Raw genomic sequence first — 57,054 nt, 5'->3', positions numbered from 1 at the left:
AACTCCGCGATCCGGCGCCGATGAATTTCCGGCTGCCGAGCCGTCGTAACAGATGAGCGGATCGGCGGTAACGAGCCTGGTACCACCGACGATTTCCTCAATAACGGACGAAGGTTCAACGGCGAACCAGGGAGGTCAACGACGACCTCCGGCAACGGGCACGAGCGGACATTCCGATCGTCACCGGTCCGTGGCGGGTGCGCCACAACGCACTCGCCGTGAACTCAAGGGGGCGTGGGACCGTCGTCCCGTCCGACGATCTCTTCGCGCGACACAGTCGAGAGGACGATCAGGGAATTCAGCAGACCCCGCCGATCGGCGGAACTGAGTCTGCTCAACAATTTTTCTTCCTTGGCCTGGATATCGGCCTGCGCGGCATCGCGCACCGCTCGCCCGTGCGCGGTCAACGCCAGAACCCGCGCCCGCCGGTCCGCCGGGTCCGGCCGACGCTCGATCAAGCCGCGCTGCTGCAGGTCGTCCAGGACCGGGATGATCCGCGTCTTGTCGGCGCCGATCTCCTGAGCCAGTACGCCCTGCCCACGGGCGGGTCCGCGATCGAGCCCGAGTAATACGGCATACGCCCACATCGTCAGCCCGTGCTTGTCGAGTACGGGCAGTTCCGCCGCCATCAGCGTGCGCGCCAGCGGCGCGATCATCGCCGCCAGATCGGGGCGCCCGCTGCGCGGCACATCGGATGTCGGCGGCTCGGGTGACCGCGCAGAGCCCTGTGAAGCGCCGCCGTCGAACTCGGTCATGTCAGCAGACTTTACGTGCTCTCAATTAGTAAGCATGGACATACGATACGCGCGCGCTTACTATCTGAATCATGACCACTCCCGATATCCGCGATCTGAATCGCCGCGCCGTCGACTACTCCGTCGAGATCGTCGGGCATCTGACCCCCGACCACCTCGAACGCCCCACCCCCTGTGCCGCCTGGACCGTGGCGGATCTACTGGCACACATGACCGTTCAGCATCGAGGCTTCGCCGCCGCCGCACGCGGCAACGGTGCGGACCTCGACGTCTGGAAGGTGCAACCACTCGCCGACGATCCGGTGCGCGACTACGCCGACGCCGCCGCGGAGGTGACCGCCGCCTACGACCGGCCCGACATCCTGGATCGGCTGTTCGATCTCCCCGAATTCGGACCCGGCGTCCAGGCGCCCGGCAGTATGGCCCTGCGCGCCCACTTCATCGACTACGTCGTGCACGGCTGGGATATCGCCCGCGCCCTGGATCTGCCCTATCGGCTCGCCGACGATTTCGTCGAACCCGCACTCGAGATCACCCTCATGGTGCCCACCGGCGAGGCCCGTACCACCGCACAGTCGGCCTTCGCCCCGGAGCTGACCGTCGCGTCGGAGGCCGAGCCGCTCGACCGCATCCTCGCCTACCTGGGCCGCAACCCGTCCTGGCCGAACTGACCCCGTACCGCTCGGGCACACCGGGTCGGCGACAGTGCGCCGAAACGAAACGGGCCCCGGGAGATTCACTCTCCCGGGGCCCGTTCGGACGGGTAAGCGGAAAACTCAGGCCGACTTCTCGCGACGCTCGGTCCGCTGGGACTGCTTGCGCGGGACGATGGTCGGCAGCACGTTGTCGTTGACGGTGTCGGCGTTCACGACCACCTTGGCGACGTCGTCGCGGCTGGGGATGTCGTACATCACCGGCAGCAGCACTTCTTCCATGATGGCGCGCAGACCGCGAGCGCCGGTGCCGCGTAGAATCGCCTGATCGGCGATGGCCTCGAGCGCGTCCTGGGTGAACTCCAGGTCGACGCCGTCCATGTCGAACAGCCGCACGTACTGCTTGACCAGTGCGTTCTTCGGCTCGGACAGGATCTTGACCAGCGAATCCTTGTCCAGGTTCGTCACCGAGGCCACGACGGGCAGACGACCGATGAACTCCGGGATCAGACCGAACTTGATCAGATCCTCGGGCATCACGTCGGCGAAGTGATCGGTGGTGTCGATCTCGGCCTTCGAACGAACCTCCGCGCCGAATCCGATGCCGCGCTTGCCGACCCGGTCCTGCACGATCTTCTCCAGGCCCGCGAACGCACCCGCCACGATGAACAGCACGTTCGTGGTGTCGATCTGGATGAACTCCTGATGCGGATGCTTGCGCCCGCCCTGCGGCGGCACGCTGGCCTGGGTGCCCTCCAGGATCTTCAGCAGCGCCTGCTGCACACCCTCACCGGAGACGTCGCGGGTGATCGACGGGTTCTCGGACTTGCGGGCGATCTTGTCGACCTCGTCGATGTAGATGATGCCGGTCTCGGCGCGCTTGACGTCGTAATCGGCGGCCTGGATCAGCTTGAGCAGGATGTTCTCCACATCCTCGCCGACGTAACCGGCCTCGGTCAGCGCCGTGGCGTCGGCGATGGCGAACGGCACGTTCAGCATCTTGGCCAGCGTCTGGGCCAGATAGGTCTTACCGCAGCCGGTCGGACCCAGCATGAGGATGTTCGACTTGGTCAGTTCCACCGGCTCACCGCGGCCGTCGCGACTCTTGTCGCCGGCCTGGATGCGCTTGTAGTGGTTGTAGACCGCGACCGCCAGAGTGCGCTTGGCGGTGTCCTGGCCGATCACATAGTTCTCCAGGAAGTCCCGGATCTCGGCAGGTTTGGGCAGTTCATCGAGTTTGACCTCGCTGGATTCAGCGAGTTCCTCCTCGATGATCTCGTTGCACAGGTCGATGCACTCGTCACAGATGTACACCCCCGGTCCCGCAATGAGCTTCTTGACCTGCTTCTGACTCTTTCCGCAGAACGAGCATTTGAGCAAGTCGCCGCCATCACCGATGCGCGCCATCTCGTGGGTCCCTACTTCCTTGTCCGCGTGCAACCGTCTGTTCCGGTCGCCGACAAGCCGCCTCCAAACAACGCTACCCGCAACACCCTGTGCGGTGTCGGCCGCCGGACGATACTCCCGGGCACCGACTTGTGAGTTTGTGCGGTCCTTGCCGACAACCACGAGCAAAGGTCCCTGGAAAGACCGTACCTGCTGGGCCCGATGGAGGGCGACAACTTGGCATGTTTCTCACGACGCCGTGTCCGGATCGTCCGAACCCGATGCCGTGGCCGGCGCGTCCCAGTGCCCGACAGCCTACGGCCACCGGGACGCCGCCGCCGCACTACTCACTTCTTCTGGGCGCTCAGCTTGCGGTAGTCGAAGACCTGATCGACGATCCCGTACTCCTTGGCCTCGTCCGCGGTGAGGATCTTGTCGCGGTCGGTGTCCTTGCGGACCTCCTCGGCCGTCTTACCCGTGTGACGGGCCAGGATGGCCTCCATCTGAGACCGGATGCGCTCGATCTCCGCCGCCGCGATCTGCAGGTCCGAGACCTGGCCCTGGATGCCGCCGGTGCGCGGCTGGTGGATCAGCACGCGGGCGTTGGGCAGGCAGGCGCGCTTGCCCTCGGTTCCGGCAGCCAGCAGCACCGCCGCCGCCGAGGCCGCCTCGCCGAGGCAGACCGTGGCCACATCGGCGCGCACGTACTGCATCGTGTCGTAGATGGCCATCAGCGCGGTCACGTCACCGCCGGGCGAGTTGATGTACATGGTGATGTCGCGGTCGGGGTCGAGCGACTCCAGCACCAGCAGCTGCGCCATGACATCGTTCGCGACGGTGTCGTCGATCGGCATGCCGAGGAAGATGATTCGCTCCTCGAACAGCTTGTTGTAAGGGTTCGACTCCTTGACGCCGAAGCTCGAGTGCTCCACGAACGACGGCAGGATGTAGCGCGACTGCGCGCCCTGTGACGCCTTGCCGCCGAGGCCCGCACGCGGGTCGAAAAGATTGGCCATCTTCGTCTCCAAAGTCCTTGTGGGTGTGCTTATTCGCTGCGGCCGTTGCCGGCCTGAGCCTCGCGACTGATCACGCGGTCGATGAATCCGTAGTCCAGGGCCTCCGCGGCGGTGAACCAGCGGTCGCGGTCGGCGTCGGCCTCGATCTGCTCGACCGTCTTGCCGGTGTGCTCGGACTGCAGGCGGTTCATCTCTTCTTTGTTCTTCGCGTACAGATCGGCCTGGATGGCGATGTCCGCCGCCGTGCCGCCGATACCGGCCGAGGGCTGGTGCATCATGATCCGGGCGTGCGGCAGGGCCAGACGCTTGCCCTTGGCACCGGCGGTCAGCAGGAACTGGCCCATCGAGGCCGCCAGGCCCATACCGATGGTCATGATGTCGCATTCCACGAACTGCATGGTGTCGTAGATGGCCATACCGGCCGAGACCGAACCGCCGGGCGAGTTGATGTAGAGCGAGATGTCGCGCGTCGGATCCTCGGCCGACAGCAGCAGCATCTGGGCGCACAACTTGTTGGCGATGTCATCGTTGACGTCGGTGCCCAGGAAGATGATTCGTTCCCGCAGCAGGCGCTCGTAGACCGAATCACTCAGGTTGAGCCCAGAAGTTGGGGATGTCATTAACGGATACCTGCCCTCTCTCACCGGCTCGCTGCTTGCAAGCACGCAGTCTCTATCCAACGTGCGATCTCCCGGGGGCACCCGGTCCTGAACCACCGGACCGCCCGTCGAATCGACCGCAAATCTGATTCGCTGACACAAACCCTAACGAAGCAGGGCGGCACCGAACTCCCGGTACCGCCCTGTTATCGCTTACAGCGCAACTTCGCTAGCGCTCAGTCGCGCTGTAAGCGAGTCGCGCAGTGCTCGATGGCGCACTCGCAAGCTCGCGCGTGGCACACCTTCGCTGCTAATTTCCCTGCTCACTCGGCGGTCGCGGCAGCCGTCTCCGCGGCCTGCTCGTCCTGCCCCTCGTCCTCGGAATCGGCAGGGCCACCGAACATTTCGTCGGTGTCGACGGTGTTGCCCGCGGTGTCGGTGACCGTGGTCTGGCCGACCACACCGGCCAGGGCCTTGCCGCGGCGCACGTCGGCGAAGATCGCGCCGAGCTGACCGGCCTGCTGCACCTGCTGGATGAACTGCTCCGGCGACAGGCCGTAGCGCTGCGCCTGGAACAGGATCCGCTCGGTCAGCTCGTCCTGGCCGACCTGAGTGTCCTCGGCGTCGGCGACCGCGTCCAGCAGCAGCTGGGTCTTGACCGACTTCTCCGCGGACTCCTTGGTGTCCTTGTCGAACTCCTCGCGGGAGGAGCCCTGCGCCTCGAGCGCCTCGGCGAACTTGGCCTCGTCGTGATCGAAGCCGTGCACGGCGTCGTGCAGGACCGCATCGATCTCGGCCTGCACCGCGCCCTCGGGCAGCGGCACCTCGGTCTGCTCCAGCAGGCTCTCGAGCACCTTGTCGCGGATGACGCCGGCCTGCTCGACCTTCTTGACCCGCTCGACGCGGGTGCGCAGGTCGTCCTTCAGCTCGTCGATGGTGTCGAATTCGCTGGCCAGCTGGGCGAATTCGTCATCGGCCTCGGGCAGCTCGCGCTCCTTGACCGAGTTCACCTTGACGGTGATGACCGCTTCCTTACCGGCGTGCTCACCGGCGACCAGGGTGGAGGTGAACTCCTTGGACTCCTCGGCGTTCATACCGGTCAGGGTCTCGTCCAGACCCTCGATCAGCTGACCCGAGCCGACCTCGTGCGACAGGCCGGTGGTGGAGGCCTCGGGGACCTCTTCGCCGTCGACGGTGGCCGACAGGTCGATGGAGACGAAGTCGCCGTCCTGCACCGCGCGCTCGGCGGCGGTCAGGGTGCCGAAACGCTGACGCAGCGACTGCAGCTGCTCCTCGATGTCCGCGTCCTCGATCGCGATCGGGTCGACCGTGACCGCGATGCCGGAGAAGTCGGGCAGGGTGATCTCCGGGCGGACGTCCACCTCGGCGGTGAAGGCCAGCTCCTGGCCGTCCTCGATCTTGGTGATCTCGATCTCCGGCTGGCCGATGACCTTGACCTCACTGGTGGTCACGGCCTCGCTGTAACGGGCCGGGAGCGCATCGTTGACGACCTGTTCGAGGACCGCGCCGCGACCCAGCCGGGCCTCGAGCAGCTTGGCCGGGGCCTTACCCGGACGGAAACCCGGAATACGCACCTGACCGGCCAACGCCTTGTAGGCCCGATCGAAGTCCGGCTTCAGCTCCTCGAAGGGCACCTCGACGTTGATGCGGACCCGGGTCGGGCTCAGCTGCTCGACGGTGCTCTTCACGGACATGCTCCTTGTTCGTTGTTCACTGGATAAAGTTCAAGTCTTCGTCCCCCCGGACGCATCCCGAACAGCCTAGTCGACCCCGGTCCCCGCGCAGAAACCGGCCAGGATGCCGACCGATCAACTGATCTCGGATGGACATGGGTAACTCCCGGGGTACGCCCGAAGCCCGAGCGCCCTCCCAACCGTCGGCCCGGCACGAAAGTCTCGTTGCGCCCGACGGCACGCTGAAATCGCGGGGAGGCGGGCTAGCCGACTTTTACCGCGTCGGTGACGAAGACCAGGGTTTCGTTGGGCTTGATGCCGTTGCCGCCCTCGCCGTAGCCGAGGTTGGGCGGGATGATCAGCAGGCGGCGGCCGCCCTGTTGGATGCCGACCAGGCCCTGATCCCAGCCGGGGATGACCTGACCCGCGCCGAGTTGCAGCGGGAAGGGCTCGTGCCGGTCGAAGGAGCTGTCCAGCTTCTTCTTGTCCGACCAGGTGATCAGGGTGTAGTTCATGCTCACCTGATCGCCCGTCTTGGCGGCCGGTCCGGTTCCGGTGATCAGATCCTTGGTCACCAGGTGGGTGGGCGGATCGCAATCGTCGGGAATGGTGATCGTCGGAGCCTGACCGAAACCGCCAGTGGTCTTGACGTCGTCGGCGGTGCATTCACGCCCGTGGCTCGCCGGTGCGGCGGACTGCGCATGCGGGGCCGTCGAGGCCGCGGCGCTGGTCGAGCTCGCCGAGGACGACGAGGTGCTGCTGCTACTGCACGCGGTGAGCGCGACCGCAGCCGCCGTGACCGCCGTCGCACCGAGAATTCTGGCCAGTGTGTGCATGCGCCGCACCCTAATCCACCGTGCTGTCGCGCACTGCGCCCGGTAGCGTGAGAGCCGAATCCGAAGCGGTTACGTCTCGCGTCATCCCGAGCCCAGCACAACCTTTCGTTCGAGAGGGGATTCTGCGCAATGACCGATCAGGCAACCATCTCCGAGGACACCTCGGCCGACAATGTCGGCGGCCACGACGGTGAGACCATCGCCCCGCAGCCCTATCTGCTTTCCGACGCACCCGGTCCGCTGAACCGCGAGGAACTCACGGATCTGGATGCGTGGTGGCGCGCGGCGAACTATCTGGCGGTCGGCCAGATCTATCTGATGGACAACCCGCTACTGCGCACACCGCTCGAACCCGCGCACATCAAGCCGCGCCTGCTCGGGCATTTCGGCACCGTCCCGGGATTGAATCTGATCTGGGCACATGCCAATCGGGCGATCCTGTCCCGCGATCTGGACGCGGTGTTCGTGGCCGGACCGGGCCACGGTGGGCCGGGCCCGAACGCTTGCGGCTGGCTCGAGGGGACCTGTTCGGAGCTGTACAGCCATATCGCCCGCGACGGCGACGGGATGCGCGAGCTGTTCGCGCAGTTCTCCTATCCCGGCGGTGTGCCGAGCCACTGCGCCCCCGAGACGCCCGGTTCGTTCCACGAGGGCGGCGAACTCGGCTATTCGCTGCTGCACGCGTTCGGTGCGGCACTGGATCATCCGGAACTGACGGTGTTCTGCGTCATCGGCGACGGCGAGGCCGAGACGGGTCCGCTGGCGGGTAGCTGGCACGCGAACAAGTTCCTCAATGCCGCCCGGGACGGCGCGGTGCTGCCGATCCTGGCGCTGAACGAGTACAAGATCGCCAATCCCACTGTGCTGGCGCGTATTCCGGAGGCCGAGCTGGTCTCGCTGCTGCGCGGATACGGCTACGAGCCGATCATCGTCGCGGGCGACGACCCGGCCGCGGTGCACCAGGCCACCGCCACCGCCGTGGACAGCTGCCTGGACCGCATCGCCGAGATCCAGCGCGCCGCCCGCGAGGACGACATGGACGAGCGTCCGATCTGGCCGATGATCGTGCTGCGCACCCCCAAGGGCTGGACCTGTCCCCCGGTGGTCGACGGCGACCGGGTCGAGGGCACCTTCCGGGCGCATCAGGTGCCGCTGCCCGCAGCCCGCACCGACGCGGGGCATCGAGCGGTACTCGAACAGTGGCTGCGGTCCTACCGACCGCAGGAGTTGTTCGACGAGACGGGCGCGCCGACGCCCCGGCTGCGGGCGCTGGTGCCGCTCGGTGATCGGCGGATGAGCGCCAATCCGGTGAGCAACGGCGGCGCGCTCGTGCGGGATCTACGGCTGCCGGATTGGCGGGACTACGGCGTCGAGGTGCCCGCACCGGGCGCGACCGCGCACGAGGCCACCCGGGTGCTGGGCGCCTGGCTGCGCGATGTCACCGCGGCCAATCCGGACAACTTCCTCACCTTCGCCCCGGATGAACTGGCCAGCAACCGATTACAGGACATCCTCACCGTGACCGGCCGCAACTGGCAGGCCGAGATCGGCGAGTACGACGTGAAACTCGACCGCACCGGCCGGGTCGTGGAGGTGCTGTCCGAGCACATGTGCCAGGGCTTGCTGGAGGGCTATCTGCTCACCGGCAGGCACGGGGTGTTCACCTGCTACGAGGCGTTCATCCACATCGTCGACGCGATGTTCAACCAGCACGCCAAATGGCTGGACGCCAGCGCCGCGGTCCCGTGGCGACTGCCCATCGCGAGCCTGAACTACCTGCTGTCCTCACATGTGTGGCGGCAGGATCACAACGGATTCACCCATCAGGATCCGGGATTCCTGGACGTCGTGCTGAACAAGAGCCCCTCGATCGTGCGGGTGTATCTGCCGCCGGATGCCAACACCCTGCTGTCCACCTACGACCACTGCCTGCGTTCGCGTCATTACGTGAACGTGGTCGTCGCGGGGAAACAACCTCAAGCGGACTGGCTTTCGGTGTCCGAGGCAAACGTGCACTGCACCCGCGGTATCGGCATCTGGGAGTGGGCCGGGCACAACGACGAGACCGGAACCAGTCCCGATGTGGTTCTGGCCTGCGCCGGTGACGTGCCGACGCTGGAGACCCTGGCCGCCGCGGCGATCCTGCGAGAACGACTGCCGCAGTTGCGGATCCGGGTGGTGAATGTGGTCGACCTGATGCGGCTGGTGCCCCGGGAGGAACATCCGCACGGACTCACCGACAGCGAGTTCGACACCCTGTTCACCGCGGACCGGCCGGTGATCTTCGCCTTCCACGGCTATCCGTGGCTGATCCACCGGCTCGCCTACCGCCGTACCAACCACAGCGGTCTGCATGTCCGCGGATACAAGGAGAAAGGCACCACGACAACGCCTTTCGATATGGTCATGCTCAACGACCTGGACCGCTACCACCTGGTCATGGACGTCGTGGACCGGGTGCCGGGCCTGGGTGAGCGCGCCGCCGGACTACGGCAGGAGATGGTGGACGCCCGGTTGGCGGCCCGCGCGTGGACCCGCGAGCACGGGGTGGACATTCCCGCGGTCGCGGACTGGAAGTGGCCGTATCGCACGAGGTGAACTCGGCGCGGCGGTGTCCGGAATTGGGTTGCCGCGATCGATGCGTGCGGGTGAAGATCGCAGAGTGTTGCTGAGCATTACGTGTACCCGAGCCGAAGGCGCCGACTGGGCTGCCACCGACCTGGGCTTTCTGCTGCACAAGAACCCGGCGCGGGTGCAGGTGTTCGAGCAGTCCTATGGTTCGGCGCACGTCCTGTATCCCGAGGCGACCGAGCAGCGGTGTACCGCGGCGCTGCTGCTGGAGATCGACCCGGTCCGGCTGGTGCGCGGAAAAACGCGTGGCACACCGGAATTCAGCCTCGGCCAGTACGTCAACGATCGCCCCTACGCGGCTTCCTCACTGCTGTCGGTGGCGATCTCGACCGTGTTCAAGAGCGCCCTGCACGGCAAGTGCGATCAGCGCCCCGAACTCGCGGCCGGTGCGCTGCCGCTGCGCATCGAACTGCCCGCGGTGGCCTGCAAGGGCGGCCCGGACACGGCCGAGCGGGGGTTCGCACCGCTGGGCTGGCAGGTTCGCGCCACCCCGATCCCGCTCGACCCGGCATTTCCCGAATGGGGCGAATCTCATTACGTACAACTGGAATTGACCGGAACGGTACGTCTCGCCGACGCCCTGTCCCACCTGTACGTGCTGCTGCCCGTCCTGGACGGCAGCAAGCACTACTGGCTCGCCGCCGACGAGATCGACAAACTGCTGCGCGCGGGCTCCGGCTGGCTCCCCGCCCACCCCGAACGCACCTGGATCACCCGCCGCTACCTCGCGCGCAGGCACTCCCTGGTGCGCACCGCGCTGGCCCGCCTGGCCGAGGTCGATGACATCGCCCCGGAGTCCCTCGATGCGGTCGATGAGGGCGGTGCGGACGAATACGACTCGGAGACAGCAACTTCCAGCGAGCCTCCGGAGCAGAACATTGTCGTGCCCGACATCGCCGAGACAGCGGCGGTCACGGCGCACGGATCGACCGTATCGGCACGGAACAACCGCTCCGACAACGCCGCGAGTGATTCGATGCACACTCCGGGCCCGGATGTTCCGGCCGAAGGCACGACGCAGGACACTGCACGGCCGTCGCTGGCGGTCGCGCGACGTGCTGCCGTACTGAGTGCGCTGCACGACGTGGGTGCGCGGCGAGTGCTCGATCTGGGGTGCGGTGAGGGCGCTCTGTTGCGGGAGTTGCTGGCGGACAGGACGTTCGCCGAGATCGTCGGAGTCGATGTGTCGATGCGGGCGTTGCGGATCGCGCAGCGCCGGTTGCGGCTGGATCGCGCGCCGCAGCGGGTGGCCGACCGGATCACATTGCGGCAGGGGGCGCTGACCTACAGTGACGCCGCACTGCGCGGCTTCGACGCGGCGGTGCTCATGGAGGTGATCGAACATGTCGATCCGCCGCGGCTGGATGCTCTGGCGCAGGCGGTATTCGGTTCCGCCGCACCGAAATCGGTGATCGTGACGACGCCGAACGGGGAATACAACGCACTGTTCGAGACGCTGCCCGCCGGGTCGTTCCGGCATCCGGACCACCGGTTCGAGTGGAGCCGTGCGGAATTCGAGACGTGGGCGGGTCGAGTCGCCGAAAAGTACGGGTACCTGGTGCGTTTCGAACCCGTCGGCCCGCAGGATCCGGCGTACGGATCCCCGACGCAGTTGGCCGTTTTCGACAAGTTGACGCAGGCGGCCGGGAAGGGAGCGGCGTGATGGTCGAACTGTCCGTCCCCGAACTGTCTCTGGTGGCGCTGGTCGGCTGCACCGGCTCGGGTAAATCCACCTTCGCGCACAAGCATTTTCCGCACACCGCGATCGTCTCCTCCGACGCGTGCCGCGGCATCGTCAGCGACGACGAGAACGATCAGTCGGCCACCGACGACGCCTTCGCACTCCTGCACCACATCGCGGCCGTGCGGCTGCGTCGCGGTCTGCGGACCGTGGTCGATGCGACCAATGTGCAGCAACACGGGCGGGCGGAGCTGATCCGGCTGGCCCGCGAACACGATGTGCTCCCGGTAGCGATCGTGCTGGACGTCCCCGAGCGGATCTGCCTGGATCGCAATGCCCAGCGCACCGAACGCGCGCACCTCGGCGCGCACGTGGTGACCCGGCAGCAGCGCGACCTGCGCCGCAGTCTGCGCAGCCTGGAACGCGAGGGTTTCCGCCGGGTGTTCGTGCTGCGCGGCGTCGAGGAGATCGATGCGGCGACCGTGGTCGACGAGAAGCTCTGGAACGACCGCCGCGAGCTGACCGGCCCGTTCGACGTGATCGGCGACGTACACGGCTGCCGCGCCGAATTGGAGACGCTGCTGGGCGAATTGGGCTACGCCCTGCGACGGGACGAGTCCGGACGCCCGGTGGACGCCCGGCACCCCGACGGGCGCACGGCGGTATTCGTCGGCGACCTGGTCGATCGCGGCCCCGACACCCCCGGCGTGCTGCGACTGGTCATGGGCATGGTCCAGGCCGGACATGCCTTGTGCGTCACCGGAAACCACGAGTACAAGCTGGTCCGCGCGCTGGACGGGCGCAAGGTCACCATCGCGCACGGTTTGGCCGAGTCGCTGACTCAGCTCGATCAGGAGGACGACGAATTCCGCAGGGCCGCACATGATTTCTGTCGCGGCCTGATCGGACACTACGTCCTGGACGGCGGCGATCTCGTGGTCGCGCACGCCGGACTCAAGCAGGAGTACCACGGCCGCGCCTCGGGCCGGGTGCGCCAGTTCGCCATGTACGGCGAAACCACCGGGGAGACCGACGAATTCGGCCTGCCGGTGCGCTACCCGTGGGCCGAGGACTATCGCGGCCGCGCCACGGTCCTGTACGGGCACACCCCGACCACCGAACTGCGCTGGGTCAACAACACTCTGTGCCTGGACACCGGCGCGGTGTTCGGCGGACGGCTCACCGCCCTGCGCTATCCCGAGCGTGAGCCGGTATCGGTTCCCGCACAGCAGGTCTGGTGTGAACCGGCGCGCCCGCTGGAGGATATCGCGGCGCCGGGCGGTGCGACGCACCGCGATCCGGGCGTCCTGGATCTGGACGACGTCCTCGGCCGCCGTGTGGTGGAGACCCGTCAACTCGGCCGGGTGAGCGTCCAGGATGAGAACGCGAGCGCGGCGCTGGAGGTGATGAGCCGATTCGCGGTCGATCCGCGCTGGCTGATCTACCTGCCGCCGACGATGTCACCGTGCGCCACAGCCGATTCCGAGGCTCTGCTGGAACATCCGGCGCAGGCGTTCGCGTACTACCGCAGCGAGGGCGTCCCCGCCGTGGTGTGTCAGGAGAAGCACATGGGTTCGCGTGCCGTCGCTGTGCTGACCCGCTCGGCGACCACTGCCCGGGACCGCTTCGGCATCGAGGACGGCAGCACCGGCGCGCTCTACACCCGCACCGGCCGACCCTTCTTCGACGATCCGGCGCTCGCCGAAGCAGTGCTGAGCCGGATCCGCGCAGCGGCCGAAAGTTCGGGCCTGTTCGAGGAATTGGGTTCGGACTGGTTCGCGCTGGACGCGGAACTCATGCCGTGGTCCGCCAAGGCGATGGGTCTGCTGCGTGATCAGTACGCCGCGGTCGGTGCGGCGGCGCGGGCTTCGCTGGGCGCGGCCGCCGAACTGCTCAGTGCCGCTGCCGCACGCGGCCAGGACGTCGGTGAGCTCGCGGCCCGCGCCTCCGCGCGCCGTGCGGACGTTGACGCGTTCACCACCGCGTACGGCCGGTACTGCTGGCCGGTGTCGGGCATGCACGGCCTGCGCCTGGCCCCGTTCCAGATCCTGGCCGCCGAGGGCGTGAACTATGCTGTGCGCGAACACGAATGGCATCTGGCCAAGCTGGATGCACTCGCCGCCGCGGATACCGAACTGTTCACCCGGACCCGCCGGACGATCGTGCAACTGTCCGACCCGCGGGCCGAGGCCGAGGCGACCGCCTGGTGGACCGAACTCACCTCGGGCGGCGGCGAGGGCATGGTGGTCAAGCCGGTCGAGGCGTTGACGCACGGAACCGCCACGCGCAGTGGACGTCCCGTGCAACCGGGTGTGAAATGCCGTGGGCCGGAATACCTTCGCATCATCTACGGCCCGGAGTACCTGCGCCCCGACCAGCTGCGCCGTCTACGCTCGCGCGGCCTCGGCCGCAAGCGCTCGATGGCTCTGCGCGAATACGCCCTGGGCCTCGAGTCGCTGGACCGCTTCGTCGCGGGCGAGCCGCTGTGGCGCGTGCACGAGGCCGTCTTCGCGGTCCTGGCCCTGGAATCCGAGCCGGTCGACCCGCGCCTGTAGGTGCAGGCGCGGGCCTCCGGTCTCGTTAGCGCGCAGCGTCTTTCGGTGTGGTGAGGTCGTAGACGGGCAGTTCACCGATCGTCGTCGCCGAGTAGTGCTGCTGCACCCACCGGGTGATCTCCGATGCCGCGGAGGTCCGGTCCCGAGAGCCGGGCCCACCGCGCATCTGTTCGGGGCGGCCGATGAAATAGTGGATCCGGCCGTGCGCGACGTAGTCCTGGAACTGCCGCAGCGTCGGCGACGGATCGCCGCCGGCGAAACCGCCGATCGGCATCACCGGATAGCCGGCTTCGAGTTGCAGGTCCGAGGACGCCATCGAGCCCACCGACGCCGCGGTCCAGGTGTGGTTCGGGCCGCCCGCACGCAACTTCGCGATCAGGGCCGGATCGGGCGGGCCGCCGAACGGAGGCCCATGATGCCCCGTGTTGTGGCCGTTCGGCTGCCCCGGAGTGCTCTTACCGCCCTTCGGCTCGTCCTGCGTCGGCGGCGGGCCGAAGGGAAAGTCGCCGAACTGCGTTTTCGGACCGGCCAGCACGATGCCGCCGGAATGCGGCGTCCCGATCGTCTGCAGCGAAAAGGCGAGCGGACCGGCCAGCGCGGTCAGCACCGCGGCCACTGCCGCCGGCACCGCGAGACCGTGCGGCCGGGGAATCAGCAGCGCCAGGGTGGCCAGGATGCCGACGACCAGCACCACCCAGCGCAGCCACGGCACGAAGTCGGGAGTACGCGAGAGCAGCAGAATGGCGGCGGCCGTGCTCAACGCGACGGCCAGCGCCGCGGCGAACCGCACCCACATCCGATCGCGGCCGCGCCAGACCATCACCGCACCCAGCCCCGCGGTCCCGGCGACCGCGGGCGCCAGGGCCACGGTGTAGTACTGGTGGAAGATGCCCTGCATGAAGCTGAACACCAGTCCGGTGACCAGCATCCAGCCACCCCACAGCAGCAGTGCCGCTCGCTGCGGATCAGTCCGTGATGCCTTGCCGCGCAGTAGAATTCCCGCGACAAGCAGCACCACCGCCGCCGGGATAAGCCAGCCGATCTGACCGCCGACGGTCTCCTGGAACATCCGGGTGATCCCGGCCGAGGATCCGAAGAAGCCACCCTTGGGCATATGCCCGCCGGGCGGCCCGGGGAACGGACTCGACGACCCGACACCCAACCGGCCGAGCCCGTTGTAGCCGAGAGTGAGCTCGATGATCGAATTGTGCTCGGAGCCACCGAAGTACGGCCGCGAGGCGGCGGGCCACAGCTGGGCGACCAGCACCCACCAGCCCGCGCCCGCGACCATCGCCACCCCGGCCGCGCACAGCTGCGACAGACGGGTGAGTACCCGCGGCGGACCGGCGATCAGATAGGTCACCGCGAGCGCGGGCAGCACCAGCAGCACCTGCAATTGCTTTGCCAGGAAACCGAATCCGACCAGCACCCCGCACAGCACCAACCACCGCCAGCGCCCGTCCTCCAACGCACGAGTCATCGCCCACACCGCGGCGATCATCAGGAACACCAGCAGCGCGTCCGGATTGTTGAACCGGAACATCAGCGCAGCGACGGGAGTCACCGCCAGCGCCAGCCCGCCGAGTACGCCCGCGGCGCTGCCGTGCGTGCGGCGCAACGTCGCCCACAGCAGTGCCACCGAGGCGATACCCAACAGCACCTGCGGCAGCATCATGCTCCACGGATGCATACCGAACAACCGCGCCGAGATCTCCATCGGCCACAGCGAGGCCGGAGTCTTGTCGACGGTGATCGAATTGCCCCAGTCCGAGGAGCCGAAGAAGAACGCCTTCCACGAGTGCGCACCCGACTGCACCGCGGCCGCGTAGAACGAGTTGGCCCAGCCGTTGACACCCAGATTCCACAGATACCCGGCCGCGGTCCCGATCAGCAGCAGGGCCACGCTCAGATTCTCCCGGCGCAGGAGGTCCCGTCCCGGACGGGCGGGCGGGCTGCTCGGCAGACTCGGCGCGATCGCGGTGTCGGTCATGGCGACCAATCATGGTCCATCCGTCCCCTCCTCTCCTGGGACCACGCTGAGAAAAAGCTGGGAGCCCCCTCCGCCTGCCCCGGAACACGACTGTGGCCGGGATCCGACGGGATCCCGGCCACAGTGCTGACCGATCGGGTGACTAGTCGGCGCAGAGCCGCTCGCCCTGAGAGGCCAGCGCCATTTCGGCCGTGGCGGCCTGCGGGGCGACCATCTCGGCGGCGACCATCTCGCTCGCGACCTGCTCGTTGCGGATCGCGTCGGCGGGAACCGCGTCGCGGAACACCCAGCGCAGCGCGACGAACCGGATCAGCGTGGCGACCAGATTCGCGACCACCAGCACGAACAACTGCAGGTGCACGGCCGACGCGGGCGCCCAGTGATGCAGCGCGAACAGCGAACCACTGGTCAGGAACCAGGTGAACGCGAAGATCAGCAGACCCTGGACCTGGTGCGAAACGGCCTTGGTCGAGCCGCGCACACCGAATGTGAAGGCCCGATTGGCCGCGGTATTGCCGACGGCGGTGATCAGCAACGCCAGGAAGTTCGCGGCCTGCGCGCCGGTCAGCGGCTGCAACACCAGGTACAGCAGCATGTAGGCCAGCGTGGAGACGACCCCGATGATGCCGAATCGCACCAGCTGCCCGACCATGCCCAGCGGCACACCGTCCACCAGCGGTTCGCGTCCGATGGCCGCGCGCAGCTCGTTCACCGGCAACGTGCCCTTGGCCAGGCCCTTGCTGACCCGCCAGACACCTTCCAGATCCTTGCGCGCGGTGTCCACGATGTTCACGCTCGAGTTCGGATCATCGATCCAGTCCACCGGAACCTCGTGGATCCGCAGTCCGGAACGCTCGGCCAGCACCAGCAGCTCGGTATCGAAGAACCATTCGCCGTCCTGCACCAACGGCAGCAGCTTGCGCGCCACGTCGGTGCGCATGGCCTTGAAACCGCACTGTGCGTCGGAGAACCGCGCCTGCAGCGACGCCTTCAGGATCAGGTTGTAGCAACGTGAGATGAATTCGCGCTTGGGTCCGCGCACCACGCGCGAGGACTTGGCCAGTCGCGTGCCGATCGCCAGATCCGAATGTCCGGACACCAGCGGTGCGACCAGCGGCAGCAATCCGTTGAGGTCGGTGGACAGGTCGACGTCCATGTAGGCGACGACCTGAGCGTCCGATGCCTCCCAGACCGCCCGCAGCGCGCGACCGCGCCCCTTGCGGTCCAGATGCACTACCCGGACGCCGTCCAACTCGGCCGCGAGGTAGTTCGCGACATCGAGGGTGGCATCGGTGGAAGCGTTGTCGGCGATGGTGATCCGCGCACTGAACGGGAACCCGTCGCCGAGGAACTCGTGCAGACGGCGCACGCAGACGCCGAGATCACGTTCCTCGTTGTAGACAGGAACAACCACATCCAGAACGGGTGCGATCACCGCCGCGCCCCTGCGGTTCGAAGCGGTAACGGTCGTAGTCTCGGTCATGTCACCAAGATTCTCCGGTCAGCCTTGGTGGGCACTGGATCGGAGCTGCGAGATCGCTGGGAGCCGATTGGCCGTCGGCCTGCGACTACTCCGGACGGCTGCGCGGCAGCACGACGGTGAACGTCGCACCCTCGCCCGGCGCACTGTCCACCGCCACCGTGCCGCCGTGCGCGGCGACCAACGCCTGCACGATCGACAGGCCCAGTCCGCTGCCGCCGCTGGCCCGCGCGCGCGAGGTGTCGGTGCGATAGAACCGCTCGAATACCCGCGCGGCCGCCTCGGGCGACAGCCCCGGGCCCTTGTCGCTCACCTCGAGCCGCACCGCATCCTCGCCGGGCGTCAGCCGCACCGTCACCGGCGTGCCGGGAGGCGTGTGTGCCATCGCGTTGCCGACCAGATTCGCCAGCACCTGACGCAGCCGCGCGGCGTCGCCGGGCACCTCCAGCGTGCCCGAACCGGACCGGATGTCCAGTGCCACAGGATGATCCGGGCCGTCCTGCTTGGCGGCCATCGCCTGCGCACCGTGCACCACGTCACCGGCCAGCGCGAGCAGGTCCACCGGCACCGATTCCAGCGGACGCTGCGCGTCCATCCGGGCCAGCATCAGCAGATCCTCCACCAGCAGACCCATCCGCCCGGCCTCGGCCTCGATTCGTTCGAGCACCAGCGCCGGATCCTGGCTCGCCCCCTGGCGATAGAGTTCGGCGAATCCGCGGATGGTCGTCAACGGGGTGCGCAGTTCGTGGCTGGCGTCGGCGACGAACTGCCGCATCTTGGCCTCCGAACGTCGCGCGGCCTCCTCTGATGCCTCGGTGGCGGTGACGCCGTGCTGGATCTGGGTGAGCATCACGTTGAGCGAACGAGCCAGGTGATCGACCTCGGTATCCACGTCACGCACCGGCACACGACGGCTCAGATCACCCCCGGCGATCGCCGCCGCGGTCTCCTCCACCTGACTCAGCGGGCGCAGACTACGCCGCACCACCAGATAGCCGCCCGCGCCGAGCAGAACCAGCGCACCCACGCTGGTGGCGATCTCGAATCCGATCAGTTTGGAGACGGTGTCGACATTGTCGGTGAGCGGCAGACCGATGATGGTCGACCCATGTGTGTTGGTGGTCAACAGAACTCGCCAGTCGGTGTCCGAGCCGTCCGAGGAAGGGACCGTCATCGGAGTGTGCGCTGTGAGCCCCGACAGTTTCGGCATCGAGGAGGTCTTGTCGGGCTGAATGCGATACAGCTCACCCTCCGGACCGCGACGCAGCTCGAAGAAGCGGTGCGGCTGGTCGGCCGAGCCGAGTTTGGGCGGCGGGGCGGTCGCATCGGCGGGAACCCACGTCATCTCGCCCTCGCCGGTGCTGATCAGCTTCATCGGCGTGGGCCGAGCCCAGGTGTGCGCCGCGTCGAACAACTGCTCGTCGGTGCGATCGGTCAGGGATTTCGACAAGGCGGAGGTCACCGCGAATCCCGAGGCGGCCAACACGACCCCGGCCAGGCTCACCATGGCGACGACCAGCGCGATACGCAGCGGGACCGCCGACACGCGACGCCCCAGCATTGCGCGGGTGCGCCGGAATACAGTGGTCACCGACCTATCTCTACCGAGCGAAGCTGGGAGCTTCCTGCACGCCGACTGGGCATTTCCTCCGGGCGCGTCAGCGGGTCGCGAGATGTTCGGCGAGGCGGTCCAAGTAGGGACGCTGACCCACGCCGAGTTTCTCGTGTGCGGTGGCGGTGTCGAACCATTCCGCGCGATCGATCTCCGGGAACTGTTGCATCCGGCCCGACCGCGGCGGCCACTCCATCTCGAACGTGCCCGGATTCACCTGCGCGGTATCGAGATTCGCCTCGACCGCCCAGACGGTGACCTCTTTCTTGCTGCGGCCACTGCCGTATCGGACCTCGCCGAGTTCGATCCATTCCCCGTCGGGCACCGGCAGTCCCAGCTCCTCGGTGAACTCCCGGCGCGCCGCTGCCTGCGCGGCCTCGGCTTCCGGATCGTATTCACCCTTGGGAATCGACCAGGCCTTCAGATCCTTGCGCGCCCACAGCGGCCCGCCCATGTGCCCGAGCAGCACCTCGATCCCCGAGGTACGGCGGAACAGCAGGACTCCGGCGCTGAATTTCATGTTCGGAGTCTATATTTCATGCTCAGGTCGCTGCCTGGATGCTCAGGACTCCTGCCGGATCCGCTCGAACATCCTGCGCATATTCGGGCCGATCTCGGCGATCTCCACGAACGGCACCCCCGCCGCCGCCCCGTCGAGATAGGCGAAGCGCATCTCACCGAACATATCGCCCTGCTGGACGATCTCGATACCCTGTGCGGATGCCGCCGCCACCGCCGCATCGAAATCCGTCGGCTCGGAACAGATGTGATGCAATCCGGGGCCGGACCGGTCGAGGAATTCGGAGTAGATCGACGCCCCGCGCACCGGCTGGATCAGCTCCAATTGCACCGCACCGCGATAGGACAACCCGATATGCGCGGTGAAATCCGCGGGTTCGCCACGGTACGAACAGGTTTCGGGACCGAAGTGCACATCCGGCATACGAGTCCAGGCTCGCACACCGAAGCAGGCGCTGAGAAATCGTTCGGTCGCCGCGATATCGGTCACCACCCAGGCAACCTGCGTGATCGCCTCGCCACCCGGCGCATTGTCGAAGTCGCCCACGCCGACCACCCTACGATGAGGTGATGGCCGGACCGAAGCGAGTGATCCTCGCCCTGGGCAGCGGTGGCGCCCGGGGGTACGCGCACGTGGGCGTCATCCGGGAGTTGCAGGCGCGCGGGTTCGAGATCGCCGGGGTCGCCGGATCCTCGATGGGCGCCTTGGTGGGCGGTGTGTTCGCTGCCGGGAAACTGGAGGACTACGCCGACTGGGCGACGACATTGAATCAGCTCGAGGTGGTGCGCCTGCTCGATCCGTCGTTCTCCGAGCCGGGAGCGATCCGCGCGGCGAAGATCCTGGGCCGCATCCGGGAGATGCTGGGCGACACCGTCATCGAGGAGCTCCCGATCCCCTACACCGCCGTCGCGACCGATCTGACCAGCGGCCGCTCGGTATGGTTCCAGCACGGTCCGGTCGAGACCGCCATCCGCGCGTCCATCGCGATCCCCGGGGTCATCTCACCGCTGGTGATCGGCGATCGGGTACTGGCCGACGGCGGCATCCTCGACCCGCTCCCGGTGGTCCCGACCCTGGCCATCCAGGACGCCGACATCACCATCGGCGTCAGCCTGACCGGCAACGATCCGATTCCCGAGACCCCACGCGACGCCGCCGCTCCCAAAGAGCCCGGCGCGATCGACGAATGGGTGGACCGTATCCGCCGCGGCGCCGCCCAGATGACCTCGACCATCATCGGCCGCTTCGGCGGGACTCCGCAGATCATCGGCGAACCGCATCACCGCGTCGCCGAAACCTCCCCCGCCGCCCCGAGACTGGGCCGCGTCGACCTGCTCAACCGCTCCCTCGACGTCATGCAGGCCGCCCTGACCCGCCACCAGCTCGCCGCCCAGCCCCCGGACCTGCTGATCGAAATCCCCCGCTCGATCTGCCGCACCCTGGACTTCCACCGCGCCGCGGACGTCATCGCGGGAGGCCGTGAAATCACCGCCGCGGCATTGGATGCGGCGGGTTTGTGGGGACCGACGGCGCAAGCACCGAAACCGCAACATCAACCGGAAATGGCGACGCCCGAGCGGGGAGCGGAGTCCGATGTGACCGGATCTCATTGAACAACAAGAAATTACAGTCGGGATGACAGGATTTGAACCTGCGACCCTCCGCTCCCAAAGCGGATGCGCTACCAAGCTGCGCTACATCCCGGAGGATCCGAATGGACCACAGAGCGGGTGACGGGAATCGAACCCGCACCATCAGCTTGGAAGGCTGAGGTTCTACCATTGAACTACACCCGCAGGCACACGACACCGACGGGATCGCCTCGATGTCGTCTGCGCCTGAGACTGTACCGAACCTCACTTCGGAAATGCCAATCGCCCTGCCAGGCGCGCTGGCCTGCCGCCGAGATCGGCCCGCCCGGAACGGCCGCGACCGGACGCGCCCACAGCGAACGAGACGCATGTCACATCAAGATTCGACGAGGTCGGTCGGGCTGTTTCGGCGCGTCGCGGACGACACGCTGGGTGCGGCTGTAACGCCGCAGCTCTCGCCGCGATGACCTACGCGTTGCCATTCGCCAAATTCCCCGAAGAGGTTGGAAAACAGCATTTTTCGGAGTCGGGTGGCTTGCTAGGATCCTTTTTGCCGGACGGGGGTATCTGGAAAGGGGGCGGTGAGCATGCACCGAGCTCGGTGGAGCGGACCGCATAGCAGTAGGCACGACCCGGAGGGTTTCGGTCCGGAGAGCACAGTCGGCGCGCCCGGCGCGCCCCGTGACGTCTGTACGGGGTGAGCGCCATGCTCGCCGACATCGATCCGGTGACCGCCGCCGCGGTCACCACGACGTCCCGGTACTGGGTCTCCGCGGTCTACCCCGGCAGTGGGCTCACGGTGCAGCCCGAACATCTCCAGCGAGTGTTCGCCTCGCTCATCAACGAACTACTCGACCTGGCGCGTTCGGAGCCGTTCCCGGTCCGGCCGGCCCGCGGCATCGGGCGACGACTGGCCGAGGCGCCGTTCGATCGCACCCGCATGCTCGCCCCCGCCAGTCGCGCCCTGCTCGGCTTCGCGCCGGGATTTCCCGGTTCGCTCGTGGCCACCCGCTGGCCGCTCGTGGCCAGTCACGCCATCGAGAGCTACGCCGAGGCGCTGCAGCAGCAGGCCCTCGCGCAGCAGGAGGCCAATCTCGAGGAGCGGGTCTCGGTCCGGGTCCAGGAGATCGCGGAGCTGCATCACCAACTGCGGCACGAGGCCACCCACGACGCACTCACCGATCTGGCCAACCGCTCGCTGCTGCAGGAGCGGGTGCGCCTGATGGCCGCGGACCGTTCGCGCGGCGTCGGCCTGCTGCTGATCGACGTGGACGACTTCAAGCAGATCAACGACGGATACGGGCACAGCGTCGGAGACGAAGTGCTGGTGGAGATTTCGCGTCGGCTGCGCGTCACCTGTCCGCAGGACACGGTGGTCTGCCGGTACGGCGGCGACGAATTCGTGCTCGCGCTCTCGGCCCGGCGCAACACCCTCGGCGAGGTGGCCATGCGCGTACTGGCCGCGTTGAACGATCCGGTGCCCACCGCCTCGGGCCCGGTTCCGGTGTCGGCGAGTGTCGGCACCGCGTACTGCCCGCCCGGACGGGCCTGTGATTTCTCCGACCTGCTGCGCAGCGCCGACCGAGCCATGTATTCGGCGAAAACCGCAGGTAAGCGGCGATTCGCGGTGTCCGAACCGGAGGACGAGGAGTCCGAACCGGGCGCGCCCATCCTCGCGGAACTGCCCTACGACGTCGCTGTCGCCGGATAACAGCAACCGGGCGGCAATCGAATCCGCGTACGCTGGACGACGTGGTGATACTCCTGGTCATCCTGGTCGTCGTTCTCGTGGTCTTCCTGGTGATGAACTTCGCCGGTCGCAATACCGCCCGCGGTCATCAAGCGACCCAGCTCGCAGACGCCAAGGCCGACGCTCGTCGGCTGATCGAGCGTCTCGGCGGGCAGGTCTACAACCTCACGGGCACCGATCAGGCATCCAAACAAGCTCTCGCCGATGCCGGTGAGCGGCTCAACGCCGCCGGATCGCAGATCGAGCAGGCGACCACCGTCGCCCAGGCCCACTTGGCGAAGGAGACCGCCGTGGAAGGGCTCTACTACGTGCGGGCCGCGCGGACCGCGATGGAGCTGGATCCGGGCCCGCCGATTCCCGAACTCGACGGGCAGCGCTCCGCGGGACGGGTCTCGGAGGATCGCACGGTCGACTTCGACGGCCGCAGCGTCCAGGCCTCGCCGATACCGTCGGCGCAGACGCCGAACTACTATCCGGGCGGCCGCGTCGCCGGACGACCGGTCCCGGCTGGGTGGTACTCCGAACCCTGGTGGAAGACCGCGCTGGTGGCCGGAGCCTGGGGCGTGGGCTCGGTTCTGCTGTTCGACACCCTCTTCCACGGCATGTCGGGTGTGGGGTACGACGCCGCCGGATTCGAGGGCGGCTACGGTTCGGGCTACGACGACGGCTTCGCCGCCGGACAGGACTTTCAGGGCGGTTACGACCAATCCGGTTACGACAACGGCGGATTCGACCAGGGCGGCTACGACCAAGGTGGTTACGACCAGGGCGGCGGATTCGACGGCAGCGGCTGGGACGGCGGCGGATTCGACGGCGGCGATTGGGGCGGCGGCGGATTCGACGGCAGCTTCTGAGCGCGTTCGCCCGAAGCCCCTCGACTACTTCCCCGCGGGGAGCCGGCCCGGCGCGGACGACCGCGCCCGCGCGAGTTCGGTGATCGCACTCGTCGCGTGCCGGTCGAATCTGTCGCGGGAGACGTCCAGCGCACCGTCGAGCCAGGGCCGGTACAGGAAGGCCAGAGCACCGAAGATGGCGTGCGCGTTGAGCCGGATATCGACCTCGTCCGGCGGATTCCTCTTCCGCTCGCCGCCGGCCAGACTCATCGCGATCGGCGCGGTGAATTCGACGATGAGCTGATTGCCGCGTTCACCCAGCGCCATGGTCGCCTGGGACTCCACGAACATGATCCGGCCGCGTCGCGGGTCCTCGTCCATGTAGTCGGTGAAACGGGTCACCACATGCGCGAAAACCTTGTCCGGCTGGGGCGGGGCATCGGCCAGCGCGGTGAGCAGCCGATCGCGGGCACCGAGCACGACCTCGTCGAGGATGGCCAGTTGCAGCGCGTCCAGATTCGTGAAGCTCTCGTAGAAATACCGCTCGGTCAGGCCCGCCGCGCGACAGACCGCGCGCATCGACATCTCCGCTGCCCCGATGGTCCCCATCAGCTCCAGTCCGGCGTCGAGCAACTGCCGACGTCGGGTGGCGATGCGGTCGGCGGGATCCTGTCCCCGCCAACGCCGTGACTCGCCCTTGCCGGGCTCCTCGGTGGCGTTCGGCATGTGTGTCCTCTCACAACAATGTCACCGGGCAGATGTTGACATCACACGCTGTTGACAGCAGCTGATGTCGATAATTACCCTGGTAAGTGTAACCCCCGCGATTCCAGTGAATTCAGGGCTCTGCCTACATCTTTCGGAATTCGATCATTTCGAGGAGAAGCCATGAGGTTCGGCCAGGCAGCACAGTCGTTGGTGCTGAGCATCCTGCGTCCAGGCGGGCTGCTGTCGGCGGTGCAGATCCAGCGCCAGGCACAGCTCACCGGATGGAGCACTCGGAACGCACTGGCGCGCTTACAGGCCCGCGGTCTGATCGTCGCGATCCCCTACAAGGGTTGCTGGCAGATCAGCGAACGCGGCCGGGAGCTGGCTCTCAGCACCCGGGCCCCGCACTGATCGAATCGCCCGCAGGCGAGGTGATTGCGGACTGTCAGCCGGGCTGACAGGACGGGCACCAGAACAGATTCCGGCCGTCCAGCACCGAATGCAGGACGGTCGAACCGCACAGGCGGCAGGGATCTCCGGCCCGGCGATAGACGTAGGTGCGAGGCTTCCCCTCGGCGTATGACGGTGCGCCGTGGTCGTGTTCGCGGCGAACGACGACGATCTTGCCGCGCCGCACCCCGACCCGCATGAGCTCGACCAGATCGGCCCACAGTTCGTCCCATTCGGCCGAGCTCAGCTCACGCCCCGGCCGATGTGGTGAAATCCCGTGGCGGAAAAGCAATTCCGCGCGATAGACGTTGCCGACTCCGGCCAGCACCTTCTGATCCATCAGCAACGCGCCCAGCGGACGAGCCGAACGCCGGATGCGATCCAGGGCCAACGAGGGATCGGCGTTGCGGCGCAACGGATCCGGCCCCAGTCGCGCGGTCAGCGCCGCGACCTCCGGCTCGTGCAGCACCTCGCAGGCGGTCGGGCCGCGCAGATCCGCGCCGTACAGCTGCGCATCGGCGCGACCGGCGCCGACCATCCGCATTCGCACCTGCCCCACCGGATCACCCAGTGGCCCGGCCGATTCGGTGAAGGTCCCGTACAGCCCCAGGTGCACATGCACGGCCACACCCGAATCGTAGTGGTGCAGCAGATGTTTCCCCCATGCCTCGGCGCGCACCAGCGTCCGGCCGTCCACCAGCGCGGCCCCCTCGGCGAATCGGCCCTGCGGACTGGACACCCGCACCACTCCCCCGGCGAACCGCTGATGATGCAGTTTCGCCAGCCGATGCAGCGTGTGCCCTTCCGGCATGCCCCGTCCTCACCTCATCCTTCACCCGCGACCGATGACACGCACCACAGACGACCGCACCCCGTCGGGCTCCGTGACGGGCTCCGCAGACGGGGTGCGATCGACTCCTGGTGGTGCGATCAGCCGGCGGAGACCTCCGGCGCCTTCCCCGTCTTCTCGTACTCGGAGATGATATCGATGCGACGCTGGTGCCGCGGCTCGTCCGACCACGGGGTCGCCAGGAAGGCGTCGACGATCGCCAGCGCCTCGGGCAGCGGGTGCATCCGGCCGCCGATACCCATCAGCTGAGCGTTGTTGTGCTGACGGGCCAGCTGCGCGGTCTCCACACTCCAGGCCAGGGCACAGCGCGCGCCGGGCACCTTGTTCGCGGCGATCTGCTCGCCGTTTCCGCTACCGCCCAGCACGATGCCGAGGCTGCCCTCGTCGGCGACCACGCGCCGCGCGGCATCGATGCAGAAGGCCGGGTAGTCGTCGGCGGCATCGTATTCGTGTGCGCCGCAGTCGACCACTTCGTGTCCGGCCTGCTTCAGGTGATCTTTGATGTGATTCTTCAGCTCGAAGCCGGCATGGTCGGCACCCAGGTATACGCGCATGGCAGCGATTGTGTCAGGCCCCTCGCACCGCTCCGACGCGGGGCCGACGGCGGATTTCTATAGAGTTCAGGGCATGCAGCCCGAGGACCAACTGCCGCCGTCGCCACCGCAGCAACCACCGGGCTGGAATCCGGTCACCGGCATGTCCGGCTGGGATCCGCGCCTGGGTCCGCCCGGCTGGTCCCCGCAGACGCCGTACACGCCGCCGCGGCCGCCGATGGTGCAGCAGGCCCGGGGACTGTCGCCGTACGGCATGCCCGCGCGGCACAGCTGGGAGATCCCGATGCTGATCGTCGTGATCGTGGTGACCGTGCTCGCCTATCTCGTGACCCTGATGCTGGTGCTGCTCGGCGTGATCAACGACTACACGCTGGCGTTCCTGGCCGCGCCGATCCTGCTGTGGTTCGGCCGCGGCGCGAATTACGCGATGCAGCGGGTCAACGCGGTGCAGATGTCGCCGACCCAGTTCCCCGAGGGCTATCGGATGGTGGTCGAGGCGGCCGCGCGCTACGGCATGCCCTCCGTGCCCGACGCCTACGTGGTGCTGGGCAACGGTCAGATCAACGCCTTCGCCTCCGGGCACGGTTTCCGCCGCTTCGTCTGCGTGTACAGCGATATGTTCGAGGTCGGCGGCCAGGCCCGCGACCCCGACGCGCTCGCGTTCATCATCGGCCACGAGGTCGGCCACATCGCCGCCGGACACACCTCGTACTGGCGCAATCTCGGCATGTTCCTGGTGCCGTTCCTGCCGATCCTGGGCAACGCCCTGATCCGCACCCAGGAGTACACCGCGGACAATCACGGCTACTGCAATCGGCACATGGGCGCACCCGGCGCGATGCGCGTGCTGGCCGCCGGAAAGTATCTGAACTCGCTGGTCGACATCAACGAGATGGCGGACCGGGCCCCGCGGGAGAAGGGGTTCTTCATCTGGATGGCCAACGCGATGTCCTCGCATCCGGTGCTGACCTGGCGGATCTGGGCACTGCGCGACCGCAGCCGCCACGGCAGGCTGTTCCTGCGGCCCAGCGCACCGGATCCGGTGCAGCACAACGGGGCTCAACTGCCCGGCTATCCGCCGCCGGGGCACTACACCGAGATTCCGAGCAACGTGCGCTGATCGCCCGGAAGCCACAGGGGCGCACCGGATCACGATGCGCCCCAGGGTGATTCAGTCGAATTCCGGACCCTCGGTCCGGGTGCGCTTGAGCTCGAAGAAGTGCGGGTAGGACGCCAGAGCCACCGCGCCGTCCCAGACCTTCCCGGCTTCCTCGCCGCGCGGGATGCGGGAGATCACCGGGCCGAAGAAGGCCACGCCGTTGATGTGGATGGTGGGGGTGCCCACGTCGGGGCCGACCTTGTCCATCCCGGCGTGATGGCTCTCGCGCAGCGCCTCGTCGTAGTCGGTGCTGGTGGCGGCCTCGGCCAGTTCCGCGGGCAGCCCGACCTCGGCGAGGGACTCCGCGACGACCAGGGCGAACGTCTCGGCACGATCCTCGCGCTCGTACTCGTCCTTGCGGTTGTGGATGCGGGTGCCCATCGCGGTGTAGAGCGGGGCGAGCACCTCGTCACCGTGCTTCTGCGCGGCGGCGATCGCCACGCGCACCGGTCCCCAGGCGGACTTCATCAGCTCCACATACCGTTCGGGCAGGCCCTCGCGTCCCTCGTTGAGCACCGCCAGGCTCATCACGTGGAATCGCGCCTCGATATCGCGGACCTTCTCCACCTCCAGAATCCAGCGGGAGGTGATCCAGCACCACGGGCACAGCGGATCGAACCAGAAGTCCACCCGGTCCTTGGCGCCGGTCGTCACATCGCTCACGTCGCAGTCCTCTCGAAAGTTCGGGGCGGTGGTGCACTCCCACCGTCAATTCTGATCAACCACGGAAAGTTCCGGATATTTCCCGACCGTGTCGGTGGGCCGCAGTAGGGTCGGAGACGACCTGGTCACCGTCGCACGGAGGGTTCGCATGAGCACAGATTCCAGGTTCGTCATCGTCGGCGGCGGGCTCGCCGCGGCAAAGATCGCCGAGAATTTGCGTGCCGGCGATTTCACCGGTGCGCTGACCCTCATCGCCGCGGAGGATCACCTGCCGTACGAGCGGCCGCCGCTGTCCAAGGAACATCTGCTGGGCAAGCAGGCGCTGGGCGATTTCACCGTGCAACCCGCGCAGTGGTACAGCGATCACGATGTCGAGGTGATGCTGGGCACCACCGTTGCCGGAATCGATCGTGCATCGAAAACCGTTGCACTGCCGGATGGTTCGACCCTGCCCTACGACAAGCTCGCCCTGGCCACCGGATCGCGCCCGCGTCGGCTACCGCTCGCCGGAGCAGACGCCCAGGGCGTCTACCACCTGCGGACCATCGAGGATTCCGATGCGCTGATCGAGTTGTTCGGCTCGGTCCGGCGGCTGGCGGTGATCGGCGCGGGCTGGATCGGACTGGAGGTCACCGCGGCCGCCCGCGCGGCGAACGTCGAGGTGACGATGCTGGAGACCGAATCGGTTCCGCTGCGTGCCGCACTCGGCCCGGAGATGGGTCAGGTGTTCGCCGATCTGCATCGCGCGCACGGCGTGGATCTGCGCTGCGGGGTCCGGGTCACGGAGATCGTCACCGATGCGGGTCGCGCCACCGGAGTCCGGCTCGACGACGACACCGTCATCGAGGCCGATGCGGTGCTCGTCGCCGTGGGCGCGCGGCCCAATACCGATCTGGCCGCCGATGCCGGACTCGCCGTCGAGGGCGGGGTCCTGGTCGACGAATCCCTGGCCACCAGCGATCCGGATATCGTCGCCGTCGGCGATATCGCCGATCAGCAACATCCGGTGCTGGGTCGGCGAATTCGGGTGGAGCACTGGGCCACCGCACTCAATCAGCCCACGGTGGCTGCGCAGACCATGCTGGGCACTCCGGCGGTCTACGACCGGGTTCCATACTTCTTCACCGATCAGTACGACCTCGGCATGGAGTACACCGGCTACGTCGGCCCGGACCAGGAGACCACTCTCGTGGTGCGCGGCGACACCGCCGCCCGCGAATTCGTCGCCTTCTGGTTGGACTCCGGCGATCGGGTGCTGGCCGGGATGAACGTCAACGTCTGGGATGTCACCGACCGCATCAAGGAACTCATCCGGACCGGCGATCCGGTCGACCGCCGGCGCCTAGCCGACACCTCCACGCCATTGTGATGCAAGTCACTGCGACGATGCGATAATTCTTCGCCCTCAGCTCCGACCTCACAGCAGACAACCGATACGGACCGATGCCCGCCGAAGCGGAGCAGCGGCCGACGAGCCACAGGAGCCGACCGTGAAATACATGCTGCTGAAGACCTATGCGCCCGCCGAATACTGCGACACCCCGATCACCGAGTGGACGCCGCAGGAGATCGCCGCGCACATCGAGTTCCAGCGGATGCTGGGCGAACAGTTGCGCGACTCCGGTGAACTCGTCGACGCCCAGGGCCTGGCCTATCCGGATCAGGCGCAGGTGGTCAGCTCCGACGGCCGCTCGGCGCCGGTGGTGACCGACGGGCCGTTCCCCGAGACCAAGGAATTCCTGGCCGGATACTGGATCGTCGACGTGGACACCCCCGACCGCGCCATCGAGATCGCCGCGCAGGCCTCGGCCGCCCCCGGTCCGGGCGGCAAACCGATCGGCGAACGCATCGAGGTCCGTCAGGTCATGGACGCCCCCGCCGCCGACTCGTGATCGAATCATTCTCCGCCGCACCGGAATCCGAGAGCGCACGGGTCGATGACAATCCACCGGACCGTGATGCGCAGACCGAGGCACCGGCTTCGAAAGCCGATACGGCCACCGGATCGGGTCGTACCGGAGCAGGTGAGCGGGACATGGAGATCGCTTATCTGCTGCGGGAGGTGGCGCCGATGGTGCTCGGGGTACTGGCGCGGCGGTTCGGGGACTTCGACGCCGCCGAGGATGCGGTGCAGGAGGCGATGCTGGCTGCCACGATGCAGTGGCCCCGGACGGGTCTGCCGGACAATCCCCGGGCCTGGTTGATCCAGGTCGCGCAGCGCCGGATGGCCGATGCGGTCCGGTCCGACATCGCGCGGCGCAACCGCGAGGTCACCGCCGCGACGCGAGATGTGCAGCCACCCAGCGATATCGAGCCCGCACGCGAGGACACGCTCACCCTGTTGCTGCTGTGCTGCCATCCCGCGCTGTCACCCGCGAGCGCGATTGCGCTGACCCTGCGCGCGGTCGGCGGCCTCACCACCGAGGAGATCGCCCACGCCTTCCTGATTCCGGAAGCAACCATGGCGCAACGGATTTCGCGGGCAAAGAAACGTCTCGCCACGCTGGAACGCCCGTTCGCCTCCTCGGCGCGAACCGAGACCGCCGCATGGGCCGATCGGCGCGACTCGGTCCTGCACGTGCTGTACCTGATGTTCACCGAGGGCCACACCGCCTCCACGGGCGAGGCCGTGCACCGCGCCGATCTGGCCGCCGAGGCGATCCGGCTGACCCGAATCGCCCAGCGCCTGCGCCCCGACGACCCCGAGGTCACCGCCCTGCTGGCCCTGATGCTGCTCACCGACGCCCGCCGCGCGGCCCGCACCGGTCCCGGCGGCGAACTCGTCCCCCTCCCCGAACAGGACCGAACCCGCTGGAACCGCACCCAGCTCACCGAGGGCATCCGCCTGGCCACCACGGCCATCACCGCCGGCCTCGACGGCCCCTACCGCCTGCAAGCCGCAATCGCGGCCCTGCACGCCCAGGCCCGCCGAGCCGAGGACACCGACTGGCCCCGAATCCTTTTGCTGTACACCAAACTGGCAGCGCTCACCCCGAACCCCATGATCACCCTGAACCGCGCGGTGGCCACGGCCATGGTGCACGGCCCCGCCGCAGCCCTGGCCCTGACCACCGACCTGGAACCCGCTCTGTCGACCAGCCACCGCCTCGACGCAGTCCGCGGCCACCTGCATGAAATGGCCGGCGACCGCACCGAAGCCATCGCCTGCTACACCGCAGCGGCCCGCCGCACCACCAGCACCCCCGAACGCGACTACCTACTGCTACGAGCCGCCCGCCTCCGGCAATAATCTGCTTTCAGCAGACCGGGAACCACACCCGAGCCAGCAGCGCGACCTGGTCGAACTCGCAGCGGAATCGAACGTCCCGAGGACTTACAGGCGATGGAAGGACATCAATGTCGTGGCGCCACGACCGGCGAACAACGGCGATCAAGCCTCCGGCCCCGAGCCTGCGCACTCGCCCGGCGGCCGAATCCCTGGAGTGATCACGCCCGAGGTGGGATCGCCGTATCGACGACGCCCGGGTCGGACGCGAGCTCCGGTAAGCTCCCGGTTGGGGAGTCATCGCAAGCAACATCAGGAGTTCGAATGAGTTTGCATGATGAGCTGGTCGAGCTCGCAGCGGGAATGGATGTGCCCGAAGGGTTCCGGGCCGACGCACAGGGGGAGGTAATAATCGTGTCGCCGCAACGACCCGAGCACTGGCGGATCATCTCGGATATCGACTTCTGCATCCGGCTGAATGCCCCGAACCTTCGCACCACCTCCGATGTCAAGATCCCAGGAACCGGCGAGCATGACAAGGCACCCGACTTCGGCCTTTTCTACAAGAACGCCGAGTTGCACGCCTCGAAGGCACTCGCCTTCGTCGAAGTCGTCTCGCAGAGCAGCCGGGAAACGGACTACGTGGACAAGACGCGTATCTACGCCTCGGCCGGAGTTCCCGAGTATTTGATCGTCGACCCGGAGCGTGCTGTGTGGACGTTGAACACCACACCGACCGCCGACGGCTATCGGACCACCCTCACCAAACCGATCGAGACTCCGGTCGAAATCGCCGGTGTGCAGGTCGAACTCGGCCGCTGAGCAACACCGACGCGAATCGATCTCGTGGGTGCTGTATCCGATCGTCACCGAAGGCCCGTCGAGAGGTCGCGCCGCCCCCGGATTGCCCTCTGTGACTCTCGCCCCTGGGTCGATCAGGCGACGGGCGCGGTCCAGGTTTTTCCGGTGATGAGTTCGTACGCTTCCTGGTACTTCTGGCGGGTGGCGGCGACGATGTCGTCCGGGATCTCGGGGCCCGGGTACTCCTTGTTCCAGCCGGTGGAAGTGGACCAGTCGCGGACGAACTGTTTGTCGAAGGAGGGCTGGGCTTGGCCGGGCTGCCAGGTGGCGGCCGGCCAGTAGCGCGAGGAGTCCGAGGTGAGGACCTCGTCACCGAGGGTGAGAACGTCTGCGTCCCAGCCGAATTCGACCTTCGTATCGGCGATGATCACACCGCTCTCGGCGGCGTGGGCCGCGCCCCGCGAGTAGATCTCCAAGGTCAGCTCGCGCAGGCGTTCTGCCACCTCGCGGCCCTCCTGGGCGACGACGTCGTCGAAGGTGATCGGCTCGTCGTGCCCCACCGCGGCCTTGGTGCTCGGGGTGAAGATCGGCTCGGGCAGCCGATCGCCCTCACGCAGGCCCGGCGGCAGCGCGATGCCCGAGACCGAACCGGTGCGCTGGTACTCCTCGAGGCCCGAGCCCGACAGGTAGCCGCGGGCAATGCATTCCACCTGCACCATCTTCAACGGTTTCACCCGGACCGCACGTCCGGCGAACTCCGCGGGCACATCCGTCGTCGAGAGAACGTGATTGGGGATGCCGGACAGGTGGTCGAACCACCAGTTGGACAACTGGGTCAGCAGCGCGCCCTTGTCGGGGATCGGCGTCGGCAACACCACGTCGTAGACCGAGACCCGGTCCGAGGCGACCAGGATCAGCGAATCGCCGTCCTCGTACAGATCGCGCACCTTACCCGCGTGGATGTGCTTCAACTGTCCTCCTCGTATGCGCGCCGGTGATACACCCGATTGCCGACCATGCACGCTCGGCACCGAGCGGCGCGGACGCCGCACAGCCTACCGAGGCGCACACCGTCGCCGGTCGCGGGCATGTGCACACCCCGCTCCCCTGCGACGTGGCATTCTGGGCAACGTTGCATTCGCACCCGTGCACGACAGGTGATCCCGGTCGGCGGCGCGGGCGGCGGACCGCACGACGCACCGAGCCGACGGTGCCGCCCGCTCCACGGACCGGAGCGGGCGGCCCGCCCGGCACAGCTCTCCGACCAGCGAAGGAGTCTCCTTGTCCGCACCGAACCTCACCCGTGAGCAGGCGATCGCACGGGCCGCGACGATCACAGTGGAGAACTATCGCGTCGAACTCGACCTGACGGATGAGCCGACCGGAACGAACACCGGCGAGACGTTCTTCTCCCGGTCCACCGTCACGTTCACCGCGCAGCCCGGGGCGGAGACGTTCGTCGACTTCGTCGGCGCCGGTGTGCGGTCCGCGGTGCTCAACGGCGCCCCGGTCGAGATCGTCGAGTACGACGAATCCGCAGGAATCACGCTGACCGGCCTGGCCGAGCAGAACGAACTCGTCGTCGAGGCCGACGCCGAATATTCGCACACCGGTGAGGGTCTGCATCGGTTCGTCGACCCCACCGACGACAAGGTCTACCTGTACTCGCAGTTCGAAACCGCCGATGCCAAGCGGATGTTCGCCTGCTTCGACCAGCCCGATCTGAAGGCCACCTACGACATCACCGTCACCGCGCCGCAGGACTGGGAGGTGATCTCCAACGGCGCGACGACCGATACCCAGCAGACCGGCGAGGTGGTGCGGCACACCTTCGCGACCACGCCGAAGATGAGCACCTACCTGGTGGCGCTGATCGCCGGTCCGTACGCGAAATGGACCGACACCTACACCGACGATCACGGCAACATCCCGCTGGGCATCTACTGCCGCGCCTCGCTGGCCGAGCACATGGACGCCGAGCGGCTGTTCACCGAGACCAAGCAGGGCTTCGGCTTCTACCACGCCAATTTCGGTGTGCCGTATGCCTTCGGCAAGTACGACCAGCTGTTCGTACCCGAATTCAACGCCGGCGCAATGGAGAACGCGGGCGCGGTCACCTTCCTCGAGGATTACGTGTTCCGCTCCAAGGTGACTCGCGCCTCCTACGAGCGCCGCTGCGAGACCGTGCTGCACGAGATGGCGCACATGTGGTTCGGCGACCTGGTCACCATGAAGTGGTGGGACGACCTGTGGCTGAACGAGTCGTTCGCGACCTTCGCCTCGGTGCTGTGCCAGACCTCGGCGACCGAATACACCAGCGCCTGGACCACATTCGCGAATGTGGAGAAGTCCTGGGCGTACCGGCAGGACCAGCTGCCCTCCACCCATCCGATCGCCGCGGACATCCCGGATCTGGCCGCGGTCGAGGTCAACTTCGACGGAATCACCTATGCCAAGGGCGCTTCGGTGCTCAAGCAGTTGGTCGCGTACGTCGGGCGGGAACCGTTCCTGGCCGGACTGCGGGACTACTTCGCCGACCACGCATACGGCAACGCCACCTTCGACGATCTGGTGGGCGCGCTCGAGAAGTCCTCGGGCCGTGACCTTTCCGGCTGGGGTGCGCAGTGGCTCAAGACCACCGGCCTGAACATCCTGCGCCCGGAGTTCGAGGTGGCGGACGGCAAGTTCACCTCGTTCACGGTGGTGCAGGAGGGCGCCGCGCCGGGCGCTGGTGAGCACCGGGTGCATCGGCTGGCCATCGGCGTGTACGACGAGCAGGACGAGGCGGGAGCGACGGGCGCGGAGGAGGCAGCCGGCGTAACCACGCAGCGACCCGCGGACGCCTCCATCCGACACAGCAAGCTGGTGCGCACCAAGCGCATCGAGCTGGACGTCGACGCTGCCGAGCGCACCGACGTACCCGAACTGGTCGGCGTGGAGCGCGGCAAGCTGGTGCTGATCAACGATGACGATCTCACCTACTGCTCGGTGCGGCTGGATCCGGAGTCCCTGGAGACGGTCACCGCCCGCATCTCCGATATCGCCGAATCACTGCCGCGCACGCTGTGCTGGTCGGCGGCGTGGGAGATGACCAGGCAGGCCGAGATGCGGGCCCGCGATTTCGTCGCGCTGATTCGCCGCGGCGTCGGCGCGGAGTCGGAAATCGGTGTGGTGCAGCGTCTTCTGATGCAGGCGAACACCGCGCTGAGCAGCTACGCCGATCCGGAGTGGGCGGCGGCCACCGGCTGGCCGGAATTCGCCGACCGGCTGCTGGAGCTGGCGCGCGCTGCCGAGGCCGGATCGGACCACCAGCTCGCCTTCGTCAACGCACTCACCGGCGCGCGGTTGTCCCCGGCACACACCGAGGTGCTGCACGCGCTGTTGTCCGGCGATCCCGCGGATGCGGGCCTGCCGGGGCTGGCGGTCGACACCGATCTGCGCTGGCGGATCGTGCAGGCGTTGGCCGCATCCGGCGTCATCGATGCCGCGGGCGTCGAAACACCGGTCATCGACGCCGAATTGGATCGTGATCCCACCGCCGCGGGTCGTCGTCAGGCCGCATCCGCCGCGACCGCGCGTCCGCAGGCCGCGGTCAAGCAGGGCGCCTGGGATTCGGTGCTGACCGATGATTCGCTGCCGAACATCACCACCCGCGCGATCGTGGGTGGTTTCGCACCGAACGGTCAGGCCGAACTGCTCGCCCCCTACGTGGAGCGCTACTTCGCCGAGATCCCCGCGGTGTGGGAACGGCGGTCCAGCGAGGTCGCGCAGACCGTCGTGGTCGGGCTCTACCCGCACTGGGCGATCACCGACGAGGCCGTCGCCGTGGCCGACAAGTTCCTCGCCGGCGACCATCCCCCGGCCCTGCGCCGCCTGGTCGTCGAGGGCAAGGCGGGGATCGAACGTTCCTTGCGCGCAAGGGCTTTCGACGCACACTGAGTGATCCGGGCGACGGCCCCTTCCCTGCGAATGCATCGTCGGGAAGGGGCCGTCCCGTGTTCGCTGCTGTGAGCAGATCCGCTCTGGGCAGCGTTGGGCGATTTCGTGGCGGCCGCCCGGCACTGTGGAGACATGGCTCAGGACGACAAAACTCCGATGTTCGGTTGGCGGATGCGCGAACAGCTGTTCGGCCGCCGCATTCTGGTTCTCGACGGTCCGCTGGACGACGACAACGGCACCGTGTTGATGACGCAACTGCTCACCCTCGCCGCGGAGGATCCGGGCGCACCCGTCTCCTTGTGGATCCACTCCCCCGGCGGCTCGGTGCCCTCGATGCTCGCGATCCGCGACACCATGCGGCTCATCCCCTGCGAGGTGTCCACACTGGCCCTCGGATTGGCTTGCAGCGCAGGACAATTCCTGCTCTCGGCCGGCAGCCCCGGGCGACGTTTCGCGCTGCCGCACGCCAGGATCCTGATGCATCAGGGCTCGTCCGGGATCGGCGGCACCGCCGGCGAGGTCGAGGTGCAGGCCGACGATCTGCGGCACACGGTGAACACGGTGCTCGGCATCATCGCCGAGGACACCGGACAACCCTTCGACCGCATCTACGAGGATTCGCTGCACGATCGCTGGTTCACCGCCGAACAGGCCAGGGATTACGGCTTCGTCGACCGGATCGTCGACTCCTTCGACCAGGTGATCCCGCAGCGCCCGCGGGTGGGGATCAACGCGTGACCGGCCGGACCACGACCAGCGAGGTGCACTCATGACCAGCTACACGATTCCGAACGTCATCGCCCAGCATCCGCGCGGCGAGCGGATCATGGACGTCTACTCACATCTGCTCACCGAGCGGATCGTCTACCTGGGCACCCCGATCGATGCGGGAGTTGCCAACGCGCTCATCGCACAACTGCTGCACCTGGACGCGGACAGTCCCGGACAGGACATCAACCTCTACATCAACTGCGAGGGCGGCGATCTGCCCGCCATGCTCGCGGTCTACGACACCATGCAGTACATCCGCTCACCCGTCGCGACGACCTGCGTCGGCCAGGCCATCGCGGTCGGCGCGGTGCTCCTCGCGGGCGGTGCGACCGGACGTCGCTCGATGCTTCCGCACGGCCGGGTCGTCCTGCATCAGCCCGCCACCCGCGGCCAGGGCGCCATCCCCGACCTGATTCTCCAGGCCGACGAGCTGGTCCGGATGCGCGCCGAAATCGAATCCATCCTGTCCCGCCACACCGGACAGAACGTCGAAACGCTCCGTCACGACACCGACCGCGACCGCGTCTTCACCGCGCACTCCGCCGTCGACTACGGCCTGGTCGACCAGATCCTCGACCCCGTCGCCTGACCGGCGTCCCCGGGGACTTCGCAGCAGTTCGCGAAACCGATTGCTACGGGCGGGCGCTCACGCCGCCAGGGCGTACATCGTCGGACCCGAGGTGCGACGGCGTGCGCCCGGGGTGGTGAATGCCGTGCGGCGCTGCTGATGCAGATCACGCACGACCTGTTCGGTGAGGCCGATCAGGGTGAGGCCGAGGGCGCCGGCCAGCGCGGCGATCATCTCGCTGGAGGGATCCTTGCGCCCGCGCTCGACCTCGGACAGATACTGCGGCGAAACCCCTGCGCGCCCGGCGGTTTCGACCAGCGTCTCGCCCTGCTCGGTGCGCAGCGTCCGCAGCCTTCGACCGAGCGCCTCCCGCCACAGCGGCTCGCCGGTCTGCTGCGGCGGTGCGGGGCGAGCCGCATCCGGCGCGGGTCGTTCGTCCCGTCCACCGGGGATCGCATGAAGTCGCGGATGCTGGGCCATGTGCCGAGCCTACGATCACCCCGCCCGCGGCACGGGCCGATTCTGCTCACAGCAGATATCGGCCCGCACATCACCCGCGGCTGCGACCGGACGTGGTCAGGTAAGCGATCGCCATATCCGAGGTCTCCTCGGTCCAGCGTGGCCAGGAGATGCCGTCCGGGACGGTCTGCACGGTCAGCATGCGGTGAATGCACCCACCGAGGACGAGGCGAAAGACCGTCGTCAACGCCGTCACGGGGTCCGCACGCCGCACCTGCGCCACATGCGGACTCGCGGCGTCCAGGAACAGGCGCTGCATGACCGACACCGCGCGCCCGGTGCGCTCCTCCTTCGCCTCGCCGCCCTTGCCGCTCAGTAGATAAGGGAACACATCGGTCCCCGCCGACAGTCCGCGGACGGTGGCTCCGACGAACGCGTCGACGACCCCTTCGAGTCCGGCGTCCGCGTCGGCCAGCGCCGCGGACAGCTCCTGTTCCAGGTTGTCGATCAGCCGGTCCTTCACCGCGTTGAGCAACTCTTCGCGGCCCGCGAACCGGCGATACACCGCACCGACCGACACACCGGCCCGTTCCGCGACGTTCGCCATGGTGAACGCATCGGAGCCTTCGGTTCGCAGGAGTTCCTCGGCGGCCGCCAGAACCTTGCGCAGCGCCTCCCGGCTCCGCTCCTGCTGCGGGGGACGCGGACCCGCGGCACCCGAACCCTCGGCGCTCATGGCATGGAGGCTACCCGGGCGCTACACCCGCAAGCGCGCGACCATCGGCGGCTCGGCCCCGGTCAGGTGGTAGTCGCCGACCCAGACCTCCTTGGCATCGGTCGGGTCGTGCAGGGAGAAGGTCCGGGCGTTGCGCCAGAAGCGGTCGAAGCGGTAGCGGTTCGACGCGCTGCGCGCCCCCGTGAGATCGAAGATGCCCGAGGTGACCTCCAGCGCGGCCTTCACACACGCGACCTTGACCGCGAACGACTCGATGGTCAACGCCGGATCCTCCTCGCCCGCGGACACCTGCGCCGCGGTGCGGAGCAGATACGCACGTGCGGCCCCCAGGGTCGACACGTACTCCCCGATCCGCCGACGCACCAGGGGATCCTTTGTCGCGGAGTCGAATTCGCCCGGCAACGTCGATCGGTCCAGCTTCCTGACATGCTCCAGCGCCGCGTCCAGTGCGCCGTATCCGGGCCCGAGCACGATCGCGGAGTGCATCAGGAACAGGGCCGACAGCACCGCGCCGGACATGCCGTGCCGCGGAAAGTGATACCCGTCGGGCACGAAGACGTCGTCGTATTCGATGGTCTGGCTGTGCGTGCCGCGCTGGCCCATCATGTCCCACTCGTGGGCGCACCTCACGCCTTCGCCGTCCAGCGGAACCAGCGCGTGATAGCTCATCGGCTCGTCGTCCTCGGCCATTCGCAGGCCCACGTTGGCCCAGCCGCCACCGCCGCTGTTGGTGTTGAACGTCTTCACCCCGCTGATCCGGATCCCGCCCGGCACCACGCGCCCCAGAACCGGACGCGCGGAACCGGTTTCGGCGTTCGAGGCGACGAACCGGACCCCCTCCTGCGTGATCAGGCGAGCCATCTCGGCCTTCGTCGATTCGGGCAGTCCGCTGTCCGGGCCGAAGATCTCGATGGTCACCAGCGTCTGCACCGAGTAGTTCATCCCGGCCGCCGAATCACCGGCGCACAGATCCAGCACGATCTCGGTGAAGTCCTCTGTGAACACGGCGGGATCACCCCCGGTGATCCCGCCGTACCGCGAAGGCAGATGGAACTCGTACAACCCCGCTTCCCAGATCCGCCGCATACTCTCCGTCGAGTCGGCGTTCGCGGCATCGGCCGCGGCCGCACTCTCCGGCAGCTCCCGCCGAAGCCCGCGCGCCCGCTCCTTCAGCTCCGCCACCCGCCCCGCCAGCTCGGACGGACGCACTTCGAACTCTTCCCGGACCGTCATCCCGGCCCTCCAATCGCCACGATATGAGAATCATCATTCCGGTTTTCCTCAGTCTGCCGCCGAAACCAAGCCCGGTCAACCGATAACTCTCAAAATGCCTGAACACAAGCAATTTTCGTGAACATTCAGCGTTGACCACACAAGCGAAGCATGACCGCAGGTATAATCATCGGAACATACATTCGCATTCCCTCGCTGGGGAATGAAACGGCCGACACCCGGCTACCCCGCGTCGACGATGCCCAAAGCCGATGAACTCCGGCCCACGCAAAATGCAGCCGCAAGCAGACCCCACCTCAACCCCCATCGCCCCCCGAAAAAGCGGTGTGCCCCGTTCCTGAAAGGAACGGGGCACAAGCAAAGCAACACGTGATCTCGCGAACACATGGGTAACTCCCCGGGGAACGCCCGAAACGCGACCCACCACCCAACCACCGGCCCGAAGCCAAACCCTCCACGCACCCAACGACACGCTGAAGTCGCGGAGGGGCGGACTACGAGATGGCTGAGCCCATGACTCGGACTGCGGAGACCAGGCCGTCGATCAGCTCGCCCTGGCGCAGCGCGCTGAGCAGAGCGGTCAGCCCGAGCTGGCAGATCCGGTCGTTGACGCGGTCGGCGACGTCGCGACCCGAACGCACCTCGACGGCCTTGTCGTTCGGGGAGACGGCGATGAGCACCGAACGCGCTGCCTCGGGAGTGGTCGGGAAGATCGCATCGGCGCCCGCGGCCGGATCCGCGCCCAGATCACCGATGAAGATGTTGAACCGAACCTTGGTGGCGCGGGTGACCTCGGCGAGCGTGTTGTCCATGATCAACCGCTCGGTGTCACTGAACGGCGCCTCCCGGAACACGGTGCCGGGCTCGTGCACCGCGGAGACGCGTCCGCTGGTGGTGACGACCGCTCCGTGCGGAAGATCGGCTTCGACCACCGCGGGCCAATTCCAATTAGAACTTGCCACTTGCCCGGCCTCCGATCAGGGACGACTCGGCGGATTCGATTGCCGCGTGGGTGTCGTGCGAGGTGTCGTGGTGGCCGTGGCCGGTCACCTCGTCGGTCGCGCTCCACAGCACCGGGTCCGCGGTCCACTTGTCGCCGAGGTTGTAGTGGACCGGCTTCTCCCCGGGATACGGCTTGCCCAGGAACGACAACCCCGCGATGACCGCGTAGATCACCAGCGGAATGCCGACAAAGATCAGCACTGTCTCGAGAATGCTCACGGCCTCACGGTAGTCGATGCGCTCGAGCGCGTCTTCGACCGGTGAGCCCTGTCGCCCGTGCGTGTCGGTTCGCACCCCTGCCGAGTGGCCGCTAGACCAGCCACGCCGCCGTGTCCGGCGGCAGCACGGCGCCCTCGAGCGGCACGCTGGACAGCAGCACCTCGCCCGGCGGCAGCGGCGTCGCCACGGTCGAAGTATTGAGTACGCAGATCAACCCGCCCGTGCGCCGGAACGCCAGGCAGCCGACCGGACTGCCGTACCACTCCAGTCCGGTGCCGGCGAATTCCGGTCGCACACCGCGCAATTCGATCGCCATCCGGCACAGCGACACCATCGAGTCCAGTCGCTCGAGCTGCGACTCGACGGTCAGCCCGGCCCACTGCGGCGGAATCGGCAGCCAGGACCGCTCGGCGCCGGTGAATCCGAACGGCGGATGCCGGCCCTCCCACGGAATCGGCACCCGGCATCCGTCGCGGCCGCGTTCGGTGTGCCCGGACCGCTCCCACACCGGATCCTGCAGTACGTCCTCGGGCAGATCGTCGACATTGGGCAGGCCCAGTTCCGAACCGTTGTAGAGGAACACCGCACCCGGCAGCGCCAGCTCGAGCAGGAGCATCGCCCGCGCCCGGCGCAGCCCTGCGGCCCCGCCGCCGTACCTGGTCACCTCGCGCTCGATGTCGTGATTGGACAGCGTCCAGGTCGGCACAGCACCCACCGATGCCACTGACTCGATCGAATTATCCACTGCGGCACGTATTTTCGCGGCGTCGAAGGGTGTCTCGGCGAGCCGGAAGTTGAACGCGAGATGCAGTTCGTCCGGGCGCAGGTATTCGGCGAACCGCGTGTTGTCGTCCACCCACACCTCGCCGATCGACACCGCGTCCGGATATTCGTCGAGCACCTTGCGCAGGCGGCGGTGGATGTCGTGCACCCCCGGATTGTTGAACCGCGGATCGCTGTCGTCGTGCACGAGCATCCGGGTGTCCACGCGGGCCATATCGGGTAGCCCCGGCGGCTTGGCCATACCGTGCGCCACATCGATGCGGAATCCGTCGACGCCACGGTTCAGCCAGAACCGCATGGTCTGTTCGAAATCCGCGACGACCTCGGGGTTCTCCCAGTTCAGATCGGGCTGTTCGGCGGCGAAGATGTGCAGATACCACTGACCGGGCTTGCCGTCGGGCGCGGTGACGCGAGTCCAGGCGGGCCCGCCGAAGATGCTGGGCCAGTTGTTCGGCGGCTCGGCGCCGCCGGGACCGCGGCCGTCGCGGAAGATGTAGCGATCGCGTTCGGCGCTGCCGGGCGCCGCCTTCAGCGCGGCGGTGAACCACGGATGCCGGTCACTGGTGTGATTGGGCACCAGATCCATGGTGACTCGCATCCCGCGGTCGTGCGCCTCCTCGAGCACCGCGTCGAGCACTTCGACATCGCCGAAGAGCGGGTCGATATCGCGCGGATCGCTGACGTCGTACCCACCGTCGGCCATCGGCGAGCGCATCACCGGGCAGATCCACAGCGCGTCCACGCCGATGAGTTCGAGATAGCCGAGCCGGTCCAGCAGGCCGCCCAGATCGCCGACGCCGTCACCGTCGGAATCGGCGAACGAGCGCGGATAGACCTGGTAGAACACCGCCGACCGCCACCACGGCCCGTCGGGCGCATCGGACTCGACAACGGCTGATTCGTCGGAAGTATCCGGCCCGGACGAGGCCGTCGGCACAACCACGGAGGACCCCATATCCGGCCGTACCGCCGGATCTCCGGGTGATGAAGGCGTCACGACACCCAATAGTGCCAAAGGTTCCCGGCGAAGGTGCGGCAACTACACAGTGTTGGCGACATTTGGCAAATGATCAGCAGACGACGCTTGCCGTCCGGAAAAGCTCTGGGTTGCACCAGGTTTTGTGCCACTACGCTCAGAAAGTCGAGTTGACCAGCGAATTCGCCGCCATCTCCAGGTAATCCAACAGCGCGCGGCGGTGTTCGTCGTCCAGCACGTCGGTTCCGATCTCGTCGACCGCGATGCGCATACACCGCAGCCACGCATCACGTTCGATCGGGCCGATTCGAAACGGCATGTGCCGCATACGCAGTCGCGGATGCCCGCGCTCGTCGGAGTAGGTGCGCGGACCGCCCCAGTACTGTTCGAGGAACATCCGCAGACGCCGCTCGGCGGGGCCGAGATCCTGTTCCGGATACAGCGGGCGCAACACCTCGTCGGCGGCGACCTCACGATAGAACGTCGCGACCAGTTGCCGGAAGGTCTGCGCACCGCCGACCGCCTCGTAGAACGTCGCCGGATCCGTCGCCGGTCCCGCTGCTCCCGCACCCGAACGCTCAGCCATGCGCGACCGCCTCGCTCGGTCCGGTGTGCTCACGGTTGTCCGCGGCTCGTCGTTCACCGGCCACCTACTCGCTCCATTCCTCGCCTCGTGCGCGGCTGCCGGACGCAGAACGCGCCCACGCCGCATTCCGTCTCTCGCAGCCGGATGCCCCGCCGTACTCGCAGCATAGTCGGCCGGCGGGAACCGGCCGGTCGGCCACGGGACCTCGACCCACCGATCAGCCCTGCTGCTGCTCGGCACGAAAACCCGCCGTGATCGGCCAGGACAACCACCGATCACGTGCTGTTCACCCGGGCGTGCCCGACAATGTACGAAATACTCGTGCATTGGTACGAGTTCCGTGGTCAACTGGGTGGCAGTGTCTGCCCAGATACCATACGAACCGGACTACACGAATTCGGGGTCCTCATGAAGCAGCGGCACGGCGCTCGGTCCCAGGAGGCCAGAGCGCATCGACAACTCCAGCCCGCCGACGTCCACAATCGTGGGTCGGGGGCCTCTCCGCTGCACATCTTGTCCGAACATTCCCATCCCGATCGTGACCACCCCGATCGCGAACATTCCGATCACTCTCCCTGCGACACCCCGGTGATTCGCACTCTGGAGAATCCACCGCAGGCCGCATGGCGTAAGCGCCGGGTGCTGCTTCTGAACGCCACCTACGAGCCGCTGACCGCCCTGTCCGCACGTCGCGCCATCGTGCTGCTGATCTGCGACAAGGCCGACGCCGTCCATCACAATGCCGAGGGTCCGGTCGTGCATTCGGCCGGTGCGTCGATCGCGCTGCCCTCGGTGATCCGACTTCGCAACTACGTCCGCGTGCCCTATCGCGCGCGCGTTCCGATGACCCGCGCGGCCCTCATGCACCGCGACCGATATCGCTGCGCCTATTGCGGCGGCAAGGCCGAGACCATCGACCACGTGATTCCGCGCAGCCGCGGCGGCCCGCACTCGTGGGAGAACTGCGTCGCGTCCTGCGCACCCTGCAATCACCGCAAGGCCGACAAGATGCTCAGCGAACTGGGCTGGACCCTGCACCACCCGATGGTCGCCCCGAAGGGACCGCACTGGCGACTGCTCTCGACCACCGCGGACCTCGATCCGGTGTGGCTGCAATACCTCGGCGAGGGCGCCGCGTAGTCGCCCGGCGCACATTGTCCGGAGCCGACGAGCCGACCACCGGCGCTGCGGGAAATGCGTTGCGGCGGAACAGCTCAGGCGTAGTCGCTGGCGAGCATTCCCCAGGTGCCGGGTTCGAGGGCCTCGAAGACGTGCGGGCGGTCGCCGGGGTAACAGATGTAGTCGCCGGGGTGTAGTTCGGCGGGGTCGTCGGCCGGGCCGACCATGGCGCGGCCCGCGGCCAGCAGGACGTGTTCCACGATGCCGTGCAGGTGCGGGTCCGAATCGCGGGGATGTCCGGGTTCGGCGGTGATGCGGAACAGGTCGCGGCGCACATTGGGCGGGGCGGCGGCCAGCAGGGTGGCCCGGTAGCGCGACGTCGAGGACGCCACCTCCGGGCCTTCCCCCGCGCGGATCACCCGCACCTGCGGCTGCGGCGGATCCAGCAGACTCGAGAACGGGATCCCCAGCGCGGTGCACAGCGCCCACAGAGTTTCGATGCTCGGATTGCCCGAACCCGATTCCAGTTGCGAAAGTGTCGATTTCGCGATTCCGGCGCGCCGGGCCACCTCGGTGAGCGAGAGCCCGGACCGGGCGCGCTCACGGCGCAGCCCGGCCGCGATCGCCTGCTGCGGGGTCGATTCGGGAATCCTGTCCTGCTCGGTCATCGTGATTCCAGAGGGTACATGGGGTGTGCCCGAGACGACGTTGACGAAGCACGCCGCCGCGTTCACTATAGAAGCCGTGCGTTCGATACAACGAACACTGACTCGCAGTGATCTCACCGGTATCGCAGCGGTCTGCCTGGCCGTCTGCGTGATCGGCGTGTCCTACGGGGCCACGGCGATCACCTCCGGGTTGCCCGCCTGGTTGCCGATCGTACTCAGTGTGCTGGTCCTGGCCGGTGGCGCCGAATTCCTCTTCGTCGGCATCATCGCCGCAGGTGGCGGGCCGATCGCGGCGGTGCTGGCCGGACTGCTGGTCAACGCCCGGCATCTGCCGTACGGGCTGGCGCTGCCGGACGTCCTCGGCACCGGCTGGCGTCGCCTGCTCGGCACGCACGTGATGAACGACGAATCGGTCGCGATGGCGCTCGGCGAATCGGACCGGGAACGCAGTCGCGCTTCCTACTGGCTGTGCGGTCTGGGCGTGCTGCTGGCGTGGCCGCTGGGCACACTGCTCGGCGTCGGACTCGGCGCCGCGGTCCCGAATCCGGACGAGTTCGGCCTGGACGCGGTCTTTCCCGCGGTGCTGATCGCGCTGGCCCTGCCTGCCCTGCGGGATCGAGCGACACGACGCGCGGCACTCGCCGGAGCCGTGGCAGCAGCGCTGGCCGCACCATTCCTGCCCGCGGGAATTCCGGTGCTGCTGGCACTGCCCGCCGCCTTCCTCACGCTGACCGCCGGGTCGATGATCGGCAGATTGCGCACCGCACGCCATCGGACCACCGCGCCATGACCGTCGCACTGATCGCCGGAGCGGTCTGCCTCGCCGTCGGCACCTTCGGCTTCCGATTCGCCGGACCGGTCCTGCGCCGACGCCTCACCTTCCCGCCGCGGATCGCCCAGCTTCTCGAGATCGGCTCGGTCGTGCTGCTGACCGCGCTGGCGGTGACCACCCTCGTACCGGCCGACCACCGGGCCCGATTCGCACTGCCCGCGGGCGTACTGGTCGCGGCGATCCTCGCCTGGCGCAAAGCTCCGCTGGTCGTGGTCGCCCTCGCCGCCGCATCCACCACAGCACTGTTGCGCCTGGCCGGAGTCGCCTGAGCGCTCCGCGGTCAGGCTCCAGCGAGAGCGATCAGGCGGCTCCGGCATGGCCGCCAGAGACGGGGATGCCGAACTCAGCAATTTCTCAGCGGGCATATGCGAGCCTGGATGATCTGCCCGACCACGGTGCGGGCGACGAACGGCCGCACCTCGATCGAGAAATCGAGGATATGACCAGCGACACCCTGAGCTTGGATCCGGCCGGTATCGATGGATCCTGGTACGTCGACATGACCCGATTCGCCAGGGAGACCTCCTGGCTGAATACGCCGATGACCATCTACAGCGGTGTCGGAGTCGGGCTGTTCGTGGTGTTCATGGTCATCGGCTGGTGGCTCGCCCGCAAGCGCGATGTGTCGGCGATGGCCGCGGCGCTGGCGGTTCCGTTCGTCGCGATCATCGCCTACGTCGTCAACGACGCCGTCAAGCTGGTCATCTCCGAACGACGTCCCTGCTACCGCTTCCCCACCGCGTTCCTGCTGGAGAAATGCCCGGCGCCGGACGACTACTCCTTCCCCAGCAACCACACCGTCGTCGTATTCGCCATGGCGGTGGCACTGCTGGCGGTGAATCGGAGACTGGGCATCTGGGCATTCGTCGCGGCGGCGGTGATGGGCATCTCCCGGGTGTACGTGGGTGCGCACTATCCGCACGACGTCCTCGCCGGCGCCATCGTGGGCACGGTCGTCGGATACTTCGCCGCAATGCTGTTGCGCCGCTACGGCACTCCCCTGGTGAGCAAATTGTCGAACGGACCGCTGCATCCCGTGCTGAGCGCCGACGCTCCCGCGCGCCGGTAGCCCTGCGGATCAGCGAGCGAGCAGAGCGGGCCCGCGGCGGCGAGCCACCGAACCGTACCGGGCGTCCAGCCGCAGCCACGTGCGGCTGGCGCGGACCCGCACGATCTCACCGGGAGCGATCCGGCGCGCATCGGGACGGTCACCCGCGTGCGGAATGAAATCCATTGCGGTCAGCGCGAATACGACCCGCATCGGAACCTCGGCCCGCTCCCCCGCACCGGTGACGGTCAGCACGGTCTGCTCCAACAGCGAGGCGGGCGGACCGTGGCCGCTGCCGTGTTCGGCGGCCAGTTCCACTCCGCGCTCGGCCAATTCGACCAGTGAACGAGCCGGAATGTCATCGATGTGGGAGAAACCCGTCGCCGGCGGCAGGGCTGTGCGCCAGGCCGAGTCCATGGAGAATCCGAGATCGATCCGACCGTCCGACGCGGGCGCGCGCAGGCCCGAGAGCAGCACGTCACCGCCCGCGGTGACATCGTCGACGCCGAGTTCGCCGACCACCGTACGCACCGCCAGAACCTCGAAACTCGTTGCGGCCCAAGCGGAAATATAACGGTCACCGCGGCGGCGCAGCCGGATCACCGCGGCCGGGTCCAGCCGCACCGCGCGACCGACGAAGGTGCTGAGGTTCTCACGTTCGGCGGGATCGGGGACCAGTAGCGTCCCCTGTCCGGGCATCATCGCCGTGTCATCACTTCCACAGAGCCAGATAGTCGCGTTCGGCCGGGGTTATCCGGCGCAGGCGCTGAGTGTCGATATCGAACGCGGCCATCTGGGTCGTCGCGATCACCGACGCCCGCGAATCCGGCGCTGCCCCCGAGGCCCGCACCTCGTAACCGATGGTGAAATCCACCGCCCGCAACTGCTCGACCCACATCGACACGTCCAGCGGGGTGTCCTCGTGACGAAGCTGCCCCTTGTACTGCACGTGCAGATCGACCAGCACGCAGCCGGTGCGCAACCCGTCGGTGGGCTTGTCGTCGCCGAACAGCCACGGAATCCGCGCCTCCTCCAGCAACGTCACCATGCGGGCATGGTTGATGTGCTGGAACACGTCCATATCGGACCAACGCACCTCGACCTTGGTGTGGAAACGCCGGGGCAGCGCGGCATCCTCGATAGTCCCCTCGCTGTTCGGCGAATCAACACTCGTCACGCGCATACCTCCCGATCGGATGGCCGCCACTGATGCAGACGGCCGGACTTCCTGAGCACTGAGCCCGTCCGGCTCCACCGCCACACTGCGTGCGGACCGAATCGGCTATCCAGTATGCCGGTCATCGCCCACCCCGGTCGGACCGGACCGCATCAGCGGTCCGGTCGTGGTTGCCCGTCCTGCCGGTCGCCCTGGACGGGGACCGGCAGGACTGCGCTCAGCGCAGGTCGGACTGGACGCCGACGCCGCTGACCATGCTGCGGACCTGGCGCGCGGCCACCGACAGGGTGGCCAGGTCGTGGGTGCCGGATTCGAACAGTTCCGACAGGGCGGCGCGGGCGCGGCCGAGTCGGGCTTGGTTCTTCGACTCCCAGTAGGCGATCTTCTCCTCGGCGGTCTCCTCCGGATCACCGGCCGAGAGCACGTCCAGGGTGAGCGAACGCAACGAGGAGTACATGTCGTCGCGCAGCGCGAGCCGTGCCAGGGCGTGCCAGCGATCACCGCGTTCGAGGTGGCTGACCGCCTGCAGCAGCCAGTCGACCTTGAGGTGCTCGTTGAGCGCGTAGTACAGCGCGCCCACCTCGGAACCCTCGCGTTCGGTGATATCGGCGATATCGATGACGTCCAGCAGCGGGAACAGGTTGAGCAGGCCGATCACCTCGGTGGCCAGTGCCTCCGGCGCACCGCGGGCGATCAGTTTCGTCGACTGCTGCTCGAGGGTGTCGATGTGATGACCGCGCAGCCATCCGGTCACCTGCGGCGCCAACTTGCGCACCGATTCGCTGTAGCGATGAATTTCCGAACCCACCGCGATCGGCTGCGGCCGGTTGCTCAGCAACCACCGCGAGGCCCGGTCGAGCGTGCGCTTGGTCTCCAGCTCGAGATCGTCCTTGACCGCGACCGAGGTATCCGCGGCGCGGATCCGCTCCCAGATCGAGTGCAGATCGAAGATCTGGCTCGCCGCCGCGAACGCCCGCGCGGAATCACCGGCGCTCGCACCGATCTCCTCGCTCAGCCGGTGCGCATAGGTGATGCCACCCAGATCCACCATCTCGTTGACGACCATGGTGGTGACGATCTCGCTGTGCAGCCGATGCCGCTTGATCGCCGCACCGAACCGCTCGCGCAGCGGCACCGGGAAGTACTCCGGCAGCCGCGCCGAGAAGTACGGGCTGTCGGGCAGATCGGTCTCGAGCAGGTCGGCCTTGAGCGAAAGCTTCACGTGCGCCATGAGATTCGCCAGTTCGGGCGAGGTAAGACCGGTTCCGGCCTCGCCCCGGCGGTTCATCTCCGCATCCGAGGGCAGCGCCTCGAGTTCGCGGTCCAGTCCGCGACGCTCCTGCAGATCGTCGATGACACGCATGTGCACGTTCAGCATCCGCGGCGCCTCGGTGCGCGACATCCCCATCAGGAAATTCTGGGATACGTTGTCCGCCAACACCATCGAGGACACGTCGTCGGTCATCGAGGCCAGCAACGGATTGCGGTCGGCCGCGGGCAGCTCACCACTGGTCACCACACCGTCCAGCAGGACCTTGATGTTGACCTCGTGGTCCGAGCAGTCCACGCCCGCGGAGTTGTCCAGCGCATCGGTGTTCATCTTGCCGCCGTTCGCGCAGAACTCGATCCGGCCGAGCGCGGTGGCGCCGAGGTTGCCGCCCTCGCCGATCACCTTGACCCGCATGGCATTCGCGTTGACGCGGATCGCGTCGTTGGCCTTGTCGCCGACATCGGCGTTGGACTCGGTGGACGCCTTCAGATACGTGCCGATTCCGCCGTTCCACAGCAGATCCACCGGCGAGAGCAGGATGGCGCGCATCAGCTCCGGCGGCGAGAGCGAGGTGATGTTGTCGGCCAGGCCCAGCGCGGCGCGCGCCTGCGGGCTGATCGGCACCGCCTTGACCGTGCGGTCGTAGACGCCGCCACCGGCACTGATCAACGACCTGTCGTAATCCGCCCACGACGACCGCGGCAACCCGAACATCCGCTCCCGCTCCACGAACGACGACGCAGCATCCGGACTCGGATCCAAGAAAATATGCCGATGATCGAACGCGGCCACAAGGCGAATATGCCGCGACAACAGCATCCCGTTACCGAACACATCACCCGACATGTCGCCGACACCCACAACAGTGAAATCCGTTGCCTGCGTGTCGATATCCATCTCGGCGAAATGCCGCTTCACACTCTCCCAGGCACCCTTGGCCGTGATGCCCATCGCCTTGTGGTCGTACCCCGCCGAACCACCCGAGGCGAACGCATCACCCAGCCAGAACCCGTAGGACTTCGCGACCTCGTTGGCGATATCGGAGAACGTCGCGGTGCCCTTGTCCGCGGCCACCACCAGATACGTGTCGTCACCATCGCGGCGCACCACACGCTCGGGCGGAATCACCGCACCCGTCGCATGATCCACATTGTCGGTCACATCCAACAGACCCGAGATGAACGTCCGATAGCACGCGACACCCTCGGCCTGCATCGCCTGCCGATCCGCCACCGGATCACCCGACGGCGCCGGAGGATGCTTCACCACGAAGCCACCCTTGGCGCCCACCGGCACGATCACCGCATTCTTCACCGCCTGCGCCTTCACCAAACCCAAGATCTCGGTCCGGAAATCCTCCAACCGATCCGACCACCGCAACCCACCACGAGCCACCGGGCCGAACCGCAGATGCACACCCTCCACCCGCGGCGAATACACGAAAATCTCGAACTGCGGCCGCGGCCTCGGCAATTCGGCGATCTCCCGGGGCTCCACCTTGATCGACAGGTAGGACCGGGGTTCACCGTTCTCGTCGGTGCGGTAGTAGTTGGTCCGCAGCGTGGCCTTCACCAGGCTCAGGATCGCGCGCAGGATGCGGTCGGCATCCAGGCTCACCACCTCGTTGATCCGCTCGGCCACCTGCTGCTCGAGCTCGGCGGCCCGCTCCGGCGAGGCGGAATCCGGGTCGAACATCGCCGCGAACAGATCCACGAACAGCCGCGCCACATCGGGGGCTGCCAGCAGCACCCTGGCGATATTGGCCTGGCTGTACGGGAAGTCGGCCTGCTGCAGGTATCGCGAGTAGGCACGCAGGATGGAGACCGTGCGCCAGTGCAGACCAGCGCGCAGGACCAGTTCGTTCAGCGCGTCGGCCGACGCGCGGCCGTACCAGAGCGCATCGAACGCCTCGGTGAACCGCTCGCGCAGCCCACGCTCCTGGGCGGCCACCACCTCGAGCCGGTCGGATGTCTCGACGAGCTCGGCGTCCATGTTCCGGTTGAGCGCGCGACTCAGCAGATCCGGGCGGGCCTGCAGGCCGAAGTCGTAGATCCAGCACTCCCGGTCGTCCAGGAATGCCACCTGGTAGGGGCGCTCGTCGACCACCTCGACGCCCAGGCTCTGCAACAGCGGCAGGACCTGGCTCAGCGAGATGCCGCAACCGACATAGAGCGTGAAACGCCATGAGCCGGAAGCGGATCCGGGCCGCCGGTACAGGTGCTGCTCGATGCGGTCGCCACCCAGATGCTCGAGTCGCACGATATCGGCCAGCGCGCGGGCCGGATCGAAATCCGCCTTGTACGCCTCGGGCAGCGCATCGGAATACCGTTGCACGACAGCGGGATCGAGCACCGAGGAGCTGGAGACCACCTCGCGCAGATCGTCGTCCCAGGTGTGACTGGCCTGGCCGAGCAGATCCTGGATGCGCAGCCGATTCGCCTCCGAGGCATCCACCGGCGTACCCGGCTGGGCGAGCCGCACCGTGAAATACACACTGGCGAGCTCGTTCTCGGACACCCGCGCGGAGTAGTCGATGGAGACACCGCCGAGCTCACGGACCAGGATGTCCTGCATTTCGAGCCGGACCGCGGTGGTGTAGCGATCACGCGGCAGATACACCATGCAGGCCACGAAACGACCGTAGGCGTCCGAGCGCAGGAACAGCCGAACCTGCCGCCGCATACCGACATTCAGCACCGCACTCGCCGTGCGCCGCATCGTCTCCGCATCCGAGGAGAACAGTTCGGTGCGCGGGAAGGACTGGATCACCTCGAGCATGCCCTGCCCGGAGAAGGACTCCAGATCGAATCCGCTGGCCTCGATGACCGAGCGGACCCGGCGCTCGATCACCGGAATGTCCAGCACGTTCGCATGCAGGGCGGTCACCGTGAACACGCCGATGAAGACATGTTTTCCGACCAGCGCACCGGAGTCGTCGAAATCCGCGACACCGATGAAGTAGGGGTAGACCGAGCGGTGGACCGTGGCCGGCACCAGGCCCTGGGTCAGCATCAGCAGCGGGCGGTCACCGCCGTTGACCGGGACGCGGAAGTCGGTGCCCACGTCCGGGCGCAGCACACCGAGGCAACTGTCCGGCACCACAACGGATTTCGTCGCCGTCGCGGAGCGCTCGTACCGGGCGTACCCCAGGACGGTGAAGTGGCCGTCGGCCAGCCACCGCAGCAGATTCGCGCAGTCGATCAGATCCGTCGAGGAGAACGGCGCGGTGCCGTTCTTCGCCGCGCGCCGCAGCTCCCCGGCGAGGGTGTCCTGCACCGCGCGCATGGCCTGGGTGTCGCCGATGACCTGACGCACGTCGGTGAGCACGTCGGGTATCTCGTTCTCCACGCGCGCGAGCAGTTCGCGGCTGGTCGAGGGATGCAGTTGCACGTGCATCCACGACTCGCGCAGCCCGATCATCCCGTGGCCGTCCACCTCGTGCGGAGCCACGGATTCGAGCCGGCCGTCGGCGTCGCGGATCACCTCGAAGATCGGGTGGATCACCTCGCTGACGCTGACTCCGATCCGGGTCAGCGCCGCGGTGACCGACTCGACCAGCATCGGCATATCGTCGGTGACCAGCTGTACCGCGGCACCGAGTCCGGTGTTGTCGTCGGGATGGTGAACCAGGACGCGACGCTCACCCGCACGCCGCTGCATACCGAGCTCGAGGTGTCGGCGGAACACCAGACTCGAACTTCCGCTGATAGCACAGTCCACATCGCCGGCATCCACGTGGCGGAAATAGGCTTCCTCGAGCGTCGCGAGTTCGCCTCGCAGCGGCTCCGGTAACCCCGCCGCCCACGCGGCACTGGACAATTCGGACGAGACCGTCATTTTCTTCGCCAACTCCTCGGATTCGGTTCCGTAACAAAGTGACGCCGGAGTCGAGGGTAGCTGGGCGTCGCGAACACCGGAGGAAATCCTTCCCAAAGTCCGGCGACGCCCAGCCGCCGATGCGGCCCGGTTGGTCCTACCTCACGCGGGCACGACCGCACTACCAGGTGGAGCCCGACATATCTTGCGCCCGTTGCCTATTGGCCGATTCTATCCAATTGTGGCGAAACACACGTTTCGTCTGAGGGTTACCGTGCGGTAGCCGTGCCGCGGCGGGATCAGTCCCGGGTCAGCTTGCGGTGGGTGACCCGATGCGGACGGGCCGCCTCCGGGCCGAGGCGCTCGATCTTGTTGGCCTCGTAGGCCTCGAAGTTGCCCTCGAACCAGAACCAGGATGCCTCGTTGTCCGAATCACCTTCCCACGCAAGGATATGCGTGCAGGTGCGGTCCAGGAACCAGCGATCGTGGGAGATGACCACCGCGCAGCCGGGGAACTGCTCGAGCGCGTTCTCCAGCGAACTCAGCGTCTCCACGTCCAGGTCGTTGGTCGGCTCGTCGAGCAGGATCAGGTTGCCGCCCTGCTTGAGGGTCAGGGCGAGGTTGAGGCGGTTGCGCTCACCACCGGAGAGCACCCCGGCCGGCTTCTGCTGATCCGGGCCCTTGAACCCGAACGCGCTGACGTAGGCGCGCGAGGGCATCTCCTGGTTGCCGACCTCGATGAAGTCCAGCCCCTCCGAGACGACCTGCCACACATTCTTCTTCGGGTCGATACCGGCGCGGTTCTGGTCGACGTAGCTGAGCTTGACCGTCTCGCCGACCTTCACCTCGCCGCTGTCCGGCGACTCGAGTCCGACGATGGTCTTGAACAACGTGGTCTTACCGACACCGTTCGGGCCGATGACACCGACGATTCCGTTGCGCGGCAACGTGAACGACAGATCCTTGATCAGCTGGCGGTCGCCGAAGCCCTTGTCCAGGTGCTCGACCTCGACCACGACACTGCCCAGGCGCGGCCCCGCAGGAATCTGGATCTCCTCGAAATCCAACTTGCGGTGCTTCTCGGCCTCCGCGGCCATCTCCTCGTACCGGCCCAGACGAGCCTTGTTCTTGGCCTGCCGTGCCTTGGCGCCGGACCGGACCCAGGCCAGCTCCTCCTTGAGGCGCTTCTGCAGCTTCTGGTCCTTCTTGCCCTGGACCTCGAGCCGCTGTGCCTTCTTCTCCAGGTAGGTGGAGTAGTTTCCCTCGTACGGGTAGGCGCGGCCGCGGTCGAGCTCGAGGATCCACTCGGCGACGTTGTCCAGGAAGTACCGGTCGTGGGTGACGGCCAGGACGGCACCGGCGTAACTGGCCAGGTGCTGCTCGAGCCACAGCACGCTCTCGGCGTCGAGGTGGTTGGTCGGCTCGTCCAGCAGCAGCAGATCCGGCTTGCTCAGCAGCAGTTTGCACAGCGCGACACGACGACGCTCACCACCGGAGAGGTTGGTGACCGGCTCGTCCGGCGGCGGGCAGCGCAGCGCGTCCATGGCCTGCTCGAGCTGGGAGTCGATATCCCACGCGTCGGCGTGGTCCAGGTACTCCTGGAGCTTGCCCATCTCGTCCATGAGCTCGTCGGAGTAGTCGGTCGCCATCAGCTCGGCGATCTCGTTGAAGCGGTCCAGCTTGACCTTGACCTCGCCGAGGCCCTCCTCGACGTTGCCGCGGACGGTCTTTTCCTCGTTCAGCGGGGGTTCCTGCTGCAGGATGCCGACGGTCGCGCCGGGCGCCAGGAACGCATCACCGTTGTTGGGCTGATCCAGTCCGGCCATGATCTTCAGCACGCTCGACTTACCGGCGCCGTTCGGCCCGACGACACCGATCTTGGCGCCGGGAAGGAAGTTCAGGGTCACATCGTCCAGGACGACCTTGTCGCCGTGTGCCTTACGAACTTTCCTCATCTGGTAAATGAACTCAGCCATATCCCTCACCCTAGTGGTTTCGAACGGATCAACCGCACCCGGCCAGCGAATCCGCCCAGCTAGGCAACGGGTTTTGTCCCGGTTCCGGAAGCCGTGCCGATCACGGCATCGATGGCAGCGCGGAGCGATCGTATCGCTCGCGCCCGAACGGCCTCACCCGCGCCCGGAGGCGTCCGCGTCGAGGGCTGCCACGAGCGACTCGGCGGACTCCGGCGACGGTCTGCCGGGCTCGTGCGCAGACGGGGCGACCACGGCATCGGAGAACACCGGACCAGCCGGTTTGCCGTGACTGCCGCGACGCAGAACGCTGGCCGTACAGCGGCCCAGATCCGGACCGAGCGCGCTGGCCCGCAGTTCGAGATCCTGCCGGGAATGCCCCTCCCTGGTGCGATATTCACTCGAACGCAGCTGCCCGTAGACCAGGATCGGATCACCCACGCTCAGCGAGGCGCCGACCCCCTCGACCAATCGGCGCCAGCAATTCACCGTGACGTACACGGTTCCGTTGTCGACCCAGTCCCCACTGCCGCGATCGAGTCGGCGGGCGGTGCTGGCCATCCGGAAGGTCACCAGTTGCTGACCATTGGGCAGGCTGCGCCGCACCGGATGGGTGACCACATTGCCGACCAGTGCCGTATATGCCTCGTACATGACTCCACCCCTTGACATTTCGACGTTGGCATCAAGCCTCGCCGATCATCGAGGGGCACACCAGAGCGATTCCCTATTTGGGGATAACTTTCGCCTTGTGAGCAGATGGTGTTCCGGATTTATCCGGCCACCGCGCTAGAACGTGGTCAGATCGGCATTGGCCCCGGACAGCACGACGACCGGCCGTTCTCCCGGCTCCGGCACATACGCCCCGCTCTGGATCGCGGCCAGTGCGGTCGCCCCCGCCGGCTCGACGACGACCCGGAACTCACGCCACAGATACTCGCGCGCCATCGAGATCGCGTCGTCGCTCACCAGGACCGAGCCGACGGCGTAGCGCTGCGCGATCTCCATCGCCAGATCGCCGATCCTGGTCGCGCCCAACGCATCCGCCGCGATGCTGTTGATGTGCACGTCCACCGGGCGGCCGGCGGCGAGGGCGGCGTGCAGGGTCGGCGCGCCCGCGGGTTCGACCCCGATCACCCGGCCGCGCAGCCCCAGCGCGGCCGCGATTCCGGCCGCCAGCGCGCCACCGCCCACCGGCACCAGAACGGGCGGGCGGGCCCGCACCTGACGTTCGATCTCCAGCCCGATCGTGCCCGCACCGGCGACCACCTCGGGCAGGCCGTACGCGTGCAACTGCAGTGCCCCGCGTTCGACCGCGAGTTCCTCGGCGTACCGGGTCGCCTCGACGTAAGTCGTTCCGTGCCAGAGCACTTCGGCGCCGTAGGCCCAGATGGCGGCGACCTTGGTGTGCGGCGCGGATTCGGGCACCACCACCGTGCACGAACGCCCCAGGATCGCGCAGGCCAGCGCGGCCGCGATACCGGCGTTGCCGCCGGAGGCGACGACCACCGGCCGCTCGTCGTTCCCGGAGGCGAGCAGCGTGTTGAGACTGCCACGCACCTTGAAGGTGCCGCCGTGCTGGAGATATTCGAATTTCAGGCTCACCGCGACCGGCCCGTGCGGACCGGCGACCTCGGTATGGCAGACCGGCGTCACGCGGATGTGGCGACCCAGTCGTCGACGAGCGGCACGCACGTCGGAGCGGTACAGCCGTGGCACTCGCCCCACTCTGGTCACCGCTGTTCCCGGTCGTGCCGGGCCAATTCGGCGAACATGGCGTTGTGCGCGGCGAGGTCGGCGTCGTGATCGCGGTCCGCCGCGCGATCGATGCGTTTGGCCTCGCGCGAATCGCTGCGCGACCACTGGATCAGCAGCGCCAGCATGA

52 protein-coding genes and 2 tRNA genes (2 of these 54 running past the window's edge) are annotated in these 57,054 nt (G+C 67.4%); 21 read left to right on the top strand and 33 right to left on the bottom strand.

Annotated elements, in window-relative coordinates:
* Positions 1–56, top strand: the final stretch of a protein-coding gene (locus K7711_RS17630) for a hypothetical protein (RefSeq protein ID WP_222970519.1). 478 nt of this gene lie to the left of the window's left edge; only the last 56 of its 534 coding nucleotides appear in the window; its start codon lies beyond the left edge, outside the window; the stop codon is at positions 54–56.
* 168 nt (positions 57–224) lie between these two features.
* Here K7711_RS17630 and K7711_RS17625 read toward each other — a convergent pair whose 3' ends face one another.
* The gene (locus K7711_RS17625) at positions 225–656 is read right to left on the bottom strand and encodes a MarR family winged helix-turn-helix transcriptional regulator (protein WP_235747416.1); all 432 of its coding nucleotides are present in this window, start codon (positions 654–656) and stop codon (positions 225–227) included.
* Between the two features lie 170 nt (positions 657–826).
* On the opposite strand from K7711_RS17625, the gene K7711_RS17620 reads away from it, so the two are divergent.
* Positions 827–1,426, top strand: coding sequence for a TIGR03086 family metal-binding protein (locus K7711_RS17620; RefSeq protein ID WP_222970517.1), 600 nt, complete (start codon positions 827–829; stop codon positions 1,424–1,426).
* 105 nt (positions 1,427–1,531) lie between these two features.
* Here the strand turns inward: K7711_RS17620 and clpX are convergent, their stop codons facing one another.
* The 5 genes from clpX to K7711_RS17595 all read right to left on the bottom strand — a co-directional run bounded on the left by clpX (position 1,532) and on the right by K7711_RS17595 (position 6,939).
* Positions 1,532–2,815, bottom strand: a complete 1,284-nt coding sequence (gene clpX / locus K7711_RS17615) for an ATP-dependent Clp protease ATP-binding subunit ClpX (protein ID WP_040820252.1) — start codon at positions 2,813–2,815, stop codon at positions 1,532–1,534.
* A gap of 326 nt (positions 2,816–3,141) precedes the next feature.
* The gene (locus K7711_RS17610) at positions 3,142–3,810 is read right to left on the bottom strand and encodes an ATP-dependent Clp protease proteolytic subunit (RefSeq protein ID WP_222970516.1); all 669 of its coding nucleotides are present in this window, start codon (positions 3,808–3,810) and stop codon (positions 3,142–3,144) included.
* A gap of 29 nt (positions 3,811–3,839) precedes the next feature.
* Entirely contained in the window at positions 3,840–4,430 is a 591-nt protein-coding gene (locus K7711_RS17605) for an ATP-dependent Clp protease proteolytic subunit (protein ID WP_222970515.1), read from the bottom strand.
* A gap of 302 nt (positions 4,431–4,732) precedes the next feature.
* Positions 4,733–6,118 (bottom strand): trigger factor, encoded by a 1,386-nt coding sequence (gene tig / locus K7711_RS17600; RefSeq protein WP_372460150.1) that lies wholly within the window; start codon positions 6,116–6,118, stop codon positions 4,733–4,735.
* 248 nt (positions 6,119–6,366) lie between these two features.
* Positions 6,367–6,939 (bottom strand): FKBP-type peptidyl-prolyl cis-trans isomerase, encoded by a 573-nt coding sequence (locus tag K7711_RS17595; RefSeq protein WP_222970513.1) that lies wholly within the window; start codon positions 6,937–6,939, stop codon positions 6,367–6,369.
* A 129-nt stretch (positions 6,940–7,068) separates the two neighbouring features.
* Here K7711_RS17595 and K7711_RS17590 point away from each other — a divergent pair, with 129 nt between their 5' ends.
* The 3 genes from K7711_RS17590 (at position 7,069) to K7711_RS17580 (ending at position 13,806) form a co-directional block, all read left to right on the top strand.
* Positions 7,069–9,537 (top strand): phosphoketolase family protein, encoded by a 2,469-nt coding sequence (locus K7711_RS17590; RefSeq protein ID WP_222970512.1) that lies wholly within the window; start codon positions 7,069–7,071, stop codon positions 9,535–9,537.
* Positions 9,538–9,601: 64 nt separating this feature from the next.
* Positions 9,602–11,233 carry a 3' terminal RNA ribose 2'-O-methyltransferase Hen1 gene (locus tag K7711_RS17585; protein WP_308014801.1) on the top strand — a complete coding sequence of 544 codons (1,632 nt, stop codon included), beginning with the start codon at positions 9,602–9,604 and terminating at the stop codon, positions 11,231–11,233.
* Positions 11,233–13,806 carry a polynucleotide kinase-phosphatase gene (locus K7711_RS17580; RefSeq protein ID WP_222970510.1) on the top strand — a complete coding sequence of 858 codons (2,574 nt, stop codon included), beginning with the start codon at positions 11,233–11,235 and terminating at the stop codon, positions 13,804–13,806. The genes K7711_RS17585 and K7711_RS17580 overlap by 1 nt, the downstream gene beginning before the upstream one ends.
* Before the next feature lie 25 nt (positions 13,807–13,831).
* On the opposite strand, the gene K7711_RS17575 is transcribed toward K7711_RS17580, so the two are convergent.
* The 5 genes from K7711_RS17575 to K7711_RS17555 all read right to left on the bottom strand — a co-directional run bounded on the left by K7711_RS17575 (position 13,832) and on the right by K7711_RS17555 (position 19,954).
* Positions 13,832–15,796: a glycosyltransferase family 39 protein gene (locus K7711_RS17575; protein ID WP_222970509.1), complete on the bottom strand. Its 1,965-nt coding sequence runs from the start codon at positions 15,794–15,796 to the stop codon at positions 13,832–13,834.
* Between the two features lie 142 nt (positions 15,797–15,938).
* Complete coding sequence (locus K7711_RS17570; protein ID WP_222970508.1) at positions 15,939–17,279, bottom strand: bifunctional glycosyltransferase family 2/GtrA family protein; 1,341 nt, start codon at positions 17,277–17,279, stop codon at positions 15,939–15,941.
* An 85-nt stretch (positions 17,280–17,364) separates the two neighbouring features.
* Positions 17,365–18,783, bottom strand: coding sequence for a sensor histidine kinase (locus tag K7711_RS17565; RefSeq protein ID WP_443678100.1), 1,419 nt, complete (start codon positions 18,781–18,783; stop codon positions 17,365–17,367).
* 151 nt (positions 18,784–18,934) lie between these two features.
* The gene (locus tag K7711_RS17560; protein ID WP_222970507.1) at positions 18,935–19,408 is read right to left on the bottom strand and encodes an NUDIX hydrolase; all 474 of its coding nucleotides are present in this window, start codon (positions 19,406–19,408) and stop codon (positions 18,935–18,937) included.
* A gap of 42 nt (positions 19,409–19,450) precedes the next feature.
* The gene (locus tag K7711_RS17555) at positions 19,451–19,954 is read right to left on the bottom strand and encodes a VOC family protein (protein WP_308014799.1); all 504 of its coding nucleotides are present in this window, start codon (positions 19,952–19,954) and stop codon (positions 19,451–19,453) included.
* Between the two features lie 23 nt (positions 19,955–19,977).
* On the opposite strand from K7711_RS17555, the gene K7711_RS17550 reads away from it, so the two are divergent.
* On the top strand, positions 19,978–21,021 hold the full coding sequence (locus tag K7711_RS17550; protein WP_222970505.1) for a patatin-like phospholipase family protein: 1,044 nt from the start codon (positions 19,978–19,980) through the stop codon (positions 21,019–21,021).
* Positions 21,022–21,038: 17 nt separating this feature from the next.
* Here K7711_RS17550 and K7711_RS17545 read toward each other — a convergent pair.
* Together K7711_RS17545 and K7711_RS17540 are read right to left on the bottom strand one after the other, a co-directional pair.
* Positions 21,039–21,112, bottom strand: a tRNA-Pro gene (locus tag K7711_RS17545).
* A 21-nt stretch (positions 21,113–21,133) separates the two neighbouring features.
* Positions 21,134–21,204: transfer RNA gene (locus K7711_RS17540), tRNA-Gly, on the bottom strand.
* 502 nt (positions 21,205–21,706) lie between these two features.
* Between K7711_RS17540 and K7711_RS17535 the strand changes: the two genes are divergently transcribed.
* On the top strand, positions 21,707–22,711 hold the full coding sequence (locus tag K7711_RS17535) for a GGDEF domain-containing protein (RefSeq protein WP_222970504.1): 1,005 nt from the start codon (positions 21,707–21,709) through the stop codon (positions 22,709–22,711).
* Between the two features lie 92 nt (positions 22,712–22,803).
* Entirely contained in the window at positions 22,804–23,604 is an 801-nt protein-coding gene (locus tag K7711_RS17530; protein WP_372460163.1) for a DUF1542 domain-containing protein, read from the top strand.
* A gap of 24 nt (positions 23,605–23,628) precedes the next feature.
* On the opposite strand, the gene K7711_RS17525 is transcribed toward K7711_RS17530, so the two are convergent.
* On the bottom strand, positions 23,629–24,309 hold the full coding sequence (locus K7711_RS17525) for a TetR/AcrR family transcriptional regulator (RefSeq protein WP_222970503.1): 681 nt from the start codon (positions 24,307–24,309) through the stop codon (positions 23,629–23,631).
* A 162-nt stretch (positions 24,310–24,471) separates the two neighbouring features.
* Between K7711_RS17525 and K7711_RS17520 the strand changes: the two genes are divergently transcribed.
* A complete protein-coding gene (locus tag K7711_RS17520) occupies positions 24,472–24,702 on the top strand; it encodes a helix-turn-helix domain-containing protein (RefSeq protein ID WP_222970502.1) in 231 nt (76 codons plus the stop codon).
* Positions 24,703–24,736: 34 nt separating this feature from the next.
* On the opposite strand, the gene K7711_RS17515 is transcribed toward K7711_RS17520, so the two are convergent.
* Both K7711_RS17515 and K7711_RS17510 read right to left on the bottom strand, forming a co-directional pair.
* The gene (locus K7711_RS17515) at positions 24,737–25,552 is read right to left on the bottom strand and encodes an Fpg/Nei family DNA glycosylase (protein ID WP_222970501.1); all 816 of its coding nucleotides are present in this window, start codon (positions 25,550–25,552) and stop codon (positions 24,737–24,739) included.
* A 119-nt stretch (positions 25,553–25,671) separates the two neighbouring features.
* A complete protein-coding gene (locus tag K7711_RS17510) occupies positions 25,672–26,145 on the bottom strand; it encodes a ribose-5-phosphate isomerase (protein WP_222970500.1) in 474 nt (157 codons plus the stop codon).
* Between the two features lie 73 nt (positions 26,146–26,218).
* Between K7711_RS17510 and K7711_RS17505 the strand changes: the two genes are divergently transcribed.
* Entirely contained in the window at positions 26,219–27,265 is a 1,047-nt protein-coding gene (locus tag K7711_RS17505) for a M48 family metallopeptidase (RefSeq protein WP_235747358.1), read from the top strand.
* Positions 27,266–27,316: 51 nt separating this feature from the next.
* Here K7711_RS17505 and K7711_RS17500 read toward each other — a convergent pair whose 3' ends face one another.
* Positions 27,317–27,958, bottom strand: coding sequence for a mycothiol-dependent nitroreductase Rv2466c family protein (locus K7711_RS17500; RefSeq protein ID WP_222970871.1), 642 nt, complete (start codon positions 27,956–27,958; stop codon positions 27,317–27,319).
* A 157-nt stretch (positions 27,959–28,115) separates the two neighbouring features.
* Between K7711_RS17500 and K7711_RS17495 the strand changes: the two genes are divergently transcribed.
* The 4 genes from K7711_RS17495 (at position 28,116) to K7711_RS17480 (ending at position 32,015) form a co-directional block, all read left to right on the top strand.
* A complete protein-coding gene (locus tag K7711_RS17495) occupies positions 28,116–29,336 on the top strand; it encodes an NAD(P)/FAD-dependent oxidoreductase (protein ID WP_222970499.1) in 1,221 nt (406 codons plus the stop codon).
* 121 nt (positions 29,337–29,457) lie between these two features.
* On the top strand, positions 29,458–29,859 hold the full coding sequence (locus K7711_RS17490; protein ID WP_174435014.1) for a YciI family protein: 402 nt from the start codon (positions 29,458–29,460) through the stop codon (positions 29,857–29,859).
* Positions 29,860–30,002: 143 nt separating this feature from the next.
* On the top strand, positions 30,003–31,217 hold the full coding sequence (locus tag K7711_RS17485) for an RNA polymerase sigma factor (protein ID WP_222970498.1): 1,215 nt from the start codon (positions 30,003–30,005) through the stop codon (positions 31,215–31,217).
* A gap of 300 nt (positions 31,218–31,517) precedes the next feature.
* Complete coding sequence (locus K7711_RS17480) at positions 31,518–32,015, top strand: Uma2 family endonuclease (RefSeq protein ID WP_222970497.1); 498 nt, start codon at positions 31,518–31,520, stop codon at positions 32,013–32,015.
* Between the two features lie 113 nt (positions 32,016–32,128).
* Here the strand turns inward: K7711_RS17480 and K7711_RS17475 are convergent, their stop codons facing one another.
* Positions 32,129–32,965, bottom strand: a complete 837-nt coding sequence (locus tag K7711_RS17475; protein WP_222970496.1) for a phosphoribosylaminoimidazolesuccinocarboxamide synthase — start codon at positions 32,963–32,965, stop codon at positions 32,129–32,131.
* Between the two features lie 310 nt (positions 32,966–33,275).
* Between K7711_RS17475 and pepN the strand changes: the two genes are divergently transcribed.
* The 3 genes from pepN (at position 33,276) to K7711_RS17460 (ending at position 37,293) form a co-directional block, all read left to right on the top strand.
* Positions 33,276–35,933 carry an aminopeptidase N gene (gene pepN / locus K7711_RS17470; RefSeq protein WP_222970495.1) on the top strand — a complete coding sequence of 886 codons (2,658 nt, stop codon included), beginning with the start codon at positions 33,276–33,278 and terminating at the stop codon, positions 35,931–35,933.
* Between the two features lie 132 nt (positions 35,934–36,065).
* Positions 36,066–36,671 carry a ClpP family protease gene (locus K7711_RS17465; protein WP_222970494.1) on the top strand — a complete coding sequence of 202 codons (606 nt, stop codon included), beginning with the start codon at positions 36,066–36,068 and terminating at the stop codon, positions 36,669–36,671.
* A 31-nt stretch (positions 36,672–36,702) separates the two neighbouring features.
* Positions 36,703–37,293, top strand: a complete 591-nt coding sequence (locus K7711_RS17460) for a ClpP family protease (RefSeq protein ID WP_222970493.1) — start codon at positions 36,703–36,705, stop codon at positions 37,291–37,293.
* A gap of 57 nt (positions 37,294–37,350) precedes the next feature.
* On the opposite strand, the gene K7711_RS17455 is transcribed toward K7711_RS17460, so the two are convergent.
* From K7711_RS17455 to K7711_RS17425, 7 genes are all read right to left on the bottom strand, one after another.
* The gene (locus K7711_RS17455; protein ID WP_222970492.1) at positions 37,351–37,752 is read right to left on the bottom strand and encodes a helix-turn-helix domain-containing protein; all 402 of its coding nucleotides are present in this window, start codon (positions 37,750–37,752) and stop codon (positions 37,351–37,353) included.
* A gap of 70 nt (positions 37,753–37,822) precedes the next feature.
* Positions 37,823–38,467, bottom strand: a complete 645-nt coding sequence (locus K7711_RS17450) for a TetR/AcrR family transcriptional regulator (protein ID WP_222970491.1) — start codon at positions 38,465–38,467, stop codon at positions 37,823–37,825.
* Positions 38,468–38,488: 21 nt separating this feature from the next.
* Positions 38,489–39,700, bottom strand: a complete 1,212-nt coding sequence (locus tag K7711_RS17445) for an acyl-CoA dehydrogenase family protein (RefSeq protein WP_222970490.1) — start codon at positions 39,698–39,700, stop codon at positions 38,489–38,491.
* Positions 39,701–40,194: 494 nt separating this feature from the next.
* Complete coding sequence (locus K7711_RS17440) at positions 40,195–40,662, bottom strand: DUF5130 family protein (RefSeq protein ID WP_308014798.1); 468 nt, start codon at positions 40,660–40,662, stop codon at positions 40,195–40,197.
* The gene (ctaJ, locus tag K7711_RS17435) at positions 40,649–40,921 is read right to left on the bottom strand and encodes an aa3-type cytochrome oxidase subunit CtaJ (protein WP_040831811.1); all 273 of its coding nucleotides are present in this window, start codon (positions 40,919–40,921) and stop codon (positions 40,649–40,651) included. Before ctaJ ends, K7711_RS17440 begins: the two co-directional genes overlap by 14 nt.
* A gap of 91 nt (positions 40,922–41,012) precedes the next feature.
* Positions 41,013–42,659, bottom strand: a complete 1,647-nt coding sequence (locus K7711_RS17430) for a glycoside hydrolase family 13 protein (protein ID WP_222970869.1) — start codon at positions 42,657–42,659, stop codon at positions 41,013–41,015.
* 178 nt (positions 42,660–42,837) lie between these two features.
* Positions 42,838–43,266, bottom strand: a complete 429-nt coding sequence (locus tag K7711_RS17425) for a globin (RefSeq protein WP_222970489.1) — start codon at positions 43,264–43,266, stop codon at positions 42,838–42,840.
* 408 nt (positions 43,267–43,674) lie between these two features.
* Here K7711_RS17425 and K7711_RS17420 point away from each other — a divergent pair, with 408 nt between their 5' ends.
* Complete coding sequence (locus K7711_RS17420; protein ID WP_222970488.1) at positions 43,675–44,406, top strand: HNH endonuclease; 732 nt, start codon at positions 43,675–43,677, stop codon at positions 44,404–44,406.
* A 74-nt stretch (positions 44,407–44,480) separates the two neighbouring features.
* On the opposite strand, the gene K7711_RS17415 is transcribed toward K7711_RS17420, so the two are convergent.
* Positions 44,481–45,053: a helix-turn-helix domain-containing protein gene (locus K7711_RS17415; RefSeq protein ID WP_222970487.1), complete on the bottom strand. Its 573-nt coding sequence runs from the start codon at positions 45,051–45,053 to the stop codon at positions 44,481–44,483.
* Positions 45,054–45,129: 76 nt separating this feature from the next.
* Here K7711_RS17415 and K7711_RS17410 point away from each other — a divergent pair, with 76 nt between their 5' ends.
* The 3 genes from K7711_RS17410 to K7711_RS17400 all read left to right on the top strand — a co-directional run bounded on the left by K7711_RS17410 (position 45,130) and on the right by K7711_RS17400 (position 46,954).
* Complete coding sequence (locus K7711_RS17410) at positions 45,130–45,843, top strand: AzlC family ABC transporter permease (RefSeq protein ID WP_222970868.1); 714 nt, start codon at positions 45,130–45,132, stop codon at positions 45,841–45,843.
* Complete coding sequence (locus K7711_RS17405; RefSeq protein WP_222970486.1) at positions 45,840–46,154, top strand: AzlD domain-containing protein; 315 nt, start codon at positions 45,840–45,842, stop codon at positions 46,152–46,154. The genes K7711_RS17410 and K7711_RS17405 overlap by 4 nt, the downstream gene beginning before the upstream one ends.
* 170 nt (positions 46,155–46,324) lie before the next feature.
* Positions 46,325–46,954: a phosphatase PAP2 family protein gene (locus K7711_RS17400; RefSeq protein WP_222970485.1), complete on the top strand. Its 630-nt coding sequence runs from the start codon at positions 46,325–46,327 to the stop codon at positions 46,952–46,954.
* 9 nt (positions 46,955–46,963) lie between these two features.
* Here the strand turns inward: K7711_RS17400 and K7711_RS17395 are convergent, their stop codons facing one another.
* The 7 genes from K7711_RS17395 to K7711_RS17365 form a co-directional block, all read right to left on the bottom strand.
* Entirely contained in the window at positions 46,964–47,632 is a 669-nt protein-coding gene (locus tag K7711_RS17395) for a DUF8185 domain-containing protein (protein ID WP_372460162.1), read from the bottom strand.
* Positions 47,633–47,645: 13 nt separating this feature from the next.
* Positions 47,646–48,110: an acyl-CoA thioesterase gene (locus K7711_RS17390; protein ID WP_372460149.1), complete on the bottom strand. Its 465-nt coding sequence runs from the start codon at positions 48,108–48,110 to the stop codon at positions 47,646–47,648.
* A gap of 217 nt (positions 48,111–48,327) precedes the next feature.
* A complete protein-coding gene (locus K7711_RS17385; RefSeq protein ID WP_222970482.1) occupies positions 48,328–53,217 on the bottom strand; it encodes an NAD-glutamate dehydrogenase in 4,890 nt (1,629 codons plus the stop codon).
* A gap of 278 nt (positions 53,218–53,495) precedes the next feature.
* Complete coding sequence (gene ettA, locus K7711_RS17380) at positions 53,496–55,172, bottom strand: energy-dependent translational throttle protein EttA (RefSeq protein ID WP_222970481.1); 1,677 nt, start codon at positions 55,170–55,172, stop codon at positions 53,496–53,498.
* A gap of 153 nt (positions 55,173–55,325) precedes the next feature.
* Positions 55,326–55,823 (bottom strand): single-stranded DNA-binding protein, encoded by a 498-nt coding sequence (ssb, locus tag K7711_RS17375; protein ID WP_222970480.1) that lies wholly within the window; start codon positions 55,821–55,823, stop codon positions 55,326–55,328.
* A gap of 135 nt (positions 55,824–55,958) precedes the next feature.
* Positions 55,959–56,906: a threonine/serine dehydratase gene (locus K7711_RS17370; RefSeq protein WP_308014797.1), complete on the bottom strand. Its 948-nt coding sequence runs from the start codon at positions 56,904–56,906 to the stop codon at positions 55,959–55,961.
* Positions 56,903–57,054, bottom strand: the final stretch of a protein-coding gene (locus K7711_RS17365) for a bifunctional copper resistance protein CopD/cytochrome c oxidase assembly protein (RefSeq protein WP_222970479.1). 1,885 nt of this gene lie beyond the right edge of the window; 152 of the gene's 2,037 nt are visible here — the last part of the coding sequence; its start codon lies beyond the right edge, outside the window — the gene reads right to left on this strand; its stop codon occupies positions 56,903–56,905. The genes K7711_RS17370 and K7711_RS17365 overlap by 4 nt, the downstream gene beginning before the upstream one ends.

It is taken from the genome of Nocardia coffeae (genome assembly GCF_019890715.1).
GTDB lineage: Bacteria > Actinomycetota > Actinomycetes > Mycobacteriales > Mycobacteriaceae > Nocardia > Nocardia jiangxiensis.
Note: the sequence above shows the minus strand (reverse complement) of the source record. Positions and strands in the feature narration are given on the sequence as shown.

Bases quoted from the DNA above. Each gene is read 5' to 3' on its own strand.
- K7711_RS17570 (WP_222970508.1), bottom strand. From the start codon at position 17,279: ATGACCGAGACTACGACCGTTACCGCTTCGAACCGCAGGGGCGCGGCG.
- K7711_RS17535 (WP_222970504.1), top strand. From the start codon at position 21,707: ATGCTCGCCGACATCGATCCGGTGACCGCCGCCGCGGTCACCACGACG.
- K7711_RS17595 (WP_222970513.1), bottom strand. From the start codon at position 6,939: ATGCACACACTGGCCAGAATTCTCGGTGCGACGGCGGTCACGGCGGCT.
- K7711_RS17610 (WP_222970516.1), bottom strand. From the start codon at position 3,810: ATGGCCAATCTTTTCGACCCGCGTGCGGGCCTCGGCGGCAAGGCGTCA.
- K7711_RS17525 (WP_222970503.1), bottom strand. From the start codon at position 24,309: ATGCCGAACGCCACCGAGGAGCCCGGCAAGGGCGAGTCACGGCGTTGG.
- K7711_RS17445 (WP_222970490.1), bottom strand. From the start codon at position 39,700: ATGACGGTCCGGGAAGAGTTCGAAGTGCGTCCGTCCGAGCTGGCGGGG.
- K7711_RS17400 (WP_222970485.1), top strand. From the start codon at position 46,325: ATGACCAGCGACACCCTGAGCTTGGATCCGGCCGGTATCGATGGATCC.
- K7711_RS17575 (WP_222970509.1), bottom strand. From the start codon at position 15,796: ATGACCGACACCGCGATCGCGCCGAGTCTGCCGAGCAGCCCGCCCGCC.
- K7711_RS17485 (WP_222970498.1), top strand. From the start codon at position 30,003: ATGGAGATCGCTTATCTGCTGCGGGAGGTGGCGCCGATGGTGCTCGGG.
- K7711_RS17530 (WP_372460163.1), top strand. From the start codon at position 22,804: ATGAACTTCGCCGGTCGCAATACCGCCCGCGGTCATCAAGCGACCCAG.
- K7711_RS17625 (WP_235747416.1), bottom strand. From the start codon at position 656: ATGATCGCGCCGCTGGCGCGCACGCTGATGGCGGCGGAACTGCCCGTA.
- K7711_RS17395 (WP_372460162.1), bottom strand. From the start codon at position 47,632: ATGCCCGGACAGGGGACGCTACTGGTCCCCGATCCCGCCGAACGTGAG.
- ettA (WP_222970481.1), bottom strand. From the start codon at position 55,172: ATGGCTGAGTTCATTTACCAGATGAGGAAAGTTCGTAAGGCACACGGC.
- K7711_RS17605 (WP_222970515.1), bottom strand. From the start codon at position 4,430: ATGACATCCCCAACTTCTGGGCTCAACCTGAGTGATTCGGTCTACGAG.
- ssb (WP_222970480.1), bottom strand. From the start codon at position 55,823: ATGTACGAGGCATATACGGCACTGGTCGGCAATGTGGTCACCCATCCG.
- K7711_RS17515 (WP_222970501.1), bottom strand. From the start codon at position 25,552: ATGCCGGAAGGGCACACGCTGCATCGGCTGGCGAAACTGCATCATCAG.
- K7711_RS17480 (WP_222970497.1), top strand. From the start codon at position 31,518: ATGAGTTTGCATGATGAGCTGGTCGAGCTCGCAGCGGGAATGGATGTG.
- clpX (WP_040820252.1), bottom strand. From the start codon at position 2,815: ATGGCGCGCATCGGTGATGGCGGCGACTTGCTCAAATGCTCGTTCTGC.
- K7711_RS17520 (WP_222970502.1), top strand. From the start codon at position 24,472: ATGAGGTTCGGCCAGGCAGCACAGTCGTTGGTGCTGAGCATCCTGCGT.
- K7711_RS17505 (WP_235747358.1), top strand. From the start codon at position 26,219: ATGCAGCCCGAGGACCAACTGCCGCCGTCGCCACCGCAGCAACCACCG.
- K7711_RS17620 (WP_222970517.1), top strand. From the start codon at position 827: ATGACCACTCCCGATATCCGCGATCTGAATCGCCGCGCCGTCGACTAC.
- K7711_RS17430 (WP_222970869.1), bottom strand. From the start codon at position 42,659: ATGGGGTCCTCCGTGGTTGTGCCGACGGCCTCGTCCGGGCCGGATACT.
- K7711_RS17450 (WP_222970491.1), bottom strand. From the start codon at position 38,467: ATGAGCGCCGAGGGTTCGGGTGCCGCGGGTCCGCGTCCCCCGCAGCAG.
- K7711_RS17460 (WP_222970493.1), top strand. From the start codon at position 36,703: ATGACCAGCTACACGATTCCGAACGTCATCGCCCAGCATCCGCGCGGC.
- K7711_RS17420 (WP_222970488.1), top strand. From the start codon at position 43,675: ATGAAGCAGCGGCACGGCGCTCGGTCCCAGGAGGCCAGAGCGCATCGA.
- K7711_RS17580 (WP_222970510.1), top strand. From the start codon at position 11,233: ATGGTCGAACTGTCCGTCCCCGAACTGTCTCTGGTGGCGCTGGTCGGC.
- K7711_RS17495 (WP_222970499.1), top strand. From the start codon at position 28,116: ATGAGCACAGATTCCAGGTTCGTCATCGTCGGCGGCGGGCTCGCCGCG.
- K7711_RS17425 (WP_222970489.1), bottom strand. From the start codon at position 43,266: ATGGCTGAGCGTTCGGGTGCGGGAGCAGCGGGACCGGCGACGGATCCG.
- K7711_RS17385 (WP_222970482.1), bottom strand. From the start codon at position 53,217: ATGACGGTCTCGTCCGAATTGTCCAGTGCCGCGTGGGCGGCGGGGTTA.
- K7711_RS17415 (WP_222970487.1), bottom strand. From the start codon at position 45,053: ATGACCGAGCAGGACAGGATTCCCGAATCGACCCCGCAGCAGGCGATC.
- K7711_RS17465 (WP_222970494.1), top strand. From the start codon at position 36,066: ATGGCTCAGGACGACAAAACTCCGATGTTCGGTTGGCGGATGCGCGAA.
- K7711_RS17565 (WP_443678100.1), bottom strand. From the start codon at position 18,783: ATGGTGAGCCTGGCCGGGGTCGTGTTGGCCGCCTCGGGATTCGCGGTG.
- K7711_RS17590 (WP_222970512.1), top strand. From the start codon at position 7,069: ATGACCGATCAGGCAACCATCTCCGAGGACACCTCGGCCGACAATGTC.
- K7711_RS17550 (WP_222970505.1), top strand. From the start codon at position 19,978: ATGGCCGGACCGAAGCGAGTGATCCTCGCCCTGGGCAGCGGTGGCGCC.
- K7711_RS17405 (WP_222970486.1), top strand. From the start codon at position 45,840: ATGACCGTCGCACTGATCGCCGGAGCGGTCTGCCTCGCCGTCGGCACC.
- K7711_RS17510 (WP_222970500.1), bottom strand. From the start codon at position 26,145: ATGCGCGTATACCTGGGTGCCGACCATGCCGGCTTCGAGCTGAAGAAT.
- K7711_RS17560 (WP_222970507.1), bottom strand. From the start codon at position 19,408: ATGAAATTCAGCGCCGGAGTCCTGCTGTTCCGCCGTACCTCGGGGATC.
- K7711_RS17455 (WP_222970492.1), bottom strand. From the start codon at position 37,752: ATGGCCCAGCATCCGCGACTTCATGCGATCCCCGGTGGACGGGACGAA.